At 64.7% G+C, this 46594-nt stretch carries 45 protein-coding genes; 31 read left to right on the plus strand and 14 right to left on the minus strand.

The features are described 5' to 3' along the window. The first annotated feature begins 504 nt into the window (after positions 1–504). The 7 genes from QMZ05_RS24925 to ilvC all read left to right on the plus strand — a co-directional run bounded on the left by QMZ05_RS24925 (position 505) and on the right by ilvC (position 7241). Entirely contained in the window at positions 505–2280 is a 1776-nt protein-coding gene (locus QMZ05_RS24925) for an acetolactate synthase 3 large subunit (RefSeq protein WP_353703151.1), read from the plus strand. 14 nt (positions 2281–2294) lie between these two features. Continuing rightward, the gene (locus QMZ05_RS24930; protein WP_353703152.1) at positions 2295–3281 is read left to right on the plus strand and encodes a threonine dehydratase; all 987 of its coding nucleotides are present in this window, start codon (positions 2295–2297) and stop codon (positions 3279–3281) included. Positions 3282–3302: 21 nt separating this feature from the next. Then, positions 3303–3845 carry an acetolactate synthase small subunit gene (gene ilvN, locus QMZ05_RS24935; protein ID WP_016841057.1) on the plus strand — a complete coding sequence of 181 codons (543 nt, stop codon included), beginning with the start codon at positions 3303–3305 and terminating at the stop codon, positions 3843–3845. 3 nt (positions 3846–3848) lie between these two features. Continuing rightward, entirely contained in the window at positions 3849–4544 is a 696-nt protein-coding gene (locus tag QMZ05_RS24940; protein WP_353703153.1) for a class I SAM-dependent methyltransferase, read from the plus strand. A gap of 35 nt (positions 4545–4579) precedes the next feature. Further along, complete coding sequence (locus QMZ05_RS24945; RefSeq protein ID WP_353703154.1) at positions 4580–5455, plus strand: EamA family transporter; 876 nt, start codon at positions 4580–4582, stop codon at positions 5453–5455. Between the two features lie 7 nt (positions 5456–5462). Then, positions 5463–6071, plus strand: coding sequence for a LysE family translocator (locus QMZ05_RS24950; protein WP_353703155.1), 609 nt, complete (start codon positions 5463–5465; stop codon positions 6069–6071). A gap of 150 nt (positions 6072–6221) precedes the next feature. Continuing rightward, complete coding sequence (gene ilvC, locus QMZ05_RS24955; protein WP_050401884.1) at positions 6222–7241, plus strand: ketol-acid reductoisomerase; 1020 nt, start codon at positions 6222–6224, stop codon at positions 7239–7241. A 162-nt stretch (positions 7242–7403) separates the two neighbouring features. Here ilvC and QMZ05_RS24960 read toward each other — a convergent pair whose 3' ends face one another. Together QMZ05_RS24960 and QMZ05_RS24965 are read right to left on the minus strand one after the other, a co-directional pair. Beyond that, entirely contained in the window at positions 7404–8510 is a 1107-nt protein-coding gene (locus QMZ05_RS24960) for a DUF2336 domain-containing protein (RefSeq protein ID WP_353703156.1), read from the minus strand. A gap of 190 nt (positions 8511–8700) precedes the next feature. Continuing rightward, a complete protein-coding gene (locus QMZ05_RS24965) occupies positions 8701–9717 on the minus strand; it encodes an adenylate/guanylate cyclase domain-containing protein (protein WP_353703157.1) in 1017 nt (338 codons plus the stop codon). A gap of 135 nt (positions 9718–9852) precedes the next feature. Here QMZ05_RS24965 and QMZ05_RS24970 point away from each other — a divergent pair, with 135 nt between their 5' ends. Together QMZ05_RS24970 and QMZ05_RS24975 are read left to right on the plus strand one after the other, a co-directional pair. After that, complete coding sequence (locus QMZ05_RS24970; RefSeq protein WP_353703158.1) at positions 9853–10251, plus strand: lysozyme inhibitor LprI family protein; 399 nt, start codon at positions 9853–9855, stop codon at positions 10249–10251. A gap of 28 nt (positions 10252–10279) precedes the next feature. Continuing rightward, the gene (locus QMZ05_RS24975) at positions 10280–10513 is read left to right on the plus strand and encodes a hypothetical protein (RefSeq protein ID WP_353703159.1); all 234 of its coding nucleotides are present in this window, start codon (positions 10280–10282) and stop codon (positions 10511–10513) included. Positions 10514–10525: 12 nt separating this feature from the next. Here QMZ05_RS24975 and QMZ05_RS24980 read toward each other — a convergent pair whose 3' ends face one another. Then, entirely contained in the window at positions 10526–11146 is a 621-nt protein-coding gene (locus tag QMZ05_RS24980; RefSeq protein ID WP_353703160.1) for a hypothetical protein, read from the minus strand. 235 nt (positions 11147–11381) lie between these two features. Here QMZ05_RS24980 and QMZ05_RS24985 point away from each other — a divergent pair, with 235 nt between their 5' ends. Together QMZ05_RS24985 and QMZ05_RS24990 are read left to right on the plus strand one after the other, a co-directional pair. Then, positions 11382–11960, plus strand: a complete 579-nt coding sequence (locus tag QMZ05_RS24985; protein ID WP_353703161.1) for a TetR/AcrR family transcriptional regulator — start codon at positions 11382–11384, stop codon at positions 11958–11960. Between the two features lie 159 nt (positions 11961–12119). Continuing rightward, positions 12120–13832 (plus strand): sulfatase-like hydrolase/transferase, encoded by a 1713-nt coding sequence (locus tag QMZ05_RS24990; RefSeq protein ID WP_353703162.1) that lies wholly within the window; start codon positions 12120–12122, stop codon positions 13830–13832. 88 nt (positions 13833–13920) lie between these two features. On the opposite strand, the gene QMZ05_RS24995 is transcribed toward QMZ05_RS24990, so the two are convergent. After that, on the minus strand, positions 13921–14067 hold the full coding sequence (locus tag QMZ05_RS24995; protein ID WP_353703163.1) for a hypothetical protein: 147 nt from the start codon (positions 14065–14067) through the stop codon (positions 13921–13923). 29 nt (positions 14068–14096) lie between these two features. On the opposite strand from QMZ05_RS24995, the gene QMZ05_RS25000 reads away from it, so the two are divergent. The 3 genes from QMZ05_RS25000 to QMZ05_RS25010 are packed head-to-tail and all read left to right on the plus strand — an operon-like array spanning position 14097 to position 17210. Beyond that, positions 14097–15275: an NEW3 domain-containing protein gene (locus QMZ05_RS25000; RefSeq protein WP_353703164.1), complete on the plus strand. Its 1179-nt coding sequence runs from the start codon at positions 14097–14099 to the stop codon at positions 15273–15275. After that, complete coding sequence (locus QMZ05_RS25005) at positions 15272–16258, plus strand: ABC transporter ATP-binding protein (RefSeq protein WP_353703165.1); 987 nt, start codon at positions 15272–15274, stop codon at positions 16256–16258. The genes QMZ05_RS25000 and QMZ05_RS25005 overlap by 4 nt, the downstream gene beginning before the upstream one ends. Beyond that, positions 16248–17210 carry an ABC transporter permease subunit gene (locus tag QMZ05_RS25010; RefSeq protein ID WP_146990515.1) on the plus strand — a complete coding sequence of 321 codons (963 nt, stop codon included), beginning with the start codon at positions 16248–16250 and terminating at the stop codon, positions 17208–17210. The genes QMZ05_RS25005 and QMZ05_RS25010 overlap by 11 nt, the downstream gene beginning before the upstream one ends. A gap of 13 nt (positions 17211–17223) precedes the next feature. Here the strand turns inward: QMZ05_RS25010 and QMZ05_RS25015 are convergent, their stop codons facing one another. Further along, positions 17224–18774, minus strand: a complete 1551-nt coding sequence (locus QMZ05_RS25015; protein ID WP_353703166.1) for an ABC transporter permease/substrate-binding protein — start codon at positions 18772–18774, stop codon at positions 17224–17226. Further along, positions 18771–19559: an ATP-binding cassette domain-containing protein gene (locus QMZ05_RS25020; RefSeq protein WP_353703167.1), complete on the minus strand. Its 789-nt coding sequence runs from the start codon at positions 19557–19559 to the stop codon at positions 18771–18773. Before QMZ05_RS25020 ends, QMZ05_RS25015 begins: the two co-directional genes overlap by 4 nt. Before the next feature lie 110 nt (positions 19560–19669). Here QMZ05_RS25020 and QMZ05_RS25025 point away from each other — a divergent pair, with 110 nt between their 5' ends. Genes QMZ05_RS25025 through QMZ05_RS25035 form a run of 3 tightly spaced genes read left to right on the plus strand, consistent with a single transcriptional unit; the run spans position 19670 to position 21889 of the window. Next, on the plus strand, positions 19670–20959 hold the full coding sequence (locus tag QMZ05_RS25025; RefSeq protein WP_353703168.1) for a YcaO-like family protein: 1290 nt from the start codon (positions 19670–19672) through the stop codon (positions 20957–20959). Beyond that, complete coding sequence (locus QMZ05_RS25030) at positions 20956–21651, plus strand: TfuA-like protein (RefSeq protein ID WP_353703169.1); 696 nt, start codon at positions 20956–20958, stop codon at positions 21649–21651. The genes QMZ05_RS25025 and QMZ05_RS25030 overlap by 4 nt, the downstream gene beginning before the upstream one ends. Positions 21652–21679: 28 nt before the next feature. Continuing rightward, a complete protein-coding gene (locus QMZ05_RS25035) occupies positions 21680–21889 on the plus strand; it encodes an Os1348 family NHLP clan protein (protein WP_353703170.1) in 210 nt (69 codons plus the stop codon). A gap of 42 nt (positions 21890–21931) precedes the next feature. Here QMZ05_RS25035 and QMZ05_RS25040 read toward each other — a convergent pair whose 3' ends face one another. Beyond that, positions 21932–22432 (minus strand): hypothetical protein, encoded by a 501-nt coding sequence (locus QMZ05_RS25040; protein WP_244067306.1) that lies wholly within the window; start codon positions 22430–22432, stop codon positions 21932–21934. Positions 22433–22672: 240 nt separating this feature from the next. On the opposite strand from QMZ05_RS25040, the gene QMZ05_RS25045 reads away from it, so the two are divergent. Then, the gene (locus QMZ05_RS25045) at positions 22673–25651 is read left to right on the plus strand and encodes an AAA family ATPase (protein ID WP_353703171.1); all 2979 of its coding nucleotides are present in this window, start codon (positions 22673–22675) and stop codon (positions 25649–25651) included. A 40-nt stretch (positions 25652–25691) separates the two neighbouring features. Here QMZ05_RS25045 and QMZ05_RS25050 read toward each other — a convergent pair whose 3' ends face one another. After that, positions 25692–25907, minus strand: coding sequence for a hypothetical protein (locus QMZ05_RS25050; RefSeq protein ID WP_074131807.1), 216 nt, complete (start codon positions 25905–25907; stop codon positions 25692–25694). Between the two features lie 228 nt (positions 25908–26135). Between QMZ05_RS25050 and QMZ05_RS25055 the strand changes: the two genes are divergently transcribed. The 5 genes from QMZ05_RS25055 (at position 26136) to QMZ05_RS25075 (ending at position 32899) form a co-directional block, all read left to right on the plus strand. Beyond that, positions 26136–26972 carry a metal-dependent phosphohydrolase gene (locus QMZ05_RS25055; protein ID WP_146990510.1) on the plus strand — a complete coding sequence of 279 codons (837 nt, stop codon included), beginning with the start codon at positions 26136–26138 and terminating at the stop codon, positions 26970–26972. Between the two features lie 125 nt (positions 26973–27097). After that, complete coding sequence (locus QMZ05_RS25060; protein WP_353703172.1) at positions 27098–27808, plus strand: hypothetical protein; 711 nt, start codon at positions 27098–27100, stop codon at positions 27806–27808. A 40-nt stretch (positions 27809–27848) separates the two neighbouring features. Beyond that, entirely contained in the window at positions 27849–28121 is a 273-nt protein-coding gene (locus QMZ05_RS25065; protein WP_353703173.1) for a DUF3551 domain-containing protein, read from the plus strand. A gap of 111 nt (positions 28122–28232) precedes the next feature. Next, positions 28233–28502, plus strand: a complete 270-nt coding sequence (locus tag QMZ05_RS25070; RefSeq protein ID WP_353703174.1) for a DUF3551 domain-containing protein — start codon at positions 28233–28235, stop codon at positions 28500–28502. Between the two features lie 305 nt (positions 28503–28807). Then, complete coding sequence (locus QMZ05_RS25075) at positions 28808–32899, plus strand: C2 family cysteine protease (protein WP_353703175.1); 4092 nt, start codon at positions 28808–28810, stop codon at positions 32897–32899. Positions 32900–32929: 30 nt separating this feature from the next. Here the strand turns inward: QMZ05_RS25075 and QMZ05_RS25080 are convergent, their stop codons facing one another. Next, positions 32930–33853, minus strand: coding sequence for a 2-dehydropantoate 2-reductase (locus QMZ05_RS25080; protein WP_353703176.1), 924 nt, complete (start codon positions 33851–33853; stop codon positions 32930–32932). A 170-nt stretch (positions 33854–34023) separates the two neighbouring features. On the opposite strand from QMZ05_RS25080, the gene QMZ05_RS25085 reads away from it, so the two are divergent. Together QMZ05_RS25085 and QMZ05_RS25090 are read left to right on the plus strand one after the other, a co-directional pair. Next, complete coding sequence (locus QMZ05_RS25085; protein ID WP_353703177.1) at positions 34024–34839, plus strand: ABC transporter ATP-binding protein; 816 nt, start codon at positions 34024–34026, stop codon at positions 34837–34839. After that, on the plus strand, positions 34839–35624 hold the full coding sequence (locus QMZ05_RS25090) for an ABC transporter permease (RefSeq protein WP_074131804.1): 786 nt from the start codon (positions 34839–34841) through the stop codon (positions 35622–35624). The genes QMZ05_RS25085 and QMZ05_RS25090 overlap by 1 nt, the downstream gene beginning before the upstream one ends. On the opposite strand, the gene QMZ05_RS25095 is transcribed toward QMZ05_RS25090, so the two are convergent. Next, the gene (locus tag QMZ05_RS25095; protein WP_353703178.1) at positions 35621–36532 is read right to left on the minus strand and encodes a phosphatase PAP2 family protein; all 912 of its coding nucleotides are present in this window, start codon (positions 36530–36532) and stop codon (positions 35621–35623) included. The genes QMZ05_RS25090 and QMZ05_RS25095 overlap by 4 nt on opposite strands. Positions 36533–36751: 219 nt before the next feature. Next, positions 36752–37600 carry a helix-turn-helix transcriptional regulator gene (locus QMZ05_RS25100; RefSeq protein WP_353703179.1) on the minus strand — a complete coding sequence of 283 codons (849 nt, stop codon included), beginning with the start codon at positions 37598–37600 and terminating at the stop codon, positions 36752–36754. A gap of 92 nt (positions 37601–37692) precedes the next feature. Here QMZ05_RS25100 and QMZ05_RS25105 point away from each other — a divergent pair, with 92 nt between their 5' ends. After that, positions 37693–38583 (plus strand): SDR family oxidoreductase, encoded by an 891-nt coding sequence (locus QMZ05_RS25105; RefSeq protein ID WP_353703180.1) that lies wholly within the window; start codon positions 37693–37695, stop codon positions 38581–38583. Positions 38584–38603: 20 nt separating this feature from the next. Next, the gene (locus tag QMZ05_RS25110; RefSeq protein WP_353703181.1) at positions 38604–39329 is read left to right on the plus strand and encodes an SDR family oxidoreductase; all 726 of its coding nucleotides are present in this window, start codon (positions 38604–38606) and stop codon (positions 39327–39329) included. A gap of 9 nt (positions 39330–39338) precedes the next feature. Here the strand turns inward: QMZ05_RS25110 and QMZ05_RS25115 are convergent, their stop codons facing one another. Together QMZ05_RS25115 and QMZ05_RS25120 are read right to left on the minus strand one after the other, a co-directional pair. Next, on the minus strand, positions 39339–40592 hold the full coding sequence (locus tag QMZ05_RS25115) for a 4Fe-4S binding protein (protein ID WP_353703182.1): 1254 nt from the start codon (positions 40590–40592) through the stop codon (positions 39339–39341). A 310-nt stretch (positions 40593–40902) separates the two neighbouring features. Next, entirely contained in the window at positions 40903–41352 is a 450-nt protein-coding gene (locus QMZ05_RS25120; RefSeq protein WP_353703183.1) for a cupin domain-containing protein, read from the minus strand. Between the two features lie 167 nt (positions 41353–41519). On the opposite strand from QMZ05_RS25120, the gene QMZ05_RS25125 reads away from it, so the two are divergent. The 3 genes from QMZ05_RS25125 to QMZ05_RS25135 all read left to right on the plus strand — a co-directional run bounded on the left by QMZ05_RS25125 (position 41520) and on the right by QMZ05_RS25135 (position 44398). After that, positions 41520–42545: an ABC transporter substrate-binding protein gene (locus QMZ05_RS25125; protein ID WP_353703184.1), complete on the plus strand. Its 1026-nt coding sequence runs from the start codon at positions 41520–41522 to the stop codon at positions 42543–42545. A gap of 15 nt (positions 42546–42560) precedes the next feature. Further along, positions 42561–43262, plus strand: coding sequence for an NUDIX hydrolase (locus QMZ05_RS25130; protein WP_353703185.1), 702 nt, complete (start codon positions 42561–42563; stop codon positions 43260–43262). Between the two features lie 203 nt (positions 43263–43465). Continuing rightward, positions 43466–44398: a division plane positioning ATPase MipZ gene (locus QMZ05_RS25135; RefSeq protein ID WP_353703186.1), complete on the plus strand. Its 933-nt coding sequence runs from the start codon at positions 43466–43468 to the stop codon at positions 44396–44398. A gap of 7 nt (positions 44399–44405) precedes the next feature. Here QMZ05_RS25135 and QMZ05_RS25140 read toward each other — a convergent pair whose 3' ends face one another. After that, positions 44406–44972, minus strand: coding sequence for a RidA family protein (locus QMZ05_RS25140; protein WP_353703187.1), 567 nt, complete (start codon positions 44970–44972; stop codon positions 44406–44408). A 231-nt stretch (positions 44973–45203) separates the two neighbouring features. Here QMZ05_RS25140 and QMZ05_RS25145 point away from each other — a divergent pair, with 231 nt between their 5' ends. Then, the gene (locus QMZ05_RS25145; protein WP_353703188.1) at positions 45204–46514 is read left to right on the plus strand and encodes an ABC transporter substrate-binding protein; all 1311 of its coding nucleotides are present in this window, start codon (positions 45204–45206) and stop codon (positions 46512–46514) included. The last annotated feature ends 80 nt before the right edge of the window (positions 46515–46594 follow it).

The following is a 46594-nucleotide window of genomic DNA, read 5'->3' on the forward strand; positions in this document are numbered from 1 at the left end:
GCAAGTGCCCGGCGAGTGGATGACGCGAAAAGGGATTGACTAACCAAGGCCCGTTACAGAAGCCCGGATGAAGCGAAAGCGTAATCCGGGATGGACTCCCCGCGGGGTGAAGCCCCGGATTGCGCTGCGCTCCATCCGGGCTACGGGCGAACGCCGCCTCCCGCACGCCCGTCAGCCATGCGCGTTCGCCTGCGCAAAAACACTCGCCGAACGAGCGGAACCCCGGTAGAGTACGTAAATCGCGAAAGTGCTTGCCTTGCCTTGACATTCAGGCTTTGGCCGCTATGTTCGCGCAACCTTTGGGAAGACTGGGTCGTATCGTGCGCAACATTATTACCAAACTGCTTATCGCCGTCGTACCCAGGCACACCGCCGGGGATGGCTAGCTGCCATCCAAATTCGGGCGGTGTGCATGGGGCCTCTGGGGCCCCTTTTTATTGCCCGAAGCCGAACTGACGAGAACCGACAAAAGCCGCGCAAAAACAAGCGCATCCGGAGCGAACCATGACCGACAAGAGCCACGATCCCAATCAGATGACCGGCGCCGCGATGATCGTGCGCGCGCTCATCGATCACGGCGTGCAGCATGTCTTCGGCTATCCCGGCGGTGCGGTGCTTCCGATCTACGACGAGATTTTCCAGCAGAGCGAGGTCGAGCACATCCTGGTCCGCCACGAGCAGGGCGCCGGCCATGCCGCGGAAGGCTATGCCCGCTCGACCGGCAAGCCCGGCGTGGTGCTGGTGACCTCGGGTCCGGGCGCCACCAACATGGTGACGCCGCTGACCGACGCGCTGATGGATTCGATTCCGCTGGTCTGCATCACCGGCCAGGTGCCGACCCACCTGATCGGCAACGACGCCTTCCAGGAATGCGACACCGTCGGCATCACGCGGCCCGCCACCAAGCACAACTGGCTGGTGCGCGACGTCAACGACCTCGCCAGGGTGCTGCACGAAGCCTTCTATGTCGCCACCACCGGCCGGCCCGGCCCGGTCGTGGTCGACGTGCCGAAGGACGTGCAGTTCGCCACCGGCACCTATCATCCGCCGCGCAAGTCCGACGTGCACATCTCCTACACGCCGCGCGTGAAGGGCGACGCGACCCAGATCCGCAAAGCGGTCGCGATGCTCGCCAATGCGAAGCGTCCGGTGATCTATTCCGGCGGCGGCGTGATCAATTCCGGGCCCGAGGCCTCCAAGCTGCTGCGTCAGCTGGTGGAGGCGACCGGCTTCCCGATCACCTCGACCCTGATGGGGCTGGGCGCCTATCCCGCGTCGGGTCCGAACTGGCTCGGCATGCTCGGCATGCACGGCACCTACGAGGCCAACATGACGATGCATGATTGCGACGTCATGCTGTGCGTCGGCGCGCGCTTCGACGACCGCATCACCGGCCGCACCGACGCGTTCTCGCCGGGCTCGAAGAAGATCCACATCGACATCGACCCGTCTTCGATCAACAAGAACATCCGTGTCGACGTGCCGATCATCGGCGACTGCGGCAACGTGCTCGGCGACTTGCTGCAGGTGTTCAAGGCGGAGGCGAAGAAACCCGACATCAAGGCGTGGTGGCAGCAGATCGCGCAATGGCGCGCGCGCAACTCGCTGTCCTACCGCAAGAACAACGATGTCATCCTGCCGCAATACGCGATCCAGCGCCTGTTCGAGCTGACCCGCGGCAAGGACACCTACATCACGACCGAAGTCGGTCAGCACCAGATGTGGGCGGCGCAGTTCTATGGCTTCGAGGAGCCGCATCGCTGGATGACTTCGGGCGGCCTCGGCACCATGGGCTACGGCCTGCCGGCCGCGGTCGGCGTGCAGGTGGCGCATCCGGACAGCCTGGTGATCGACATCGCCGGCGATGCCTCGGTGCAGATGACGATCCAGGAGATGTCGACGGCGGTTCAGTTCGAGCTGCCGATCAAGATCTTCATCCTGAACAACCAGTACATGGGCATGGTGCGGCAGTGGCAGCAGCTGCTGCACGGCAACCGCCTGTCGCATTCGTACTCCGAGGCGCTGCCGGACTTCGTCAAGCTCGCCGACGCCTATGGCTGTGTCGGCCTGCAGGCGACCAAGCCGTCCGATCTCGACGGCGCGATCAAGGAGATGATTGCGATCAAGCGCCCGGTGCTGTTCGACTGCCGCGTCGCCGCGCTGGAGAACTGCTTCCCGATGATCCCGTCGGGCAAGGCGCACAACGAGATGCTGCTGCCGGAAGAAGCGACCGACGAGGCCACCGCGAAGGCCTTCTCCGGTGGCAAGGCGCTGGTGTGAGGTGAGGGCGGATCATGTTTGATCTCAACGAGCTCGAGCGCGCGCACAGGATCGTCGGCACCGCGGTGCCGGCGACGCCGGCCTATGCCTGGCCGTTGCTGGCCGAGCGGCTCGGCACCGAGGTCGTGGTCAAGCATGAGAACCACACGCCGACCGGCGCCTTCAAGGTGCGCGGCGGCCTGGTCTATCTCGAGCGGCTGAAGCGCGAGCGGCCCGATGTGCCCGGCATCATCTCGGCGACGCGCGGCAATCACGGCCAGAGCCTGGCGTTTGCCGCAGGGCGTCACGGGGTGCCGGCGGTGGTTTACGTGCCGCGCGGCAACTCGGTCGAGAAGAACCGCGCCATGCATGCGTTCGGCGCCGAGCTTGTCGAGCATGGCGAGGACTTTCAGGCCGCGCGCGAAGAGGCCGAGCGCCGTGCCCAGTTCGCCGGCCTGCACATGGTGCCGTCGTTCCACACCGACCTGGTGCTGGGCGTTGCGACCTACGCGCTCGAGCTGTTCCGGTCAGCGCCCGATCTCGACATCCTCTATGTGCCGATCGGGCAGGGCTCCGGCATCTCCGGCTGCATCATGGCGCGCGACCTGCTCGGCCTGAAGACCGAGATCGTCGGCGTGCAGTCGACCGAGGCGCCGTCCTACGCGCTGTCGTTTGCGGCCGGAAAGATCGTGACCACCGAGACCAGCAACACCCTGGCCGACGGCATGGCGACGCGGATTCCGGATGCGGACGCGTTCGCGCTGATCCGCAAGGGCGCGTCCCGTATCGTGCAGGTCAGCGACGACGAGGTCGGGCAGGCGATCCGCGCCTACTGGACCGACACCCACAATCTCGCCGAGGGCGCGGGTGCCGCGGCGCTCGCGGCCGCGCTGCAGGAAAAGACCAGGCTCACCGGCAAGCGCGTCGGCCTGATCCTGAGCGGCGGCAATATCGATTTCGATCTGTTCCGGACCTGGATCGGGACGGATGCTGCGCCGGCCGCCCAGCGGGCGGTGGCGTGAACAGAATGTAAGGGGACGACCATGAACCAGCCCGCATCCGCCTACTTCCTCGAAGAGCGTCACGATCCGAACGAGACGCACACCCTGTCCGTGCTCGTGCAGAACGAGCCCGGCGTGCTCGCGCGCGTGATCGGCCTGTTCTCCGGCCGCGGCTACAACATCGAAAGTCTCACCGTCTCGGAGACCGAGAGCCAGAAACACCTCTCGCGGATCACGATCGTCACCACGGGCACGCCGATGGTGATCCAGCAGATCAAGCATCAGCTCGACCGCATGATCCCGGTCTACCGCGTCGTCGACATGACGCTGACCGGCAGCTCGATCGAGCGCGAGCTCGCGATGGTCAAGGTGCGGGGCGGTGGCGATCACCGCGTCGAGGCGCTGCGGCTCGCGGATGCGTTCCGCGCCCGGGTGATCGATGCCACCACCGAGAGCTTCGTATTCGAGATCACGGGCAATTCGTCCAAGATCAGTCAGTTCATCGACCTGATGCGCCCCTTGGGCCTGGTCGAGGTGTCACGAACCGGGGTGGCCGCGATCACGCGTGGGCCGGAAGGGATGTGAGTCATGTTGGCGCGCGACTGGTACTACACGCAACGGCGGCAGGTCGGTCTCGATACCGCGGTTGCCTCGATCTATGACGTCAGCGAGGACAGCGATGTCCGCGCCCGCCAGGCGCTGACCATGCTCGGCGTCAAGCCGGGCTGGCGGATCGCCGATATCGGCTGCGGCAACGGCGTGCTGGCGACCGAGGCGGCGCTGATCGGCGCCGAGGTCGACGCCATCGACATCTCGCCGGCGATGATCGGGCTTGCCGAAATCTACGCGCGCGACCGCAAGGCGAAGATCCGGACCCAGCCGGCCGGGCTGTTGTCCTTTGCCTATCAGCCGAATTCCTACGATCTCATCGTCAGCGAGTTCACGCTGCATCATCTGCCGGACTTCTGGAAGGCGGTGGCGCTGTCGCGGATCTTCAACGCGCTGAAGTCCGGCGCGAATTTCTATCTGCGCGACATGGTGTTCGTCAGCATGCCCGACGGTGTCGATCGCGACGTCGAGGGCTGGGCCGATTTCTCGATCAAGAACCACGGCTTCGAGCGCGAAAGCGTGATGACCCATATGCGCGACGAATACTCGACCTTCGGCTGGGTGATGGAGCGCATGCTGACCGAGACCGGCTTCACGATGGTCGCTGCCGACTACCATGCGCCGCTGCACGGCACCTATCTGCTGCGCAAACCGAAGCCGGACGAACAGATCTAGATCCCGACCGAAACGGAAGCAAAAGAAGAAGAACAATGAAGCCGGCCGATGTTGGCATCGCCGTCATGGTTGCGGTGATCTGGGGGCTTGCGTTCGTCGCAAGCCGGATCGCGCTCAATGAGTTCTCGCCGGAGCTCATGACAACGCTGCGCTTCGCCATCGCCGCGTTGCCCTGCCTGTTCCTGCGCAAGCCTAATCTCCCCTGGCCGCTATTGATCGCGATCAGCTCCACGCTGTTCCTCGGCCAGTTCCTCGCGCAGGCCTTTGCGATCGCGCATGGCGTCCCGGTCGGGCTTTCCAGCGTGGTGGTGCAGAGCCAGGCGCTGTTCACCATCGCGTTCGCGGCGATCGCCTTCGGCGAGATGCCGACGCGGCCACAGGTGATCGGCGTCGCGATCGCCGCGCTCGGTCTGTTGATGATCTGCGGCACGGTCGGCTATGACTTCAGCGTCGCCGCCTTTGCCATTCTGATGATCTGCCCGATCAGTTTTGCGATCGGCAATCTCCTGCTGCGGCAGGCGCACGCCGCGCCGATGTTCGACCTGTTCGCCTGGTTGTGCCTGTCGGCCGCGGTGCCGCTGGCGGTGCTTACCCTGATCAGCAACGGGCCGCAGCCGACCTGGCAGGCGCTGAGCCACATGTCGCTGACCGGGCTCGCTTGCGTGGTCTGCCTCGGCGGCATCTCGACCAGCATCGCCTACTGGCTATGGGGCCGGCTGCTCCGGGACTACCCGGCGGCGCAGGTGGTGCCGTTCGCGCTGCTGGTGCCGTTCGTCGGCTCCGCCGCCTCCAGCATCGTGTTCGGCGAGACATTCGGACCGCTGCGGCTCGCCGGCATGGTCACGGTGATCGGCGGCATCGCCGTGATGCTGCTGGCGAAGCGTCCAAAAGCGCTGCCGAAAGTCGCGTGAGGGCACCATGTCGAGCTCGCTGCTGTTCGCCTTTGTCGTGTTTGCGGTCGTGATGTTCTTCACCCCGGGCCCCAACAACATCATGCTGCTGTCGTCGGGGCTGACCTACGGCTTCCGCCGCACGGTGCCCCACATCGCCGGCATCACGGTCGGATTCGCCTTCATGGTGGGCGCGGTCGGCGTCGGGCTCGGCGCCGTCTTCATCGCCTATCCGGTGCTGCAGACGATCCTCAAATATGCCGGCGTCGCCTACCTGGTGTATCTCGCGGCGGTCATCGCCATGGCCGAGCCGCCCTCGGCGGACAAGGACGACAGGCCAGGCCGCGGCCCGATGACCTTCTGGGGCGCGGCCATGTTCCAATGGATCAATGCCAAGGGCTGGGTGATGGTGATCGGCACCATCACGGCCTATGCGGCGATTGCCGCCTTCCCCTGGAACATCGCGATCCAGGTCGGCCTGAGCCTGGTCCTGGGGACGGTGTCCTGCATCGTCTGGGCGCTGTTCGGCACCGCGCTGCGGCCGGTCCTGACCTCGCCCCGGGCGATCCGCGCCTTCAATGTGGTGATGGCCATCCTGCTGCTGGCCTCGCTCTACCCGGTCTTCATGGACGCATGATGCCGCACCGCGCCATGCGAGATGAGGGTTTCCCCTGGGCGGGAAAATGCTCTAGACAACGCCGGAAATTCGCGGGCGCCCGGCGGTTCTGACCTTCCGAAAGCCTGATTCATCGGCCGATTTTGGCCCCCTTCAAACGAGGAAACCACGATGCGAGTTTACTACGATCGCGATGCCGACCTGAACCTGATCAAGGGCAAAAAGGTCGCCATCGTCGGCTACGGCAGCCAGGGCCACGCCCACGCGCTGAACCTGAAGGATTCCGGCGTCAAGGACGTGGCGATCGCGCTGCGCAAGGGTTCGGCCTCGGCCAAGAAGGCCGAGAACGCCGGCTTCAAGGTGATGGAAGTCGCCGAAGCCGCCAAGTGGGCCGACCTCGTCATGATGCTGACCCCGGACGAGCTGCAGGGCGACATCTATCGCGAGCACCTGCACGACAACATGAAGAAGGGGGCGGCGCTCGTGTTCGCCCACGGCCTCAACGTGCACTTCAACCTGCTCGATCCGCGCGCCGACCTCGACGTGCTGATGATCGCCCCGAAGGGCCCCGGCCACACCGTGCGCTCGGAATATCAGCGCGGCGGCGGCGTGCCCTGCCTGATCGCGATCGCCAAGGACTCGTCGGGCAACGCCCATGACCTCGGCCTCAGCTACGCCTCGGCGATCGGCGGCGGCCGCGCCGGAATCATCGAGACCACCTTCAAGGAAGAGTGCGAGACCGACCTGTTCGGCGAGCAGGTGGTGCTCTGCGGCGGCTTGGTCGAGCTGATCAAGGGCGGCTACGAGACGCTGGTCGAGGCCGGCTACGCGCCCGAGATGGCCTATTTCGAGTGCCTGCACGAAGTGAAGCTGATCGTCGACCTGATCTATGAAGGCGGCATCGCCAACATGAACTACTCGATCTCCAACACCGCCGAATACGGCGAGTATGTCACCGGTCCGCGCATCGTCACGGCCGAGACCAAGGCGGAGATGAAGCGCGTGCTCGCCGACATCCAGGGCGGCAAGTTCGCTCGCGACTGGATGCTGGAAAACAAGGTCAACCAGACTTCGTTCAAGGCGACCCGCGCCAAGCTCGCCGCCCATCCGATCGAGGAAGTCGGCGCCAAGCTGCGCGACATGATGCCTTGGATCAAGAAGGGCGCGCTCGTCGACAAGAGCAAGAACTGACAGGCGAAGCCTGTCATTCCGGGGCGGTCCGCAGGACCGAACCCGGAATCTCGAGATTCCGGGTTCGCCTCTTCGAGGCGCCCCGGAATGACACGGTGATACAACAAAAAGGGTGGGCGCGTTGCCCACCCTTTTTCTTTGTTGTGAAAACGCTGGCGGCGATTAACCCGCCGCCATCGGCTGCTTCTCGATCCTGTTGTGCAGTTGCCAGAACCGCACGGTGCGCTGGGCGGTTTCCAGCGACAGCCGCCGGTAATCGCGCTGCGCGATCTCGATCGTCGCGTGGTCGATGGCATGCGGCAGCGGCCGCTTGCGCAGGATGGCTTCGACCGTCGGCCAGTTCAGCTTTGCCGAGCGGCACGGGATCAGCAGCAGGTCGGAGCGTAGCCCGAGCATCAGCCGCTCGATCATTGCGATCGGCATGTCGTTGAGCACGGCGAGCGCGACCGTGACCTCGTCGAACTTGCCTTGCTCGGCGAATTTGTAGACCGCTACATCATCGAGCTCGTTGAGCTGCTTCATCAGCTTGACCAGCTCTTCGGCGATGCCGTAGTTGCGGCGCGGCGCCGCGGCCTCTTCCTGGGCGATGTCGTTCAGCACCTGGCTGATCTCCTCGCGGGCCCGGGGCGAGGCGATCGCGAGCAGGCGGGCGCGCACCGTCTCCTTGGCGCGCAGCAGCAGGTCGCGCAGCAGCTTGGCCGGAATGTCGATGCGCAGGCCGAGGATCTCGACCAGCTCGTCGTCGCCTTCGGCGCGGGCGACGATGGTGGAATAGCCTTTGTCGGAGAACTCCGCACCGGCGTTCTTGGCGAGGCGCCGGATCACCCTGTCCTCGCCGCGATCGATGATCACGTCGGTGACGAATGCCGGCAGGTTTTCCCGCGCGGAGATCGCGAACAGATGGTCCTGGCCCTTGCTGCTGGCAATCTCGCGCAGTGCGGCGTTTGAGAGGCGGCTGGAGTGGGTCAGCACCTCGCCGGCGACGCCGATGTCGTCGTCCCAGGCAAGGTGATGAATCACGTCAAACGGCGCGTAGTCGAGCGGCGCGAGCCGCTTGCTGAGCTCGGCCCGTGCCCGCGTCTCGACGCGCGCCACCAGGAGGCAGAGCACGTCGTCGAACACCTTGACCTGTTCATCGTTGAGGCGGTCGCCGTCGTTCAGGAACAGATCGGTGACCTGCCGCAGCGTCTGCACGCGTTTGGCCGATGTCCCGTCCCGGACCGCATCCTCGAGTTCGGCAATAATCGATTGTGACGCCTGTTGCGCCATCGATGGGCAACCTTGTTTTTGTTGAATGACCCTGTCCGGGCACCATGCAGGGCGCGGTCTTACACCTGCGTTAAGGTGGAACCCGGTGCAAATACGGTGTGCATTGCCATCCTTAACGGGCCGCGACCGGATACGATTCAATTCGCGCTTTCGATGCAGCCGCCGACGCGGCTGCATTTTAAGAGATCGTTTAGGACGATGCGCGCTGCGCGACGGCGAAGATATCGATCGATGCGGCGCGGCCGCGCAATTGCGTCGAGCCGAGCGGCTCGACCACAAAATCCAGCTCCGACGGCAGCAGGCGAAGCAGTTCGCCAGAGATCAGCAGCGGCCGGTCAGCCTCCTTGCAATGCGCCTGCAACCGCGCCGTGACGTTCACGGTGTCGCCGAAATAGGCAATCTGCCGCCGCGAGTCCCCGCATTCGGCGACGACCACCGGACCGGCATGCATTCCGGCCCGGAACGCGGGCGCCACGCCGAACTGCTTGCGATAATAGTCGGCACGCTTGGCGAGGCGATCGGCGATCGCGAACACGCAGCCGAGCGAGCGCAGCGGCTGGCCTGCGTCGACCGGCCAGGTCACGATGACTTCGTCGCCGACATAGGCGTGCACCTCGCCGCCATGCGCCACGATCGGCGCGTCGATGTCGGAGAAGAAGCGCGTCAACAGCTCCTGCACGCGCAGCTCGCCCATCTGTTCCGCCAGCGTCGTCGAGCCGACCAGGTCGAGAAACAGCAGCACGCGCTCCTCGCGCACCGGCTGGCGATAGCGTCCGAGCACGACATTGAGCAGCGTCCGTCCGCCGATCATCCGGACCAGTTCGTAGATCGCTGTGATCGGGATCGACAGCAGCAGGGAGACGCCGATGATCTTCAGGAAGGTTTCGCGGAAAAATTTCGTGTCGATCCCGTGCTCGTTGAGCACGACCTCCAGCACAATCGCGGCAACCGCGACGGTGACGGCGAGGATAACGGAGCGGGCAAGCAACTCGACAATGAGCGGCCGTTGCCGCAGCCAGCCACCACGCGCGGCCAGATAGAGGTGCGTGGCCCAGACGATCAGGGTGATGGCGGCGCCCTCAATGGCGCTGCGGACGTAGTTCGCGACCGACGCCTCGTTGGGCCGATCGAAGGCATAGCGAAACAGCCCGCCGACGAGCAGGCCGACCACGGCCAGAATGATCACGGGCGTCAGGTTGCGCCGCATGGTGCCTCCACGCTCATGAAATATCCTGCGCGGATCGGGAAGGCCAGCCGGGGTGCGGCGTGACGTGAACGGGATGCATCGTGGGCGCACTCATATATGGTCCGGCTGCAGGACCAATCGGAAAGGGAAGGCGGCATGACATCGGCTCTCGCGACAGGCGCGTGCAGGCTCACTCCCCTGGTAGCGGCCGCTTTCATCATCGCCGCTTCCTCGGCCTTCGCCGGCGATCAGGGCGATCCCGAGCAATCCTGCGACGGCAGCACCTACCAGATGGTCGAGTGTCTCATGGGCAAGACTGCGCAGTGGGACAAGCGGATGAACGTCGCCTATCAGCAGGCGCTGAAGGATGCCGCCGGCGACAAGCAGCGCGAGCAGTTGCGCACCGCGCAGCGGCTGTGGATCCAGTACCGCGACGCCAACTGCCTGTATTACGACCTCGGCGAGGGCACCATCGCCCGGCTCGATGCCGGCGAATGCATGCGCAGCATGACCGAAGTCCGGGCCAAGGAACTGGAGAATCTCGGCCATCAGTGAGCCATCTTCCGGAGTCAGGACCGAGCTCATGACCGACGGAAAGAACCTGGACGAATTGACCCAGCTTGCGGAGGAGGCGCTGCGCGCGCAGCCCGGCTGCGAGACCGCGCGCGTGCCGGCGGTCGCCGCGCTGCCTGATGCGCAGATCGGGCGCAACTGGGAGATTCCGAACGTCGTGCTCGGCGACAGCCTGATCAGCGACGTCGATCGTGCGGTGCTGTCGGTTCATCGCCGGCTCGGCCGCAAGTTTCATTTGGTGTGAACTGGCTTGATCTCAGCCCGCCTGCGCCTCGCGTGGCGCCGGCCGGGCGGCCATGCTGATCATCCTGAGCGCGAACACTGCGGCGAGCGGCACGAGAAACAGTGCGTAGAGCGGCATCTCCGGGATACGCTTGCCGAACGACACCATGAACTGCAGCAGCAGATAGTAGCCGCCGATCAGATGCAGCCTGCGCCAGGCGTGTGCACCGAGCAGCGCGGCCGTGCGATCGAACGACGTCGCGGTCAGCGCGATGATGATGAGATAGCCGATGCCGCCGAAAATGTAGGAGACGATAGAGGTCGCGGCCGTGAAGCCGGCCGGATCGAGCATCGCGAACGCGGTGATCGCGACCGCATGGATGGCGTGCGACGCCGCGAAGGTGACGCCGAGATAGCGGCGGTTGCGGCGCTGCCAGTGCGTCCAGGCGCTCGGCCGGAGCCGCGCCAGCGCTGCGGCGGAGAAGGCGAGGCAGAACAACAGCAGCGAAGTCCGCGCCGTGAAACGGATCACCATCCGCACGCCCTCGACCTCGAACTGCCGCATCGCGGCGATCCAGATCGAAAGCCCGATCAGGGTCAGCGTGAGCAGGCCGAACAGCCGCCAGCCCTCGAACCAGTTCCGCCGCGTTGTCATGTCCCGCCTCCCGATGTTTGATGTAATCACCAGTTACATTTCACAATCGCGCGCGGTCAATCCGTGTAATCGGTGCTTACATTCACGAGTGGGTGATGCTAGAGCATTTCCCATGCGTCGCCCCGCCAAAACTCCGCCTGCCGGACGCCGACCCGCCAAGCCGCGTCCAGCGCGAGCGGCGGCGGCCAGGCCGTATCATCACGGCGACCTCCGCCGCGTCCTGATCGATGCGGCCATGCAGCTGGTCGGCGAGGGTGGGCCGGAGGCGGTCAGCGTGCGCGAGGCCGCCCGCCGCGCCGGGGTTTCACCGGGGGCGCCGTTCCGGCATTTCCCGAGCCGTGATGCCCTGATGAATGCGGTGGCCGAGGAGGCGCAGCGCCGCTTCCGCGCCGAGATCGAGGCGGCGCTGGCGGATGCGCCGCCAGGCGATCCGCTCGGCCGCTTCCGTTGCCTCGGGATCGCCTATCTGCGCTGGGCCATGAAGAACCCGACCCATTTCGAGATCATCTCCAGCCGCCGCTTCTTCGACCACGACCGCTCGGCCGGCGTCTCCAGCGACAATGCCGAGTTGATCGGCCTGACCGAGCGCACGCTGGCGGAGGCATTTTCCGCCGGCCAGCTCGGGGGGCGCGACCTGAAGCAGGTCCAGATCGCCGGCCGCGCGCTGGTCTACGGTTTTGCGCGGATGCACATCGACGGCCATATGCCGCGCTGGGGCGTCGGCGAAGCGGAGGTCGAGCAGATGGCGGCCGATGTCGTCGACCTCTTCATCGCGGGCATCGCCGGCCGGGCTGTGCCTTCAGCCAAGGTCTGAGACGCGCTGCGCCGGGCGGGGCGGGCAAATTCATTGCGCGTTCATGACGATTCAATTACGATTTTATGACACGGCGCAGACACCGGCTGTGCGGTGTGCCTCCTGGCCTTTGCCAGTCAAGGCCGTGGCATTGCGCCGGGTAAGTATTGCGTCCCGCCCATGGCGCCCGCGCCTCAGCAAAACTCTTCCGTTGCCGCACTGGCCGGCGGTCTTGCCGCGATCGGCATCTGGCGGTTGATGGCGGTCGCCGCACCGCATCTCGGCGCGTTGATCCTGATGTTGCGGACCGAGACCGATTTCGGCTCGCGGCTCTGCTTCCTGCTGACCTGGGGAATCCTCAACTTCCTGTTCATCGCGCTGCTGCGCCGGCCGGCGCTGTCGGGCGCGCTGTCGCTGACGCTGGTCGTGGTGCTGGTGCTGCTGTCGCGGTTCAAGCACGACGTGGTGCAGATGACCGCGAATTTCGTCGACCTGATGGTGATCGATCGCGACACCGCGGCGTTCCTGCTGACGATCTTCCCCAACCTGCGCTGGTCGATCATCGGAGCTGGCCTGGTCACGCTGCCCTTGATGTACGCGCTGTGGTGGCTCGATCCGTTCCGCATCCGCCGCCTGCCGGCCGCGGCCGCCTGCCTTGCCTGCACCGCAGCGCTCTCGGGTTACGCCTTCGCCTGGCCGGAAGAAGCCTGGCGCGGCTATTACGACGACGGCTATCTGTCGAAGTTCGCGCGCTCCGGCGTGACTGCGGTGTCGGACTTCGTCGCCTATGGCTTCATGGAGTCGGATCCCTCGGCGAGCGATCAGCTCAAGATGCCGCTGGTCGAAGCCTGCCATCCCGCCGGGCGGCGGCCGAACATCATCATGATCCATGATGAATCGAGCTTCGACATCCGTACAGCACCCGGCGTCAAAGTGCCGCCCGGCTATGGCAACCACTTCAAGTCCTATGACGGCGTCGAACGCAAATTCCTCGCCGAAAGCAATGGCGGGCCGAGCTGGTTCACCGAGTACAACGTGCTGGCGGGATTGTCCTCGCGCTCGTTCGGCCGGTTCGCCTATTTCGTCACCCGCATCGCGTCGGGCCGGGTCGAGCGCGGCCTGCCGCTGGCGCTGCGCCGCTGCGGCTACGATACGCTGTCGCTGTATCCGGCGTTCGGCGCCTTCATGAGTGCGCGCAGCTTCCAGACCACGACCGGCATCCAGCATTTCTACGACGCGCATGATCTGCATGTGAAGGACGTCGAGCCCGACAGCTTCTTCTACGACAAGGCGCTGAAGCTGATGGCCGAGCAGAAGACGCTCAGTGCGCCGCTGTTCACCTTCGTCTATCTCGCCGCCAATCATTTCCCGTGGGAGACGAAATTCCGTCCCGAGCTGCTGCCGGAGTGGAAGCGGCCGGGCAACACGCCGTCGGTCGATGAATATCTGCGCCGGCAGGCCATGAGCGCCAACGATTATGCCGGCTTTGTCGCGGCGCTGAAGAAGAAGTTCCCGGCGCAGCCGTTCCTGATCGTGCGCTACGGTGATCACCAGCCGGAGTTCTCGCCGCAGCTGCTCGATCCCGAGCTCGACGAGGCCGGCATCGGCAAGAAGCTGATGGACTACGACCCGCGTTACTACGCAACATACTACGCGATCGATGCCATCAACTTCGAGCCGGTGAAGAGCCCGGCGGTGATGGACACGATCGATGCGGCCTATCTGCCGCTGGTGATTCAGGAGGCCGCGGGCATTCCGCTCGATCCCTCGTTCGAGGAGCAGAAGGCGATCATGCTTCGCTGCAACGGCGCGTTCTATTCCTGCAGGGATGGCGCAGAAGCGCGCCGCTTCAACCGCCTGTTGATCGACGCGGGGATCATCAAGGGACTTTGAGCAAGCTTCGCGCCGGCACGTTCCGGCCGCGGCATGCGCAGCCGCAACGGCTGATCCGCACATCAAGGCGATCGCGTCACGAACTAGACTAACGTCGGTAGACGAAGGTCGGCTGCGCGAAACCGCGTGCATTACTCATTTGTAATTGCCTCGCCGAGATTTCGTCACGATTGGCTCGATGATCGGTCGCGCCGTTGCCACGATGTTCATCGGCGCGCAGCGTCAAATCAACCAATCCCGCCCTTCTTGCAGGAGTGTTTGCCCATGCGAGCGCTCGATGTTGCGCGCCTTGTCGCCGCCTTCGGACTTGCTGTTCCCCTTGCGATTCCCTCAGCCTACGCCGCCGAGCCGCCTCATGACATCAAGGGGCTCTACATGATGACGGACTATCCGGCCGTCACCATCAGGCCCGGCACCACCTCCAACATCTCGCTGCGTTTGCAGAACTACGATCTCGGTCCGCAGCGCTACAAGCTTTCGGTCGAGGGCGTGCCGAGCGGCTGGACCGCGACGCTGCTCGGCGGCGGACAGCCGGTTGCGGCCGCGATGCCTGCGCCCGACTCCAGCGTACCGCTGCAGCTTCGGCTCGACGTGCCCGCGAACGCTTCGCTCGCCGAGCAGACCTTGACGGTGACGGCCGAAGGGCAGGGCAGCGAGGCAAGCTTGCCGATCGTGGTCGCGCTCGCCAAGGAGCTGCCGGCCAAGCTGACGGTGTCGTCGAAGCTCCCCGAATTGCGCGGCAGCCCGAAATCGAATTTCGAGTACACGCTGACCATCAAGAACGACAGCGGCCGCAACCTCGTCGCAAGCTTCGCGGCTGCGGCGCCGCAAAACTTCGAGACCTCGTTCACCGAGGCCTATGGCACGCAGGAACTGTCCTCGATCCCGATCGATGCCGGGCAGTCCAAGGATATCAAGCTCAAGGTGCGGCCGCCGAGCGCGATCGATGCCGGGCATTTCCCGGTCAAGGTCACGGTCAACGCCGAGGATGCGAGCGCGCAGACCGAGGTGGCGCTCGACGTCGCCGGTCAGCCGCAGCTTCAGCTCTCGGGCCGTGACGGGCTGCTCAGCGCGCGCGCGGTCGCCGCCGAGCAGAGCACGATCCCGGTCGTCGTCACCAACAGCGGCACCGCGCCGGCCGAGAATATCGAGCTCGCCGCGACGGCGCCGAGCGGCTGGAAGGTCACGTTCCAGCCCGCCAAGATCGAGCGGCTGGTGCCCGGTAAGGATACCGAGGTGCAGGCGCTGGTGACGCCGAGCGACAAGTCGCTCGCCGGTGACTACCAGGTCGGGATGCGCGCCACCTCGCGCGGCGAGACGGCGTCGAGCCAGTTCCGCGTCACCGTGAGCACGTCCACCGTCTGGGGCATGGCCGGGGCCGGCGTGATTGGCATCGCGCTGCTGTTGATGCTGGGCGCCGTCGCGAGGTTCGGACGGCGATGAGCGAGCAGCAGCACCCCAGCACTGCGCCACGGCCGGAGGCCGTCATCGCAGCGCGCGATCTCACCAAGCGCTACGGCAACACCAGTGTCGTCGACGCCATCAACTTCGACATCGCCAAGGGCGAGGTGTTCGGGCTGCTCGGCCCGAACGGCGCCGGCAAGACCACCACCATCCTGATGATGCTCGGGCTCACCGAGATCTCGGCCGGCCGGGTCAGCGTGCTGGGCTTCGATCCGGCGCGGCAGCCGTTACAGGTCAAGCGGCGGGTCGGCTATCTGCCCGACGCCGTCGGCTTCTACGACCATCTGACCGCGGTCGAGAACCTCGCCTACGCCGCCAAGCTGATGGGGCTCGGGGTGGCCGAACGGTCGCGGCGGATCGCGGCGGCGCTGACCCGGGTTCGTCTGCTCGATGTCGCCGACAAGCGGGTTGCGACCTTCTCGCGCGGGATGCGGCAGCGGCTCGGGCTTGCCGAGATCATCGTCAAGCGCGCCGAGATCGCGATCCTCGACGAGCCGACCTCGGGTCTCGACCCGCAGGCGACCATCGAATTCCTCGACCTGATCAGGGAGTTGAAGGCCGAGGGCGTCACCGTGCTGCTGTCCTCGCACATGCTCGACCAGGTCCAGCGCGTCTGCGATCGTGTCGCGCTGTTCCGCGCCGGCAAGATCGCGATGATGGGCTCGGTGGCGGAGCTCTCGGTCCAGGTGCTGGGCGCGGGCTTCGTCGTCGAGGTCGAGGCCGACGGCGCCGGGATTGCCCGGCGGCTTGCGGCGATCCCGGGCGTCGGCAATGTCGAGACGCTGGCCGACGATCGCTTCCGCATGACCGCCGACCGCGATGTCCGCGCCGACGCCGCGCGCGCGGTGGTCGCGGCCAACGGCGCGCTGCGGCGGCTCTCGGTCGACGAGCCGAGCTTAGAGGCGATCTACGCCCATTATTTCCAGGCCACCCCGTCAGGAGGCGTGCGCGATGCGGCGTGAAGGTTCAGCATTCCAGGGTGTCGGGGCCGTCTTCGTCAAGGAGCTGTCGGACAACATCTCGAGCGTCCGCATGCTGATGCTCGAGCTTCTGATCGTGGTCACAGCGATGGCGGCGCTCTACGAGGCGATCGCGGCGCTGCGCCAGAACACCGCGGAGGATCCGTTCCTGCTGCTGCGGCTGTTCACGGTGAGCCAGGCGCCGCTGCCGTCCTTTGTCGCCATCCTCGGCTTCCTGATCCCGCTGATGGCGATCGGGCTCGGCTTCGACCTGATCAACAGCGAGCACAACCGCCGCACGCTGTCGCGGATCCTCGCGCAGCCGATCTATCGCGATGCGCTGCTGCTCGGCAAATATCTCGCCGGGCTCGCGACCATCGCGATCAGCCTGACCGCGCTGTGGCTGTTGGTGATCGGGCTCGGCCTGATCTTCCTTGGCGTACCGCCGGGCGGCGAGGAGATTGCCCGCTCGCTCGCCTTCCTGGTGATCGCGATCTTCTATGCCGGGGTGTGGCTGTCGCTCGCGATGCTGCTCTCGATCGTGTTCCGCTCGCCGGCGACCGCGGCACTGGTGGCGCTCGGGATCTGGCTGTTCCTCACCGTGCTGTGGCCGATGCTGGCGCCGGCGATCGCGCAAGCCATCGTGCCGCCCGATCCGCGCTTTGCCGCGCTCGGGCTCGACACGCCGGGCACCGCGATCTGGACCCAGCTGCTGCAGCGTTTCTCGCCCAACGATCTGTTTGGCGAGGCGATGCTGGCGGTGCTGTCGCCGACCACGCGTACGCTCGGCCCGGTGTTCCTCGACCAGATCCGCGGCGCGGTGATGGGCGCCCCGCTGCCGTTCGGCCAGAGCGTGATGATCGCCTGGCCGCAGACGGTCGGCCTGATCGCCTGCACCATCGTGCTGTTCGTCGCGGGCTACGTCCTGTTCCAGCGGCAAGAGGTGAGGGCGTAGGGCGCAGGGCCGCTCAGCGCGACCCGACCTTCTCCCACAGCCAGCGTGCCACGGCGTCGGGCGATGATGATGCGTCGTTGCCCGACGCGCGCAGGTTTGCCTCGCGCATCTCGGCAATGCCGATCTTGCCGAGCAGCGGCCGCAGCGCCGCCTTGAGCGCCTCGTCGTCACGCCGCTTCGGCGACAGCAGCACGATCGCGTCATAGGGCGGGATGGCGTGCCTGTCGTCCGCGAGCGTGACCAGGTCGTACTTTGCGATCAGCCCGTCGCTGGTGTAGCCCGCGATGACGTCGACCTCGCCCGAGGCGACCGCGGCATACATGAAATCCGGCTGCATCGTGCGCTGGGCTCGGAACGTCAGTCCATAGGCATTCTGGATGCCGGCCCATTCCGGCCGCGAGAAGAATTCATAGTCGCCGGCGATCGACATCGTCGCGGCGTGTGAGGCGAGGTCGGCGATCGAATGGATGCCGAGCTGATCGGCACGCCTCTTCGGCATCACCAGCGCATAGGCATTCTCGAAGCCGAGCTCGCCGAACAGCGTGATGTCCTGCTTCGCCAGCGTCGTCTTCAACTCGCTCAACAGCTCGGCGCGTGGCCTGATGTCGCTGTGGTGGAACTGATTGGCCCACAGCGTGCCGGAATAGTCGATATAGACGTCGATATCGCCGGCAGCGAGCGCATCGAAGATCACGTTGGAGCCGAGGCCGGCGCGGGTCGTCGTCGGCAGTCCGGCCGCTTGCAGCCGCTGTGCCATCAGCGCCGACAGCACATATTGCTCGGTGAACGTCTTGGCGCCGACCACGTAGCGCGCCAGCGGACGTGCGAACGCCGGAACCAGCGTCGCCGCGATCAGCGCCGCAATGCCGAGCCCGCCGAGCGCGGCGCGGATGCGGCTGCGATTGCGCAGGCCGTTCTCGATCAGCGCAAGCAGCTGGTCGACGACAAGCGCGAGCACCGCGGCGGCGAAGCAGCCGAACAGCACGAACACCCAGTTCTGGGTCTGCAGACCCGCGAAGATGTAATTGCCGAGGCTGGTCTGGCCGATCGGCGTCGACAGCGTCGCGGTGCCGATCACCCACACCGCGGCGGTGCGGATCCCCGCCATCATGACCGGCAGCGCCAGCGGCAATTCGACCATGGTGAGCGATTGCCGTGGCGTCATGCCGACGCCCTCGGCGGCCTCCAGCACCGCCGGATCCACGCCCGACAGGCCGGTGATGGTGTTGCGCAATACCGGCAGCATCGAATAGAGCGCGAGCGCCAGCACTGCGGGCAGGAAGCCGAAGGCGGAGAAGCTGAAGCCGAACCATGCCGCGGTCACGGCGGTGAGCGCCAGCAGCAGCGGATAGAACAGCGCGAGCAGTGCCAGACCCGGCACCGTCTGCACGATGCTGGCAAGCCCGAGCAGCGCGCCGCGCAGCACCGGCCGGTTGCGGGCGATGATCGCGAGCGGCAGGCTGATCAGAAGCCCGAGCGCCAGCGCGGCGACGCTGACCCGGACATGATTGCCGAGGTAATCAGGCAGATGCGCAAGCGCCTCGCTCCAGCGTGGATCGCTCATGCCGAGGCGTCCCGCGGCAGCAATGCGCCGAGGCGCTCGGCCTGTCGCCGCGGCGTGCGCAGGAGTTCGCCGACATAGGCGTCGGTGTTGGCCGCAAGCTCCGCTGCCGTGCCTAGAGCGAGCAACCTGCCGCCGCGCATCACCGCGACGCGATCGGCCAGCAGCAGCGCCTCGGTCATGTCGTGGGTGATCATGACAGTGGTCAGGCCGAGCTCGCGATGCAGGGTTCGATAGTCGTCACCGAGCGCGTCGCGCGTCAGTGGGTCGAGTGCGCCGAACGGCTCGTCCATCAGCACGATGCGCGGCTTCGCAGCCAGCGCACGCGCGACGCCGACGCGTTGGCGTTGGCCGCCGGAGAGCTCGTGCGGCAGGCGGTCGCGATGTTGGGCTCGGTCGAGCCGCACGAGATCGAGCAGTTCGTCGACCCGTGCGGAGATCTCCGCCTGCGGCCAGCCGAGCAGTTTTGGCGTGATGCCGATATTGCCGGCCACGGTGAGATGCGGAAACAGCCCGCCGCTCTGGAAGACATAACCGATGCGGCGCCGCAGCAGGATCGGATCGAGGCGGCTGACGTCTTCGCCCTCGACGGCGATCTTGCCGCGGTCGGCTTCGATCAGGCGGTTGGCCAGCCTGAGCAGCGTCGTCTTGCCGGAGCCCGAGCCGCCGACAACAGCCAGGAATTCACCCTCGGCGACGTCAAGCGAGACGTCGTCGACCGCCACCACGCGACCATTGTCAAAACTCTTGCCGACATGCGCGTAGGCGATCAGCGGCGTTGCGGGCATTCGGTCCTGTCCCTCCCAAGGGGCCGCCGGATCACCGGATCGGTTGTGGCATGCACATCTGATCTATTATGCTGTTGGCAGCGTTGACGGAAGGGCGGCGAAGGGCAGCAATGAGCGCCGATCAGTGCAGTTACGACTACTGGCTCGGCGCCAGGGAACTCAAGTACAGCGCCGCCGGCGTAGAGCGTTCCGTCAAGCCGGCCGCCACGATCCGGCGGGCGCGGGCCGTCCTCGATATCATCGGCGTCACCAAGGTCGCCGACGTGACCGACCTGGACCGGATCGGCATTCCGAATTTCACGGCAGTGCGGCCGCACGATGCCGGCCCTGGTATCTCCTATTACAGCGGCAAGGGCACGACGCGCGACCAGGCTCATGCGGGTGCGCTGATGGAGGCGATCGAGCGGCATGCGGCCGAATGGTACGACGGTCCGATAACCGCTGCATCCCACGCCAATTTGCGCCAGCAAGGTGCTTGTGTGGACCCGCTTCACATTCATGTGCCGACGGTCCGCGATTATAGCGAGAAGCTGCGCCTGGAGTGGGCACAGGGATTCGACCTGATCGGTCACCGTCCCACATACGTGCCGGTCAACTGCCTGCTGGCGCCTTACCGTCCCTATTTGGGGGCGCTGCTGTTCTATTCGAGTACCAACGGTCTCGCCTCCGGGAACACCAGGATCGATGCGCTTTGCCATGCGCTGTGCGAGGTGATCGAGCGCGACACGACCGCGCTGGCGATGGCGGAGGCGTTGGTTAGGCCGGCAGTGGCCACAACTCTCTCCGAGATCGGATTTGACGTCCGCCGATCGCCGGAGCCGGGGGACGCGCCACTGATCGCGCTTCGAAGCTTGCCCCGTCAGTCGGCGGCGCTGGTCCGCAAGATGCAGCGCGCCGGCATCGAGGTCGAGCTGCGGAATTTGACGTCCGCGATCGGGATTCCGACGATCGACTGCATCATCACCGAACGGGATGGTCCGGCGGGTGTCGCCGTCGCCTATGGCGGGGCCGGCACCCATCCCGACGCGCGTATCGCGCTGACCCGCGCCCTGACCGAAGCTGCGCAATCGCGGGTTACCGGAATTCATGGTGGCCGGGAGGACATCCCGGATTACGCATCCGCCATTCCGCGCTCCGCACCGGAGCCCGGTCATTCAACGATCAGCTTTGGCGAGATTCCGTCACGCGCGCATGCCACCGTGAACGAGGACGTTGAGTTCATCATTGACAGAATGCGTAACGCCGGGTTCGATCAGGCCGTCGCATTCGATCTGACGCGGGCGGAGGTCGGAATTCCGGTGGTACGGGTTGTCGTGCCGCGCGCCGAATCCTGGACGCTCTTCATCGAGCATGGCGGTCGTGCGAGTCTGGGGCCTCGGGCGTTGCGGCAGATCACATGAACCAAACCGCTGCGCCGATGGCCGATCCGCAGGCTTCGCTGAGGATGATCGTGTTTTCCGGTCCATCGATCACCGAGACCGAGCTGCGCAAGCACGCCGTTGCCGCCCATGCGCCCCCGGTTCGGCGGGGTGATCTCGCAATGGCCGATGACTACGACATCATCGTGATCCTCGATGGCGAGTTCGGCCAGAGCATGTCGGTGTCGCCCAAGGAGATCCTAGCTCTGCTCGCGCGCGGAAAAACTGTGATCGGCGCTTCGAGCATGGGGGCGCTCCGCGCATCCGAGCTCGACCGCTGCGGCATGATCGGGGTCGGCTGGGTGTACGAATATTTCCGGCGGAGCGCGGTTCGCCGCGACGCCGATGTCGCCCTGGTCTACTCGCCGTTCGACATGAAGGCGATGACGGTGCCGATGGTCGATCTCGAATTCTGGATGGAGGGTGCGGCGCGGGCGGGCCTGGCGTCGCGCAAGGACGGGGTTCGCCTGCTCAAGGCGGCCAGGAGCATCTTCTATGCCGATCGAACGCCAGACCGGTTGATTGACGTACTGCACCACGTGGCAGGTGCCGAGATGCTTGCAGCGCTGCTCGGGTTCTCGGGTGGAGCCGTTCCAAGTGTCAAATCGCTCGACGCGGTCGAGGCAGTATGTTTCGGAGCGTCATTGGTCGCGCGCGGCCGCCGGGGCGGGTAGCGCCCCGCGGACGGGAAGGGGACGGCAATTGGACGTCGACGCGCTTTCAACGCCGAGCCGGCAATTGAAGGAGCTGCTTGGAAAGGCGCTGCTGGACGACGAATTGCGCGCGCGGTTGTTCGCCGATCCCGGCGCAGTCGCGCGGGAGCTCGATCTTGCTCCCGCCGAGGCCCGGGCCCTCACGCGGCTCGACCGTGCAGCCTTCGAGCAGCGGGCTGCCCGACTACGACAGGTCTGAGGCTGCGCCAGCTGCGGCAGATCTGTTCAGGGTGCCTCCTGATCAGGATGTTTTGGGCGGGCAACACATTGTGAACCGGAGCAAGGTTGGACGGGTGCTGTCGGCCGCGTATTCCCATTCCAACTTGACCTCATGCACCTTGCTGCCCGCTGGCAGGTCTTCGACGTCGACAATGATGCAGATCGGATCCGGTTCCGAGTTGAAGCACTTGCGAAGGCAGGCGTCCAGCAGCGCACATCGTGTCAGCGGGATGACGTCGGGCTCGTCTTTCGATAGCGGCGTCGTATTGGGTTGGTTGGTGAGATCGAGACGGGCTTGCCCCATCTCCTTGGTCCAGTACTGGCCGGCCCCGAATGGCCAGTCTTTCAGCGGTGACAATACCGGCTGATATTGCCCGTACTCCATGGTCGCCATGTGGATCTGGTTCGAGGCCTTGAGCTTGGCCACGCTCGCTCTCATGGCGTCGATGGGATGGTAGAGCTGGTTCATATGATCTTTGAACTGTTGATTGTTGTAGATCGCGCCGCCGAATTTGGTGGGCATAATCGGGGATCCTTTCGAAACAAAACCGTGATGGCACTACCGCGGGAAGTCTACGCAAGGTTGCGCGATTGGCAATACCGCGGGAGCGCCGAACGACGGGTATCCCGTCGACATGACACGTCCCGCGGGGGCTTGTCCGACCGGTTCGGCTACGTCACAATTGATTAACATCCCTGTCAGAAGGGCCGCCGAGCATCCGCTCGGAATGCGTCTGCCGACGTAACCGCAATAGCAGGCTGGATGGTGGACCCCGATAGCGAACGGAAGTTCGTGACAATTCTCCGCGCGGATGTCGTTCAGTCGACGGGTCTCATTGCCGAGCTCGAACCTGAGCAAGCGGTATCACGCCTCGAGCCTGCATTGGCGGCGATGCGCGCTGCCGTGCGTCAGTTCGGCGGTATTGTCAGTAAGGAACTGGGCGACGGCCTGGCAGCCGTCTTCGGTGCGCCGATCGCCGACGACAACCACGCACCGTTGGCCTGCCACGCGGCGATCGAGCTGGTCCGGCGGGTAGAGAGCCTCGGTGATCCGAACCTGCAGGTCCGCGTCGGACTCCATTCCGGTCTCGTCGTCACGTATGTGGTCGCCAGCGAATTCTCCAAGGTCTACGAGATCGGTGGTGCGGCGCAACATCTTGCCGCCAGACTGGAGTCGGTTGCGGAAGCCGGTCAGATCTACGCGTCGGAAGCCTGCCAAAAGCTCTGCGAAGGACACGTGCGCTTCGAGTTCTTGGGAACGCGGGCCCTCCGGGGCTTCGCGGACCCGACCCCGGTGTATCGGGTTGTCGGAGCAAGCGATCTGTCGAGCTGGCGTGTGCGCAAGGCACGCAATGTTTCCCGGTTCGTGGGGCGCCTGCGGGAGACTGAATTTCTTAAGGACATTGCCGAGGCCGCGAGGAACAATGGCCGAACCGTTTGTCTGAGCGGCGATCCCGGCATCGGGAAATCGCGTCTGGTCCACGAGCTTGTTCAGGAGCTCGAGGGCGAAGGTTGGAAGATTGTCGAGGCCGAATGCAGTCCCAATTTGCAGGGTTCGCCATTTGCGGCGCTCAAGCGACTGTTACTGTCCGTCCTCGGCCCTTCGCACGGCAGTTACGAGCACGGCAACGGCGGCGATTTGCGGTCGGGATTGCCCGCGGTCATGCGAACGGCGATCGATGCCGTCCTCGACCTGCCGATCGCGGACGTACACTGGGAGCGGCTGGAGCCTCATTTGCGCGGGCGAGCGATCTGCGATGCCACCTGCGCGCTGATCGAGAAACTCGCATGGCAGAAGCCCACGGTGCTGCTGATCGAGGACGTCCACTGGGTCGACCGCGCCAGCGATGCCGCGATGGCCGCCCTGGCGTCGCTGCGCGTCCGAAATCTGCTGATTATCATCACCAGCCGGACCAATGGCCTCCCGGATTGGGTTGATCGAGGCTCCGCCGAGCGGGTCGTTCTGCGGCCCCTCGAGGAGGGGGCAGGATTGGCCATGCTCGACGCAATTCTGGGAATCTCGGCCACGACGCTTGATCTGAAGAGCCGGATCATGCGTCACACCGCCAATGTCCCATTGTTCATCGAAGAAGTCTGTCGCGGCCTCAAGGAGGCCGAGGTTCTCCAGGGGCAATGGGGTGCGCTGGTCCTCGCACAACCGATCAACGAACTGGGAATTCCTGCCAATATCCAGGGGGTGATCGCGTCGCGTCTTGATCGATTGTCGAGAGAGGAGCATTCGCTCATGCAGACCGCGGCCGCGCTCGGTCCGCGCTCGACGTTGAGTACGCTCCGCGACGCTGCCGAACTTCCCGATGCCTTGTTGCAGAGCTGTCTCGCCACGCTCGACGGGGCCGAACTGTTCGTCAGGGCTGGCGACGTTTCAGGGGAATCCTTCGAGTTTCGCCACGACATGGTACGCCAGGTCACCTACGACACGATGGTCCAGCGCACGCGCGAACGGATCCACACGCGCATCCTTTCGGTGCTGGAACGTGACGACAGCCTGCGAGAGGAGCCCGACAAGCTCTGCTACCATGCGACGCGCGCCAAGGATTGGCCGAAGGCCTTCACCTATGGGCGCGTCATCGCCAGGAAATGCGTCGGCCGCTCTGCATTTGCCGATGCGGCCACGCATTTCGAGATCGCGATGGATGCGCTCGACCGAACACCGATTTCCCATGAGCGAGAGGCCGAGGCCGTCGACCTGCGCATCGAGGCGCGTATGGCGTTCATGGGATCCGGCAGGGTTTCAGAATGGCTCGATCTCGGAAAGGAAGCCGAACGACGCTCTGATTCCATCGGCGATATCGGGCGCAAGGTGGCGGCGATGACGATCCGCTCGGCGGCGCAGAATTTCTACGGCGCGGCGGTCGACGCGGTCGCCACCGGCGAGCAGGTGGTTCATCTCGCGGAGGAATGGGGCAATGTCGGATGGCTCAATCTTGCCGAATATGGTCTTGGCCAAGCGTACCATCTGTGCGGCCGCTATCGCGAGGCCGAACAGGCGCTCGGACGTGCTTGCGCTCGATTGATGGGACCCGAGCCCAGCGCGCCGATCGGGACCACGCCAAAATATCTGCTGCTGGTATGCTGCATGATGAAAGCGATCGCGCACACGGCGCTCGGGGAATTCGAGTTGGCTGGTGCGTTTCAGCGGCGGGCGGATGAAATCGCCGATGAAAGCGGACGTCCGTTCGACCGTGTTGCGGCCGCCTATAGCGGCGGCAGCCTGATCCTGGCACGTCAGGATCCGGCGGCTGCGGCGATCTTGCTCGATGATGCGTTTGCACTGGCGCAGGAGCATGGTGTGCGAATTTTCGCTCCGGTCATCGGCAGCCAGCGCGGTATGGCCTACCTCGAGCAGGACCGGGTGGATGAGGCCTGCGCCATTCTATCGGAAGCACGCGAGACCGCGCGGGCGGTGGGCTACACCTCGACCGTCGTGCGCAGCTCGGCGTTTCTGGCCGTAGCTCTGAGCCGGAGAGGTGAATTGGCCGACGCACAGAGAATGGTCCGCGACGCCCGCAATACAGCCCGGCAGCAGGGGTTTCGCGGACTGGAGGCCGAGGCTCTGTATTACGAAGCCGTGATCGCGCCTGCGGCCAGTGAGGACGATCGGGCTCCACTCGTGCGCACCTTGCAGGCCTGCATCGCGCTTGCGACCGAATGCGAGGCCCATCCGTTGCGCGCGAAAGCAGAGGCGCTTTTCGACAAGATGTTTGCTTCGATGCGCAGCTGAGGCCGGACGGCTCGCTGTGTGAGGTCCTACACCTTGCACATCACACTTCGTTCTTGGGTACGTATTTGCCCATGATGCACTTATAGCTCTGCAAGCGCCAATCGTGATACGGCCCCTTGGCGAGCCAGTCGGCGATGCCGATTTGGGCACTCACGGCGCAGGCGCCCATGGTGATGCCGGATTGGTCGCTGTTGGTGACGACCTTTTCCATGCAGAGCTGAGCATTGCAGAGGATGGCGACGAGCGTAACGAGCATGATGGTGTTTATCCGTAGGATTAACCCGGTCTGAACCGAATCATGCACGGTTCATGCCATTATCAGCGACTTTGGTGTCACAGCCGGCAAGACCGGGATAGTACTGCTGAACGAATCACGCGCCCGCCAGCGCGTAGCCGCACGCCCGCAGATACGCTATAGTTGCTGCCCAACTACGACGTGAGATCGGGGCGAGTGAGGAACGTTGCGCGGTCGGGGGCTGCATCGATGATGACGTTACCTGAGTTGGCGGCAGGTGCTTTGGAGAAGTTTCTCGCCACCCATGTCAGCCGCACCTTCGGGGCCTCGCAGGCCCGCTTTGGCGAACTGCTGCCGGCTGCCGCGCGCATCGCGCTGGAATGCATCGGCAACAGCGATGCGCTCTACCACAATGTCGAGCACACGATGCTGGTCACGCTGGCCGGGCATGACATCATCCGCGGCCGCGCGCTGCACACCCATGTCACCGCGGAGGATTACACCCACACCATCATCGCCTGCCTGACGCACGACATCGGCTATGTGCGCGGCCTGCTGAAGGGCGATGGACCGGATGGATACGTCATCGATGCCTCAGGCAAGAAGGTCGTGCTGCCGCGCGGCTCGTCGGATGCCGGCCTGATGCCGTATCACGTCGACCGTTCGAAGCTCTATGTGCTGGACCGGCTCGAGGCCGTACTGCCGCTCGATCGCGAGCGCGTCGCGCGCAACATCGAGGGCACGCGGTTTCCATCGCCCGAAGGCCAGCAATATGACGACGAGGCGGCGATCGTGCGGGCGGCGGATTTCATCGGGCAACTCGGCGATCCCAACTACATCAGGAAAGCCAACGCGCTCTATCATGAGTTCGAGGAGGTCGGCATCAACCGCCAGCTCGGCTATGAATCGCCGGCCGATATCGTCGACCGCTATCCGCAGTTCTACTGGAACATGGTTGCGCCGCACATCCAGGGCGCCATCAACTGCCTGAACATGACGGCAAGCGGCCGCCAGTGGATTGCGAACCTCTACAGCAATGTGTTCCGTGCGGAGCGCGAGGTCACTCTGTCCGGCCCGCAAATCTGACGCAAGGCGCGAGGGCCGCGGCCTTTCAGCACGGCTTGCCCTGCGTTCCCCGGTCGATTGCGGGGCTTCCACATTTAGGCCTGCTTCCTCGTTGCACAGTCGGCGGAAATCGGCGACCTTGCGCCATGGACCTCGCATTCGACCGTGTCTTCGACCGTTTCAGCATGATCTCCCGTTTCGCTCATTTGATTGCGGCTGCCGTCGTCTGCTGGCCCGCGCTCGCGGTTGCCGCGGGCCCGGTCTACGACGTCGACCTATATGCGCTGATGTCCGGCACCTGCCGCAATGTCACCGTTGCGGGCCGCAGCTATAGCTGCAAGGCGGTCGCCTATTTCCACACCCTGCGCGGCCGTTCCGAATTCACCGTGGTGCTCGACGATCCCGCCGACAAGAGCCACATCGTCTCGTTCTCCGGCGAGAGCACCGAGCGCACCCAGGACAATCTGTTCGAGCTTGCGGTCGACCGCATGTTGCTGAAGTCGAGCGACCGGCCGCGGGTCGACGGACTGCCGGTGCCGCTGGTCGAGATGTCGACAGGCTCCTGCCGCCAGGTCGGAAGCTTCGTCACGCGGCAGGTGTCGACCATCACTTGCGCTGCCACCGACCAGAACGGCAGGAAGTACGATCTCAGCTTCGAGTCGGATGGCTCGCCGATGACCCTGCGCCGGTTGCGGCAATCGACGCTGCCGTCGGAGCGGCAGCGGGCGCGCCAGATCGCGCAGCTCGAATGCCGGCTCAAGGCGCGTGCCGCGCAGGTCCTGCCGCGGGACACGACGGCCTTCATGATCCGCTGTCTGGGTGAAGACGACGGCAAGCCGGCCGGCGAACAGCGATAACCGGGCCAGCGCGGTCCGCACCAAGCTGGAGGAGCACGCGATGCGCTTGAAACTCACCTTGCTCGCCGCCATCGGGATCGGCATCGCCGGGCCCGCCGCCGCGCAAATGTACGATCCGAATTATCCGGTGTGCATGGAAGTCTATGGCGGCCGGCTGACGCCCGAATACATCGATTGCAGCTTCACGTCGCTCCCGCAATGCCAGGCAACGGCCTCGGGACGATCGGCGACATGCTCGGTCAATCCTTTCTACAAGGGCCCGAGAACGCAGCCCAGGGAGCGGGGCAAGCGACACCGCCAACCGGCCAACTAGCGCGTCGCCGCATCGTCAGCGTGTGATGGTCCGCATGGCCGTCGCGCCGCCCCTGATGTTGACTAACTCCGGCAGTTGTGAGGAACCTCCTGCCACGACAAGGAGGGACCGATGCGCCTGAAACTGTTCGCGATCGCCGCAGCAGCGGTCGCCCTGGCCGGACCTGCCGCCGGGCAGGCCTACGATCCGAACTATCCGGTGTGCATGCATGTTTATGAGGGCCGGCAGGGCGGAAACTACATCAATTGCAGCTTCACCTCGATCCCGCAGTGCCAGGCCACCGCCTCGGGCCGGAGCGCGATCTGCTCGGAGAATCCCTTTTTCGCGCCGCCGCCGCCCCCGACGCGCCGGGCGCACCGCGGACGGCATCACGCGCGCTGACGCGGGGCTGCCCCGCACGTCGAACACCAGCTGCAAGGCCCGCGCCTCGGGGAAGCTGCACCCAACCGCCATCGCGGGCCGCGGCGCCGTATCAGGCAGACATTAACGAATCCTCACGATAATGCGGGTTCCCTTGGTTGACGGCCGCGTTCGGCAAGATCGACACACGCCTCGAATTCGGCGACAACTAACGCGATAGTTACATATTTCATTGCTGGATTCGTCTCGACGGGACGCATGCACCCTCGCCAGGATCGGCCTGGTCGGCAGCAATCAGATCGCGTCAAGACTTGCGAAGGAAATCCATGACTGCAAGCTGGGTCAATTCCCTGGTCGACAGCGGCATCAAGTCCGACATGCTCAACTTTGCTGCGGACGGGGTTTTCACTTACGCCGAAGCCTATAACTTGCTGGCCGATGTCGCCAATCGCGGCAGCGTGACCGCCAATGAGCTGAACTCGCTGCAAGTGATCGCGGCCAATCTGAACAGCGGTCTTTCCACGTCGGACTATGTCTCCCATCTTTTCCTCCAGCTCGTTGACGGCAATCCGGCGAATGCCACCTGGACCGGGGGCAGTACGGTACATGTCACGCTAGGCAATCTGCAGGTCGGCACGACGTCGGCGCAGATGTCCGAGCTGATCGGAAAGTGGTTCTTGGGAACCGATCTTCCGGATCCGACCTTGCCGCCGGATGCGAACGGCTGGACATTGCAGGGCTACAGCACGGTTGTCGGGCCGTTGTATTCTTCGGCGGGCGCAGCCACCGTCAACGACATCTGTCAGGGAGCAGACGGCGATTGTGAGCTGATGTCGGGATTGATCGACGTCGTCGTCTTTCATCCTCAGGTCCTGAGTTCCATGTTCGTCGACAATGGAAACGGCACCTATGGCGTGCGCTTCTATGTCGGTGGGCAGGAGACATGGGAAACCGTCAACGACGTATTTCCGACGGTCAATGGGACCGAACTCGACTATGGCCACAACTACAATGAGCAGCCCACTGCAATGTGGGTTGCCTTGGTGGAGAAGGCTTACGCGCAGCTCAGCGCAACGGGGCAGATCGGGCACCCGGCGGTCAACAGCTACAACAACATCTCCGCGGATCCTCCGACCGATGTCTTGGAGAATCTGACCGACGCGACGAGCGTCAACTATTACATGAGCAGCGCGTCCAATTGGTATAGCAGCAAGTCTGTCTATATCGCGGCGCTCTCGAGCGGCGACGACGTCATCCTCGAGATTCCTTCAACGTCTCCGTACACGTATGACAGTGCCGGAAATATCCAGCTGGTCCCGGATCACGCTTTCGGAGTTGTCGGCTATGACAGCGCGACCGGCAATTTCATCGTTCGCAATCCATGGGGCAACAGCTATCCCGGCCAGAACTGGGATGTGCAATTCGAAGTATCGCTCACGCAGATCGCCAGCGAGGACGGCGACTTCGTCATCGACAATTCCGGTGCCGTCGATGTCGCGCCGACGGTGGTCGCGTCCAACATAACCGGCCGCGTGCAAACCTCGCTTGCAGCATCGTCCATGTTCTATGTGACGAGCGGTACACTGCCCGTAGTCGAGTATGCGCTTTGGGACTCCACCGGAAACGGCCACTTCACCGTGGGCGGAGTGGCGCAGGCGAACGGGGTCGAGATCGACGTCGCGGGCTCACAGTGGTCCAACATTGCCTATCAGTTCGGTCCCGCGAGCGACCAGCTGTGGGTGCGGGCGTTCAATGGCGTATTCTGGAGCACCTGGGCCGAATTTACGGCGGTCCCGGAAGGGCCCACGGTGACGGTCGCAAACATGACGGCATCGCACGGCCAGAGCTTTGCCGCGTCGTCGCTGTTCACCTATTACGACCCGTTCGGTCTCGCAGCCACTGAATACGACGTCTGGAACGCCGGCACCGGCGGCGGCCACTTCGTTCTGAACGGTGTGGCGCTTGCCGCCAATCAGGACAACTACATCACGGCCGCGCAGCTGTCGTCATTGACCTATCAGTCGGGCTCGGGCGCAGACACGCTCTGGATCCGGGCCAACGACTCGACGGTGTGGGGGCAGTGGTCGAACGCCTTTACCGTCACTGCTCCGGTTGACAGCGGTCCCGTCGCGACGGTGTCGAACATCGTCGCGGCTCACGGCCAGAGTTATGCGGCCACGTCGCTGTTCACCTATTACGACCCGTTCAGCAGTCCTGCGACGCTGTATGACGTCTGGGACCAGGGAACAGGTGGCGGACACTTCGTCCTGAACGGGGTGGCGCTGTCGGCCAACCAGGACAACTACATCACGCCCGCCCAGCTGGCGTCGCTGAGCTATCAATCCGGCTCCGGCGCCGACACGCTCTGGATCCGCGCCAATGACGGCACGGTGTGGGGGGCATGGTCGAGCGCTTTCACCGTCAGCGCTCCTGTCGACAGCGGGCCTGTTGAGACGGTGTCGAACATCGTCGCGCCTCACGGCCAGAGCTACGCGGCCTCGTCGCTGTTCACCTACAGCGACCCGTTTAACAGCCCCGCCGTCGAGTACGATGTCTGGGATAGCGGCACCGTCGGCGGGCACTTCGTTCTGAACGGAGTGGTGCTGCCGGCCGGTCAGGACAATTACATCACGGCAGCGCAGCTCGCCTCGCTCAGCTATCAATCCGGCTCCGGCGTCGACACGCTCTGGATCCGTGCCAATGACGGTACGGTGTGGGGGGCATGGTCGAGCGCCTTCACGGTCAACGCTCCGGTCGACAGCGGGCCTGTTGAGACGGTGTCGAACATCATCGCGCCTCACGGCCAGAGCTATGCGGCCTCGTCGCTGTTCACCTACAGCGATCCGTTCAACAGCCCCGCCGTCGAGTACGATGTCTGGGATAGCGGCACCGTCGGCGGGCACTTCGTTCTGAACGGGGTGGTGCTGTCGGCCGGTCAGGACAATTACATCACGGCAGCGCAGTTCGCCTCGCTCAGCTATCAATCCGGCTCCGGCGTCGACACGCTCTGGATCCGCGCCAATGACGGCACCGTCTGGGGGGCGTGGTCGAGCGCCTTCACCGTCAACGCTCCGGTCGATAGCGGCCCCGTAGAGACGGTGTCGAACATCATCGCGTCTCACGGCCAGAGCTTTGCGGCCTCGTCGCTGTTCACCTACAGCGATCCGTTCAACAGCGCTGCGACCCAATATGACGTCTGGAACGCGGGCACAGGCGGCGGGCACTTCGCTCTGAACGGAGTGGCGCTGTCGGCCAGCCAGGACAATTACGTCACGGCCGCGCAGCTCGCGTCGCTGAGCTATCAATCCGGCTCCGGCATCGACACGCTCTGGATCCGGGCCAATGACGGCACGGTGTGGGGGGCGTGGTCGAGCGCCTTCACCGTCAACGCTCCGGTTGACAGCGGCCCCGTCGAGACGGTGTCGAACGTTGTTGCAGCTCACGGTCAGAGCTTTGCGGCCTCGTCGCTGTTCACCTACAGCGATCCGTTCAACAGCGCTGCGACCCAATATGACGTCTGGGACACGGGCACAGGTGGCGGGCACTTCGTTCTCGGCGGCTGGCCGCTTGCGCCCAGCCAGGACAATTACGTCACGGCAGCCCAGTTGGCGTTGCTGACCTATCAATCCGGCTCGGGCTCGGACACGCTGTGGGTCCGCGCCAACGACGGCACCGTCTGGGGCGCATGGTCAAGTGCGTTCACCGTGACTGCGCCGGTCGACACGGGTCCCGTTCTGACCCCGACCCATTCGAGCACGCTGTCCGTTCAAGGCCAGACCTTCGCGGTGTCCTCGCTCTTCACCTATTCGGATCCGTTCGGCAGTGCCGCGACATCGTATGATGTCTGGAACAGTGGCGGCGGGAACGGCTACTTCACGCTGAACGGCGTTGCACTCGGAGCAAATCAGGACAACATCGTCTCGGCCTCGCAGCTCTCCCAGCTTGCCTATCACGTCGGATCGGACACCGACACGCTCTGGATCAAGGCCAGTGACGGCACCGCCTGGGGCGGCTGGTCCAGCGCCTTCACGATCAGCGATCCCTCGATCATTCCGGCCGGACAGACCCTCGAGCTTGCCTCAGCGAGCGCGGCTCACATCTCCTTTGCAACAGACTCCGGAACGCTCAAGCTCGACGACCCCGCCAGCTTCTCCGGCACCGTCGCCGGCATGACGGGAGCCGACGCGATCGATTTCGCCAATATCGATTTTGCGGCTGGGCAAACCGTGGGCTTTGCCGGCAACAGCGCGGGCGGATCGGTCACGGTCTCGGACGGCGTCCACGCCGCCGCCAGCATCGCCTTGCTCGGAAACTACATGGCATCCACCTTCGTCGCCGCGAGCGATGGACATGGCGGCACGGCCATCACGGTGCATCCCGATCAGGTCGCCACGCTCGCCCCGCCGCAACATGCGTGAGCGGGGCTGCGGCTGCAACCCGCCGCCTGCCTACGCAGGCGTGCCCATCGCATAGGGTTTCAGCACCGCATAAAGGAAATCGTGCGTCGGGGTCGGCACGCCGAGCTTGCGGCCGAGCTCGACCACCTTGCCGTTCAGCCAGGGCAGTTCGAGCCGGTTGCCGCGCTCGAGATCGAGCGCCATCGACGCCTTCATCGCCGGCGGCGCGTGTCCGATGAAGTCGAGCACCTTCGCAAGCGGGTCCGGCGGCAGCTTGATGCCGCTGGCGTTGGCGATGGCGATGATCTCTTCGCAAGCCGATACAAAGAGCGGGCGCAGATCGGGATCGTCGCGCAGCCTGCCGATCGGCTGGCGCGTGACCGCGGTCATGCCGGCATTGGTGGCGAGACCTACGAACTTCATCCAGAGCTCGGTGTTGATCTGCTCGCTCAGCGTCGCATCGAACCCGGCCTTCAGGCAGAGCTCGAGCAGCGCCTTGCCGCGCGGCGTGATCCGGCCGTCGAGTTCGCCGAAGATCATGCGCATGAAGGTGCCGACCTGGTTGATCACGCCGGGCTTGATGATCGAGGCCGAGATCTGCGCCACGCCGCCCATCACGGCGTTGCGACCGAGGATCGGGATCAGCCGGTCGGGCGCGTCGATGCCGTTCTGCAGCGGGATCACCGCGGTATCGGGACCGACCATCGGCTTGATGTGCTCGCCGGCGCTTTCGACGTCCCACAGCTTGACGCAGAACAGCACGACATCGACCGGGCCGACGCGTGCGGGATCGTCGGTCGCCTGGGTCGGGACCAGATGGGTTTCGCCGCGGCCGCCCTGAACCTTCAGGCCCTCGCTCTGCATGGCGGCGAGGTGGGCGCCGCGCGCGATAAAGGTGACGTCGGCCCCGGCATGCGCGAGAGCCGCACCAAAGCCGCCCCCGACACCCCCGGCGCCTACCACTGCGATCCGCATGATGATCTCCTTGTCCGTCGCTTTGGGCTGCAGCCTCGACGATGTTGTTGCAATGCGCAACCCGATTTGCCTGAAAACCGCGTGACCACGGCCTGCGGCATCTTCATGCGTTGAACTTGCCGATCCGAACCGGTAAGCCATCTCCGAAAATTTCGGGAGGAATCGTGGCGATGACGGAGCCGACGGCGGTCGCGCTTGACGGTGCGACGGTGGCGTTTCGGTTGGCGGATGGACGCGTCTATACCGCGGTCGAGCAGGCCAATCTTGCGGTCGATCATGGCGAGTTCGTCGCCATTGTCGGGCCGACCGGATGCGGAAAGTCGACGCTGCTCAACGTCACCGCGGGGCTGTTGAAGCCCGCCGCAGGAACGGCGCGGATCTTCGACAAGCCGCTCACCGGCCTCAACCGCGATGCCGGCTACCTGTTCCAGGCCGATGCCCTGTTCCCCTGGAAGACCGCGATCGACAATGTCGCGATCGGGCTCGAGATCCGGGGCACGCCGCGCACTGAGGCGCTCACGCGCGCGCAGAAATGGCTGACCTCGGTCGGGCTCGGCGCCTTCGCCGGACGTTATCCGCACATGCTGTCGGGCGGCCAGCGCAAGCGCGTGGCGCTGGCGCAGGTCCTGATCCGCGATCCGAAAATCCTCTTGATGGACGAGCCGTTCGGCCCGCTCGATGCCCAGACCCGGCAGATCATGGGCAACCTGCTGCTGGAATTGTGGACCGCCGACCGCAAGGCGGTGCTGTTCGTCACCCACGATCTCGAGGAGGCGATCGCGCTGGCCGACCGCGTCGTGATCATGTCGGCCGGCCCTTCCGCCCGCATCATCGGCGACTGGCGCATCACGCTGCCGCGGCCGCGCGACATCGCCGAGATCAGGATGGAGAAGGATTTCCATGCCCTGCACCGCGAGATCTGGGGCGTGCTGAAGGACGAGGTGATGAAGGGTTATGTTCAGTCGACGCAGGCGGGAGCCGCTTGATGTCGCGCGTCACATTGCTGGCCCTGCAGGTCCTGGTCGCGGTCGTCACGCTGGCGTTGTGGCAGGTCTTTTCCACCGTGCCTGTTTTCGGCAAGGTGCTGCTGCCGCCGTTCTTCTTTTCCAATCCGGTCGACGTCTTCAGCCAGATAGTGAAGTGGTTTTCGACCGGGGTGATCTGGAAGCATCTTGCGATCACGCTGTGGGAATCGATCCTCGCCTTTGTGATCGGCTCGGCCGGCGGCATCCTGGTCGGCTTCTGGTTCGCGCGGCAGCCGCGCGTTGCCGCAGTGTTCGATCCCTATGTGAAGATGGTCAACGCGCTGCCGCGCGTGGTGCTGGCGCCGATCTTCGCGCTGTGGTTCGGGCTCGGCGTCTGGTCCAAGGTCGCGCTCGGCGTGACGCTGGTGTTCTTCATCGTGTTCTTCAACGTCTATCAGGGCGTCAAGGAAGTGCCGACCACGGTGCTCGACAATGGCCGCATGCTCGGCATGAACGAGCGGCAGCTGATGCGCCACGTCTACTGGCCGTCGGCGCTGTCCTGGATGTTCTCCTCGCTGCACACCTCGGTCGGCTTTGCTGTGGTCGGCGCCGTGGTTGGCGAATATCTGGGATCCGCGGCCGGCCTTGGCTATCTGATTCAGCAGGCTGAAGGCGTGTTCGACGTCGCCGGCGTGTTCGCCGGCATGTTCGTGCTGTCGGCGTTCGTGATCCTGATCGACATGGGCGTGACGATGGTGGAGAAGCGGCTCTTGGTGTGGCGGCCGACCGCGGCGGCGCGGGACTAGCCGGCTTCGTATGATGACGAGGCAGTCCATCGCGCGAACAACGCCCGCCATGAGAACCGGCACAAGACCACGAGGCCGAGCACCACGGCTGCGCCCGCGACGACGTCGATGAAGTAGTGGCCGCCCATGTTCGGCGTTGCGGCGATCATCAGCAGGTTCAGGACAAGGAAGGCGGGGAACAGCAACTTCACGCCTCGGCTGGCGTAGATCAGGATAACCGCCAGCGCCGTATGGAACGATGGAAAGCTGATCAGGCCCTTGACGTCGGCCAGCGCGATCTGGCTCATCTGGCCAGCGCGAAGGGCGTCGAAATCAGCCAGGACGGATGCGTCGTCGGCGTCGACGCGCGCCACGACGTCGAAATAGACCCAGGCGTTGGCGGCGGGCATGATCCACGCGATCGGGATGATGACGACGAGCGACATCACGAACAGCCAGACGAACTCCCGCATCCGTTCGAACCGGCCAGTTGCACTCAGCAGGATCAGCAGGACTGCGACCTGAGCCATGCAGCTATTGTAGGCAAGGGCGAGAACACGTTTGACCGCAGGATGGGTCTCGACCCAGTCGAAATAGGTCAGCCAGTTCAGATGCAGCGCGGCGTCGATCGCGGCGAACTGGCGATCGGCGAGCGGGAAATTCGAGGTGACAGTCAGATAGCTGAGGACAGCGCCGACGGCGGTAAAGGCGATGAGTTGGGCGCATGCGACCGCCAGCTCGGCAATGCGTCGATCCGGCCTGACCTTGATGTAGAGGAACGCGAGCAACGCAACCGCGCAGAATACGATCGCCTTCACGGGATCGAGCGTGACCGACATCCCGGCCGCGCGCAGCCAGACGAGGTCGATCACGGCGATGATGGCGATGACAAGCCACAAGGCTCGTGTCTCGATGACTTGATTGGTCATTCGTTCTCATCCCGTTCCGCGGAAGCTAAATCGCACCGGCGCCGTAAAGTTGCATACCCTCAATTGCTAAAAAAGTAGGGAACGCCGGGCGCGCTGCGTTCCGCTTCTCGTAGCCATGATCAGCCTTCGGTGCGGGGACGGTCGGATGAGAGACAGCCGGGAGATGGTAGTGGCTTACTACTGCGCGAATGCCCACGCGAGCGCGGAAGCCGCAGACCATTATTTGCGGTTGGCTGCTGCCGTCGCCTCCATCAGCCCGCGGATCTTCTCAGTCACCTCGGGGTCGATCGGATTGTAGACGATCATGCTGAGGTCGGACCGGCCATCGACGGCGAAGGCCGAATATTCGAACTTGACCGGGCCCAGGATCGGGTGCCGGAGCTGCTTGACGCCCTCGCCGTGGGCGCGCACGTCGTTGTCGCGCCACAGCGCCGCGAATTCCGGGCTCAGCCGGCAGAGTTCGTCGACGAAGGGTTGCACCTCCGCAGCGGCGCCAGCGCGCATCGCGTCGACCCTAAAGGCGCCGACGACGAAGCGCGCCACGCTGGCCCAGTCGTGTTGCGCGGCGCGGACGCGCGGGTCGAGGAACATGAAGCGCAGCACGTTGCGCTCGCGCGGCGGCAGCGATCCGTAATCCGTCAGCATCACGGTCGCCGCCCGGTTCCAGGCGACGATGTCCCAGGTCGCGGTTCTGACCACCGCGGGGCGCGGCTCCAGCGCATCGAGCACGCGTTGCAGTCGCGGCGTCACGCCTTCATTCTTCTGGTAGCGCACCTCGGGCGTGCGGCCGAGGCCGAGCAGGAACAGGTGCTCGCGTTCGACATCGGTCAGCATCAGCGCGCGCGCGATGCGGTCGAGCACGTCGGCCGACGGCGCGCCGCCGCGGCCCTGTTCGAGCCAGGTGTACCAGGTCGCCGAGATGTTGGCGCGTTGCGCCACTTCCTCGCGGCGCAGGCCCGGCGTGCGCCGCCGCTCCGGCGGAAAGCCGAACGTCGCCGGATCGAGCTTGCTGCGACGGTCCTTCAGGTAGGCGCCGAGCAGGTTCTCATGCGCGACCGGTTCGCTCATCCTGTTAGCCATTATACCATGATAAGGTCACTACTTTACCAGGATAGCGCGGCGGCCCAGATTTGTCTTCAGCAAAACCTGGAGACTTGCTGATGCGCGTGTTCGTCACTGGAGCCACCGGTTGGGTCGGCTCGGCCGTTACCGTTGATCTGATTGCCGCCGGCCACAAGGTGCTCGGCATGACCCGTTCCGACAAGGGCGCGGAAGCGCTCGCCGCCGCCGGCGCCGAGGTGCACTACGGAACGCTGGACGATCTCGACAGCCTGCGCAGCGGCGCCGCGCAGGCGGATGCGGTGATCCACTGCGCCTTCAACCATGACTTTTCGAAGTTCGCCCAGAACTCCGAGGATGACCGGCGCGCCATCGAGACGTTCGGCGCCGTGCTCGCAGGATCAAACCGGCCGCTGATCACCACGTCGGGCGTTGCAACCATGGCGCAGGGCCGCGTCGCCACCGAGGAGGACGCGCCGCATCCGCCTTCGCCCGCTTTGCCGCGCATGACCGAAGCGGCCACTTCAGCGGTGGCGGCGCGCGGTGTACGCGCCGGCGTGGTCCGGCTTGCGCCGTCGGTGCACGGCCATGGCGATCACGGCTTCGTGCCGCGCCTCATCACCATCGCGCGTGAGAAGGGCGTCTCCGCCTATGTCGGCGAAGGACTCAATCGCTGGCCGGGCGTACACCGGCTCGATGCGGCCCGCCTCTATCGTCTCGCGCTCGAGCGCGGCGTCGAAGGCGGCCCCTTCCATGCCATCGCCGACGAGGGCGTGCCGTTCAGGGCGATCGCCGAGGTGATTGCGCGACGTCTGAATATTCCGCTGGTGTCGAAGTCGCCGGAGGAGGCGCTCGCGCATTTCGGCTTCCTCGGTAGGTTTGCCGGCGCCGACGTGCCGGCTTCGAGCGCGCGGACGCGGTCGCGGCTCGACTGGCAGCCGCAGCAGCCCGGGCTGCTCGCCGACATCGATCACCCCGCTTATTTCGCGTAAGGCGCGGCGGAGAACGGGCCATGACAGACGCCATGATGTCGCTCAAGGGCAAGCGCGTGATCGCAATCGGAGGATCGTCAGGGATCGGCTTTGCCGTCGCGGCGCTGGCGCGGGAGCTGGGCGCTGACGTGGTGATTGCCTCCAGCAATGCGGCCAATGTCGATGCCGCGGTCGCGCGGTTGCCGGGATCCTCGGGCCGCACCGTCGATCTGCGCGACGAAGCCGGCGTGTCGCGCTTCTTCGAACAGGTCGGCGGCTTCGATCACCTCGCGATCACCGCAGGCGATCAGGGCCTCCCGGCATTCGGCGCGGTGCGCGATCTCGATCTTGGCGTCGCGCGCGAGGCGCTGACCCTCCGCTTCTGGGGCTCGCTCGCGGCGGTCAAGCATGGCAGCCGCGCGATCGCGCCGAACGGATCGATCACGCTGACCGGCGGCCTGCTGGCGCATCGCCCGCAAAAGGGCATGCCGTTCGTGACCGCGGCTGCGGGCGCGATGGAGAGCCTCGCCCGCGGCCTTGCCGTCGATCTCGCGCCGGTCCGCGTCAATGCGGTGTGCCCAGGACTCATCCTCACTGAGCGCGTCAGGCAGATGCCGGAAGAGCGCGTGCGCGGCTATGTGGCAGGCTTGCCATTGCCGCGCGCCGCATCGCCGGAGGAGGCGGCCACCGCCTATGTCTATCTGATGCTGAACAGCTACGTCACCGGGCAGACGCTTGCGGTGGACGGCGGCGGTTTGTTGGTGTGAGCAGCGCGCTCAGAGCGGGAAGCACCGCATGTAGGCCGCGAACAGCTTCTCATCGCTGACGATCACCAGCTCCGAGGCAATCGCGTCGGCAAGGTCGAGGTCGCGATTCTGCACGCGCAGCCATGCCTGGGTGTCCGCGGTGATGCTCAGCGCCGGCTCTCCGACATGACGCCCCGGCACCACCTGCAAATCCCGGCCCTTGATCGCGACCGTCATGTCCAGCGCGCTCGCCCCGGTGAAACGCAGATGCGTGACGAAATCCAGGCCGCGCGCCCGGCCGCGCTGAAATCCGAGCGACAGCGAGAAAATGTAGGCCTGGATGCTGCCGGTATGCCGGCCGGATGTGACGTGCTGCATCTTCTTGTGCGGAAAGCGCCGCGTCACCGTGTCCTCGGCGTCGGTATCCGGGAGCACGTAGACGAACTCGTCCTTGTCGATCAGCGGCTGCACCACCTCAGCAAAATGTGCGTCGCGATCGCTCAGAAAGGGCCCGATCACGTCTTCGCCGGCCGGACAGGCCGAGATGCAGTAGGCCGCCTTGTAGCCCGGCTTGAACGACAGCGATTGCCAGACGTTCAGCGTCTCGGTGCGGGGCACGCGGGCGCGATAATCCCTGGCGTCCTTTGCATCCGCGACCTTCTCGACCCACTGCGTGAAGTTGCCGAGAAAGTCGTGATAATTGTGGGTGTGGCAGGACAGGAAATCGAAGCCACCGTCCGGCTTGATGGCGCCGACCGGGCAGGCGGCGACGCACAATTTGCATTCCAGGCAGGGATTGTAGTCGATCGGATGGTCGTGGGCGTCCACCTCGCAGCCGAGCAGGACGGTGCCGAGCAGGACGAAGCTGCCGAACTTCGGGTGGATCACGCTGCGATGGATGCCCATCCGGCCGAGGCCGGCTTCGACCGCGATCGGCTTGTGCTGCACCATCATGATCCTCGGCAGGTCCATCTCCATCGGGAAGGCGGCGACTGAGTTGCAGGCCGGGATGCCGTGCTCGTCGAGCGCGCGAACGATGGCGCGGGCGGTCTCGTTGACGTGGTCGTAGGTGCCGTGGAATTCCTCGTTGGCGACGGAGCGCGATGGCGAGCGCACCGGCTCGCGGTTCATGTGGCAGGCGATCGCGAGCAGGGAACGCGTCCGGCCATAGACTTTGCGAATGAAGTCGCGCTGCGGCGCGATCGCGGCGCGGTCGAGCTCGATGATGCCGACATCGTCGGCGCCGCACTCCCGCGCGATCCGCTTGAGCAGCTTCGATGACATCGGGGACGTCGTGGACGTGCTGCTGCTGCGCGCCCGCACGGCCCTGACCGTGGGATGATCGTCCAGGCTCATCGTCCTGTACTCCATAAAATGTCGATCGTAATATTATGGAGTGAGCCGATGCGACGCAAGTAAATTATCTGCCGGTCATCATGTAATGGAACCGCTGGTAGTGCGTTTAGGGGACCCTGTGGTCGCACACGCCATCGTCATTGCGAGGAGCGAAGCGACGAAGCAATCCATCGTCCGCCTGTGCCAAGAGATGGATTGCTTCGCTTCGCTCGCAATGACGGTAGAAAGACCGCCGTTATCAATCCAGCAGCTTGGTATCATCAGGCGCCTGCGGTGGCGTCTTGATAGCGATCGCCTTGATGGCGCGGCCGTTCGGCTTGGTGCCGCCATGCGGCGTGCCCTTCGGGATCACGATCAGGTCGCCCGGCTTCACCGTCACTTCCTTGTCGCCGAGCCACACCGTGCCGGTGCCCTCGAGGATGAACTGCATCTCGTTGGTGTTGGGATGCATGTGCTTCGGCACGTTGCCGTCCTGGATCGAGACGGTGGCGCCGTCGGCGGCGACGAACGTCTTGGAGCGGAAGCCGACCTTATTCGCGTCGCCGAGCCTGTCGCCCTCCATCTCGCCGGTGTGGATGACCTGCGCGGTGATGCTCTCGGCCGCGAGCGCCGGCCGCAGCAAATGGGTGGCGCCGCAGCCGGCCGCAAAGGCGGCAGCGAGCGACAGCGCGGTTGCAATCCGATTCATGAAGACCTCCCTTGATGTTTGCTTTGAAGTATTCTTGGCGCTTCTTCGGCTTTTTCCAGTATTCGCGATGCTATGCCGTGGCCGCAGGCTTGACCAGATACCGGAAAGTCGCCTTCTCAAGGCGGGCCTGCTCCTCTATCTTGCCGGCCAGTCGAACGGAGGACGTCATGAACAAATGGCTTGGCAAGCTTGCCGGAACGCTGCTGGCGCTGACCCTGTCCACGGGCCTTGCCGCGGCGCAAAGCAAGATCACCATCGCGGTCGGGGGCGGTGCCTGCCTGTGCTATCTGCCCACCGTGCTGGCCAAGCAGCTCGGCGAATATGACAAGGCCGGGCTTGCGGTCGAGCTGGTCGATCTCAAGGGCGGCTCGGACGCGCTCAAGGCCGTGCTCGGCGGCAGCGCCGACGTCGTCTCCGGCTATTTCGACCATTGCGTCAATATCGCCGCCAAGAAGCAGGAGATGCAGGCCTTCGTGGTCTATGACCGCTATCCCGGCCTGGTGCTGGTGGTCTCGCCGAAGCACACCGGCGAGATCAACTCGGTCAAGGATCTCGCCGGCAAGAAGGTCGGCGTCAGCGCGCCGGGCTCCTCGACCGATTTTTTCCTGAAGTATCTCTTGAAGAAGAACGGCCTCGATCCGGCCGGCACTGCCGTGATCGGCGTCGGCCTCGGCGCCACCGCGGTGGCCGCGATGGAGCAGGGCCAGATCGATGCCGCGGTCATGCTCGATCCGTCCGTCACCGTGCTGCAGGGCAGCCACAAGGACCTCAAGATCCTCAGCGACACCCGCACCCAGCACGACACGCTGGCGGTGTTCGGCGGCGAGTATCCGGGCGGCGCGCTCTATTCGACCACCGCCTGGGTCAACGGCCACGAGAAGGAGGTGCAGGCGCTGACCAATGCGATCATGGCGACGCTCGCCTGGATCCATTCGCATTCCGCCGAAGACATCATGGCCAAGATGCCGGAAGACCTCGTCGGCAAGAACAAGGAGCAATATCTGGCCGCGCTGAAGAACACGATCCCGATGTACTCGGAAACCGGCAAGATGGATCCCAAGGGAGCCGAAGCCGTGCTCGCGGTGTTCAGCGAGGGCTCGCCTGATGTCGCGAAGGCCGGCATCGACGTCACTAAGACCTACACCAACAAATTCGTCGATCAGGTCAAGAAGACGACCGGGAACGCAAAGTAAACGCGCACGGACGACATGGAGTCTCCACTCATTTGCCGCGTCACTGCGCTCGACCTCGCATTGGCGCGGCGTCCCTGGCCGTTCGCCGACCGGCGGCGCGCCGAGATCGACGCGTATTTCGCCGAACAGCAGCGGCTGAACCCGAATCTGTGGAACGGCCGCGTGCTGCTCGGGCGCGATCCGGTGTTTGCCGATGCGCGGCTCAGTGCGAGCTATTTCGAGACCGATTTCGCAAGCTTTCTGGCCTGGCGCGATTGGGGCTTTCCGGACAAGGAGGTCTTCAACGGCTTCGGCATGGGCGCGCTGCTCTCGAGCGACGGCGCCTTCGTGTGCGGGGTGATGGGCGAGCAGACCGCGAATGCCGGACGAATCTATTTTCCCTCCGGCACGCCCGATCTCGACGACATCAGGGGCGACACGGTGGACATCGCCGGCAGCGTGATGCGCGAGCTCGAGGAGGAGACCGGGCTCAAGCCGTCGGATTGCCGCGGCGACGCCGACTGGCACTGCATCTACACCGGGGTTGCGCTCGCGATGATGCAGATCCTGCGCGTCGACATGCCCGCTGACGCGCTGCGTGCAAAGATCGAGGCCAACCTTGCGCGACAGCAAAATCCCGAACTCGCCGGCATCCATCTGGTGCGCAGCCGCGCCGATCTCACCCCCGCCATGCCGCGCTTCGTCACCGCGTTCATCGAGACGCAGCTGCCGGAGTAGCTTGGGCCTCCGCTGCTGGCGGTAGGCCGAACATCGCGGGAGCACGTCCCAATCGACGCAAATGACCTGAGCCGGACGAACCGGATCGCGAGTTCGAATCTGTTCGCACGTCATTTCGGAATTTTTGCCACGATGCCGTTGGAACCGGGCGCCGTTTATCGCATTCATTTCTCAGTGGTAATTGTAGACTTGCCAGGCTTGTGATGCTGTACACGGCACCGATCGCAGTGCCGGGGGCGCCACACGTGATCGTCATCGGGAATGAGAAGGGTGGCTCAGGAAAGACGACGATCGCGATGCATCTGGCTGTCGCGCTTCTGAAGCAGGGTCAGCGGGTCGGCACCATCGATCTGGACAGCAATCAAAGGGCTCTAACGCGCTACGTCGAAAACCGGCGCATCTGGGCCAATCACCGGCGGATCAAACTGGAAATCCCTTTGCACCGTTACGTCCGGCGTGCGGAAGGCGCGAAGCTTGACGACAATGAGGCCGCCGAATTGGCGGCTTTCGGGGAGGCGGTCTCCAGCCCCAAGGGATCTCTCGATTTCCTGGTGATCGATACCCCTTCAACCGATACTTACCTGATGCGTCTTGCCCACCTCGTGGCGGATACGCTGCTAACGCCCGTCACCGACAGCTTTCTTGACCTCGGCACGCTGGCCTCAACCGATCCCATCACGCATGAAGTGACGGGAACCGGTCACTATGCGGAGTTGGTCTGCGACGCCCGCAGGCGACGCCTCCAATTCGACCGGAACCATACCGATTGGGTTGTCATCCACAACCGCTCATCGGCGCGCCGGCTGGTGCGGCGGAGTCTTGCCGAAGCAGGAACAAGGCTGGCGTTCAGGCATCTCGGCGGTTGTTCCGAGCGAAACGTGTATCGCCAGTTCTCCGCTTCCGGGCTCACCGTCCTCGATGCACTGGACGAAGCAATCCTCGGCGAGCGCCCGGATCGGTCGCACCGATTGGCTCAACAGGAGATGTGTCATCTCATCGAGCTGTTAAGGCTGCCGATCAGCGAGCGCGCACGCCGGAGGGCCGCGGCGCGCGAGGAGTGGTTTGTGTCGGCACATACGCCGCTTGATACCGGGGACCTGTTGGCTGATGAAATTGCCGATCCACTGCCGGAGTAACGGCGGATCATTCGGCCACTTCAACGACCATCTCGACTTCCACGGCGTTGTTGAAGGGAAGACCAGCCATCCCGACAGCAGATCGTGCGTGTTTGCCGGCTGCCTCGCCGAAGACCTGCACCATCAAGTCGGAGAATCCGTTCACGACTTTCGGCTGCTCGCCAAAGCCGTCGGCCGAATTGACCATCCCGAACACCTTGACCACGCGCTTGACGCGATCGAGGCTTCCAAGTGCGATGCGTACCTTCGCCAACATGATCAGGCCGACCTGGCGGGCCGTGTCATAACCTTCCTGCACGGTGAGGTCCTTGCCAACCTTGCCCTTGTACTTCCAGTCAGCAGCCGGGGTGTTTCCCGCGAGAAAGAGCAGATTGCCGACCCGGACCGCATCGACGTAGTTGGCGACCGGTGTCGGAACGGGCGGCAGCGTGATGTTCAACTCCTTCAGCCTGGCCTCGGCGGACGGTGAATTCTGCGCCACCGCACCCGACGAAGCGGCAATCCACGCTCCCAATCCAAGCACGCACGCACCCAACCACGAAATGAGTCTCGCTCTGCAAAGCATGTGAGTCATGTGTCGCCTCCAATGACAATTACTTCGCAGCCCTCAGGATAAGGCAGAAACAGCAAAGCTGCCTTCCGTAGTTCTCCGGTCTGAAAAGTCGTCGACACCGTTCCGCCGAAACTTTGCGCACACCTGCGCCGCGCGGACGCAGCCATCGCGCTTGACATCATCGGCCGCTCCCCCTGTGATAGGGCGGCACGATAATAAAAAATGCAGTGCACAATCTCCGGGGAGGGATGCATGCCGGTCAGGAGGGTCGCCCGCTGGCTCGCGGGTCTGGCTGTCGCCGTTGCGACGCTCGGCGTGGCCGCACCCGCGCAGGCGCAGGACAAGAAGATCAAGATCGGCGTGATCTTCGATTTGACCGGCCCGCTGGCCGGCGGCGGCTCCGAGCTGCAATATACCGGCGTCAAGATCATGCTCGATCATTATGCCAAGACCGGCGTCGAGGGGTACAAGGTCGAGGCGGTTTATGCCGACGCGCAGAGCAAGCCCGACATCGCCATCAACGAGGCCGTCCGCCTGCTCGAGCAGGAAAAGGTCGACATGGTGATGGGCTTCTTCTCCTCGGCGCAATGCGTGCCGGTGGCGGCCCGGGTCGACCAGATGAAGAAGTTCATGTGGATCACGACCTGTATCTCCTCGGGCGTGTTCGACGGCAAGAACTACAAATACGTGTTCCGTCCGCAGGCCGCCGGCAACCAGTACGGCATGATGACGACCGACTTCATCGCGCAATATTCGCTGTCCAAGTTCGGCAAGGAGCCGAAGGACCTGCGGGTCGCCATCATCCATGAGGACGGCGCCTACGGCGTCGACGTCGCCAAGGGCAACGAGGCCGGCGCGAAGAAAGCCGGCTTCAACATCGTGCTCAAGGAAGGCTATTCGGCGACCGCGCCCGATCTGTCGGCGCTGGTCACCAAGCTGAAGCGCGCCAAGCCGGACGTGATCTTCCATACCGGCTACAATCCGGACATTACCCTGCTGTTCCGCCAGGCCCGCGAGCAGGGGCTGAAGTTCGGCGCCATCGTCGGCCACGGCGCCGGCTATGGCGTCTACGAGAAGCTGAAGGAAGGTCTCGGTGCCGATGCCAACTATCTCTTCAACACCGACCCGATCTCGATCTGGCTCGCCAACCAGAAGACCATGGACCCGAAGCTGCCGCCGATCATCAAGATGGTCGGCGAAGAGTTCGACAAGCTCAAGCCCGGCGTGCCGATCCGCTCCGCCCATGTCGGCATCGGCGCGGCCAACGCCTATGTGTTCCTCGACGACGTGCTGCCGCGCGCGATCAAGAAATATGGCGGCGTCGATCCCGACGCGCTGCGCAAGGCCGCGCTCGACACCGACATTCCCGAGGGCGGCACCATGCTCGGCTACGGCGTGAAGTTCTACGGCGAGGGGGAGCAGTATGCCGGGCAGAACGCGCGCTCGTTCCCGGTGGTGCTGCAATATATCGACGACAAATCCTATGTGGTGTGGCCGAAGAGCCAGATGCAGCGCGAAACCGTGCTGCCGCTGCCGGCCGGCACCACCTACAGCTACAAATAGCTCAAGCCAGATGAGATCAGGTCGAACAGCAGCCGCGAAGGAACTGCGCTCCCTCTCCCGCTTGCGGGGGAGGGTTGGGG

The sequence above is a fragment of the Bradyrhizobium sp. INPA03-11B genome, assembly GCF_040446015.1.
Classification (GTDB): domain Bacteria; phylum Pseudomonadota; class Alphaproteobacteria; order Rhizobiales; family Xanthobacteraceae; genus Bradyrhizobium; species Bradyrhizobium macuxiense_A.

Coding starts and splice junctions, on each gene's coding strand:
- QMZ05_RS24925 (WP_353703151.1), top strand. CDS start 505: ATGACCGACAAGAGCCACGATCCCAATCAGATGACCGGCGCCGCGATG.
- QMZ05_RS24930 (WP_353703152.1), top strand. CDS start 2,295: ATGTTTGATCTCAACGAGCTCGAGCGCGCGCACAGGATCGTCGGCACC.
- ilvN (WP_016841057.1), top strand. CDS start 3,303: ATGAACCAGCCCGCATCCGCCTACTTCCTCGAAGAGCGTCACGATCCG.
- QMZ05_RS24940 (WP_353703153.1), top strand. CDS start 3,849: ATGTTGGCGCGCGACTGGTACTACACGCAACGGCGGCAGGTCGGTCTC.
- QMZ05_RS24945 (WP_353703154.1), top strand. CDS start 4,580: ATGAAGCCGGCCGATGTTGGCATCGCCGTCATGGTTGCGGTGATCTGG.
- QMZ05_RS24950 (WP_353703155.1), top strand. CDS start 5,463: ATGTCGAGCTCGCTGCTGTTCGCCTTTGTCGTGTTTGCGGTCGTGATG.
- ilvC (WP_050401884.1), top strand. CDS start 6,222: ATGCGAGTTTACTACGATCGCGATGCCGACCTGAACCTGATCAAGGGC.
- QMZ05_RS24960 (WP_353703156.1), bottom strand. CDS start 8,510: ATGGCGCAACAGGCGTCACAATCGATTATTGCCGAACTCGAGGATGCG.
- QMZ05_RS24965 (WP_353703157.1), bottom strand. CDS start 9,717: ATGCGGCGCAACCTGACGCCCGTGATCATTCTGGCCGTGGTCGGCCTG.
- QMZ05_RS24970 (WP_353703158.1), top strand. CDS start 9,853: ATGACATCGGCTCTCGCGACAGGCGCGTGCAGGCTCACTCCCCTGGTA.
- QMZ05_RS24975 (WP_353703159.1), top strand. CDS start 10,280: ATGACCGACGGAAAGAACCTGGACGAATTGACCCAGCTTGCGGAGGAG.
- QMZ05_RS24980 (WP_353703160.1), bottom strand. CDS start 11,146: ATGACAACGCGGCGGAACTGGTTCGAGGGCTGGCGGCTGTTCGGCCTG.
- QMZ05_RS24985 (WP_353703161.1), top strand. CDS start 11,382: ATGCAGCTGGTCGGCGAGGGTGGGCCGGAGGCGGTCAGCGTGCGCGAG.
- QMZ05_RS24990 (WP_353703162.1), top strand. CDS start 12,120: ATGGCGCCCGCGCCTCAGCAAAACTCTTCCGTTGCCGCACTGGCCGGC.
- QMZ05_RS25000 (WP_353703164.1), top strand. CDS start 14,097: ATGCGAGCGCTCGATGTTGCGCGCCTTGTCGCCGCCTTCGGACTTGCT.
- QMZ05_RS25005 (WP_353703165.1), top strand. CDS start 15,272: ATGAGCGAGCAGCAGCACCCCAGCACTGCGCCACGGCCGGAGGCCGTC.
- QMZ05_RS25010 (WP_146990515.1), top strand. CDS start 16,248: ATGCGGCGTGAAGGTTCAGCATTCCAGGGTGTCGGGGCCGTCTTCGTC.
- QMZ05_RS25015 (WP_353703166.1), bottom strand. CDS start 18,774: ATGAGCGATCCACGCTGGAGCGAGGCGCTTGCGCATCTGCCTGATTAC.
- QMZ05_RS25020 (WP_353703167.1), bottom strand. CDS start 19,559: ATGCCCGCAACGCCGCTGATCGCCTACGCGCATGTCGGCAAGAGTTTT.
- QMZ05_RS25025 (WP_353703168.1), top strand. CDS start 19,670: ATGAGCGCCGATCAGTGCAGTTACGACTACTGGCTCGGCGCCAGGGAA.
- QMZ05_RS25030 (WP_353703169.1), top strand. CDS start 20,956: ATGAACCAAACCGCTGCGCCGATGGCCGATCCGCAGGCTTCGCTGAGG.
- QMZ05_RS25040 (WP_244067306.1), bottom strand. CDS start 22,432: ATGCCCACCAAATTCGGCGGCGCGATCTACAACAATCAACAGTTCAAA.
- QMZ05_RS25045 (WP_353703171.1), top strand. CDS start 22,673: ATGGTGGACCCCGATAGCGAACGGAAGTTCGTGACAATTCTCCGCGCG.
- QMZ05_RS25050 (WP_074131807.1), bottom strand. CDS start 25,907: ATGCTCGTTACGCTCGTCGCCATCCTCTGCAATGCTCAGCTCTGCATG.
- QMZ05_RS25055 (WP_146990510.1), top strand. CDS start 26,136: ATGATGACGTTACCTGAGTTGGCGGCAGGTGCTTTGGAGAAGTTTCTC.
- QMZ05_RS25060 (WP_353703172.1), top strand. CDS start 27,098: ATGGACCTCGCATTCGACCGTGTCTTCGACCGTTTCAGCATGATCTCC.
- QMZ05_RS25065 (WP_353703173.1), top strand. CDS start 27,849: ATGCGCTTGAAACTCACCTTGCTCGCCGCCATCGGGATCGGCATCGCC.
- QMZ05_RS25070 (WP_353703174.1), top strand. CDS start 28,233: ATGCGCCTGAAACTGTTCGCGATCGCCGCAGCAGCGGTCGCCCTGGCC.
- QMZ05_RS25075 (WP_353703175.1), top strand. CDS start 28,808: ATGACTGCAAGCTGGGTCAATTCCCTGGTCGACAGCGGCATCAAGTCC.
- QMZ05_RS25080 (WP_353703176.1), bottom strand. CDS start 33,853: ATGCGGATCGCAGTGGTAGGCGCCGGGGGTGTCGGGGGCGGCTTTGGT.
- QMZ05_RS25085 (WP_353703177.1), top strand. CDS start 34,024: ATGACGGAGCCGACGGCGGTCGCGCTTGACGGTGCGACGGTGGCGTTT.
- QMZ05_RS25090 (WP_074131804.1), top strand. CDS start 34,839: ATGTCGCGCGTCACATTGCTGGCCCTGCAGGTCCTGGTCGCGGTCGTC.
- QMZ05_RS25095 (WP_353703178.1), bottom strand. CDS start 36,532: ATGACCAATCAAGTCATCGAGACACGAGCCTTGTGGCTTGTCATCGCC.
- QMZ05_RS25100 (WP_353703179.1), bottom strand. CDS start 37,600: ATGAGCGAACCGGTCGCGCATGAGAACCTGCTCGGCGCCTACCTGAAG.
- QMZ05_RS25105 (WP_353703180.1), top strand. CDS start 37,693: ATGCGCGTGTTCGTCACTGGAGCCACCGGTTGGGTCGGCTCGGCCGTT.
- QMZ05_RS25110 (WP_353703181.1), top strand. CDS start 38,604: ATGACAGACGCCATGATGTCGCTCAAGGGCAAGCGCGTGATCGCAATC.
- QMZ05_RS25115 (WP_353703182.1), bottom strand. CDS start 40,592: ATGTCATCGAAGCTGCTCAAGCGGATCGCGCGGGAGTGCGGCGCCGAC.
- QMZ05_RS25120 (WP_353703183.1), bottom strand. CDS start 41,352: ATGAATCGGATTGCAACCGCGCTGTCGCTCGCTGCCGCCTTTGCGGCC.
- QMZ05_RS25125 (WP_353703184.1), top strand. CDS start 41,520: ATGAACAAATGGCTTGGCAAGCTTGCCGGAACGCTGCTGGCGCTGACC.
- QMZ05_RS25130 (WP_353703185.1), top strand. CDS start 42,561: ATGGAGTCTCCACTCATTTGCCGCGTCACTGCGCTCGACCTCGCATTG.
- QMZ05_RS25135 (WP_353703186.1), top strand. CDS start 43,466: ATGCTGTACACGGCACCGATCGCAGTGCCGGGGGCGCCACACGTGATC.
- QMZ05_RS25140 (WP_353703187.1), bottom strand. CDS start 44,972: ATGACTCACATGCTTTGCAGAGCGAGACTCATTTCGTGGTTGGGTGCG.
- QMZ05_RS25145 (WP_353703188.1), top strand. CDS start 45,204: ATGCCGGTCAGGAGGGTCGCCCGCTGGCTCGCGGGTCTGGCTGTCGCC.